Source organism: Arthrobacter luteolus NBRC 107841, assembly GCF_001552075.1.
In the GTDB taxonomy this organism is placed as follows: domain Bacteria; phylum Actinomycetota; class Actinomycetes; order Actinomycetales; family Micrococcaceae; genus Arthrobacter_B; species Arthrobacter_B luteolus.
Window position 1 is genome coordinate 1 of record NZ_BCQM01000012.1, and the last position, 55984, is coordinate 55984.

A 55984-nucleotide genomic window follows, 5' to 3' on the forward strand; every position below is an offset into this window, starting at 1 on the left:
TGCGGCCCGGGCGCTCTTCCCGGTGCGTGAACTCAGCGCCGAAGAGGCAGACAACATTTCCCACGGCCGCCGGATCAGCGCCACCGGCACCGCCGCCCCAGACGGTGAACCCGTTCCCGTTGCCGCCTTCGCCCCCGACGGCGAGCTCATTGGGCTGCTGGCCGACAAAGCAGACACTGCCCGGGCACTGCTGGTCTTCGCGCCCGGAAACGAAAGGGCCTAAGTGGTCGTCGACCCCCTGTACATCGTTGGCACGATCGTTTGCCTGGTCTCCACCGTGCTCTGCGTCGGAGCCGCGGTCCGGAAATACGGACCGAATGACCTGACCATCCTCTCGGTTGCGGCCGTTGAACTGTTTCTCCTGGTCTACGCGGTGGCTGCACTCATCCGCCAGAGCGGCGGAGAGACCCTCAACGGTCCCGCCTGGGAGTTCTGGGGCTATCTGCTGACCGCCGTCGTTATTCCCATCGGCGCCGTCTGGTGGTCCCTGATGGACCGCTCCCGGTGGAGCAACCTGGTTCTCGGCGCCGTCGGAATCACCGTATTTGTCATGTTGTTCCGGATGGAACAGATTTGGGACGGAGTGCCGCTGGCATGAGGAAACTGATCAAGCCGAAACCTGCCGGAGACGCATCGGCCCCCGCTGCACGCAATGCCGGCCCCGGCCGGCTGCTGGTGGCGGTCTATGGCGTTTTTGCCCTCGCCGCGTCGGCACGGGCCGCCTTCCAGATCGCTACCAAGTTCGATGAAGCGCCGCTGGCCTATGTGCTCTCGGCTTTCGCCGCCGTCGTCTACATCGTGGCGACGGTATCCCTGGCCCGTTCCGGCCGGACCTCCTACACCGTCTCCGTGGCCGCCGTCAGCATCGAGCTGGCAGGAGTGCTCGCGGTTGGACTCTTTGGACTGCTGGACCCCGCGGCCCTGCCCGAAGACACCGTGTGGTCAAACTTCGGCCAGGGCTACGGTTTTGTTCCGCTGCTGCTGCCGCTGATCGGGCTGTGGTGGCTCTACCGGCACCGGAACCGCCAACACGCCTAGTCACGGGGCCGGGTTCTGGACGCGTCCGCACCGTGAGACGATGTGAAAACCGTGCCATGAAAGAACGGCGCGGTTGATCAGCACGGTGCCGGAACCGCAATCCCATCAGGGGGCAGACCATGACCATCCCATCGCCTGGACCGGCGGACAGGGCCCGCGACGCAGAGGCCGGAAGGCAGGCACCTGCCGCCGGCCCGGCCCCGGACGCAGCCCGGAGTCCGGTGGCGCTTCCGGGTGCGGGAGCTGACGGCACCGGACACGCACCGCACAGCGAGAGCAAAGGCAAAGCCGCCCGCCGCGGACGCGGCAGCAGTGCAGCGGCACAACAGTCAGGCGGCGCGGCCGGAGCAAAGCCCTGGAAGAGCACCGACGACTGGGGAGTGTTCCGGACGGTGGTAGTCGCCGTGGGCGTCCTGATTGCCGGAATCGGTGTTTATTACCTGGTGACGGGGACAGCGGGTGTCGCGCAGACCAGCGGGGGAGCGGTCAACGCTTCACTGGAGAGCCAATTCCGCTTCTTCTCCGCCATGATGGTGGGGGTCGGAGCCGCCTTCGTGGCCATCGCGGTCAAATTCCAGTGGGCGAACATGCTCTGGCTGGTCTGTCTGATGGTCTTCCTGGGCGGAATCGGCCGCGTACTGTCCTGGGCTTTTTCCGGGACGCCGCACTTCACGCTGATCATCCTCATGATCCTGGAGCTGGCCTTCCCTCCGGCCCTGCTGGTATGGCACCGCTTCATTCTGAAAACCAGCGAGCTGCGGCGGGAATTCCACCACGGCAGCGCCAGCACGGACGGCTCTGCAGGAAACGGTGCGTAATGACTTTTTGTTTCCGCCATAATGGATGAAGCTTTCCGCTCACGGCAGGTGCTGTGGCGCGGGCATATTCATGGATGGATTTTCCGCTGGTAAGGAGCTCGGGTGTATTACTGGAATGACCTTGCGGAGGTGCCGTCCGACATTGGTCCGACAGTAGTCACAATCGGCAATTTCGACGGCGTGCACCTTGGCCACCAGCATGTGCTGTGCCGCCTCGTGAAAGCCGCGCGGGAGCACGACGCCGCGGCGGTCGCCGTGTCCTTCGACCCGCATCCGGCAGCTGTGCACCGGCCGGACAACGCTCCGGTGATGATCATGGGACCGGCGGACCGGACCGAGGCCCTCGCCGGGACCGGCCTCGACGGGCTGCTGATGGTGCACTATGACCTGGAACTGGCTTCCCTGACCGCCGAAGAATTCGTCCGGAAGTACCTCACCGACGGTCTCCATGCAGTTGCCGTGGTCCTGGGTCACGACGCCAGGTTTGGGCGCGGCAACTCCGGCGACCTCGACACCATGCGCGAACTCGGAGCCGAACTTGGCTTCGAGGTGATCGCAGTGGATGACTTTGACGCACTTCCCCAGGGGCCGGAGGACAGCCGCGGGCGCCGCTGCTCCTCCACCTGGATCCGTGAGGCACTGGCCGCCGGTGATGTGCGCACCGCCGCCAGGCTGCTCGGGCGCACGCACCGCATGCGGGGCGTTGTGGTCCATGGGGCGGCGCGCGGACGCGAACTGGGTTTCCCGACGGCGAATCTGGCGCCGGAGTCAACCGGACTGATTCCGGCCGACGGCGTTTATGCCGGCTGGCTCGTGGGTGCCGACGGCACGCGCTGGCCCGCTGCCATCTCCGTGGGGTCCAACCCAACCTTCATCGGTGTGAGCCGGCAGGTTGAAGCCCACGTGATCGACCGTCCGGCGGAGGCTGTTGAGGACTTCGACCTCTACGGCCAGTGCGTGGGGGTGGAATTCGTGGAACGCCTGCGGGGGATGGTCGCCTACACCGGACCCGAGGCGCTGATTGAGCAGATGCGCCTGGACGTGTCCCGGACCAGGGAGGTCCTTTCGACAGAAGGCCCTGCCGCCGGGTAAACTGGGTGAAAATTCGGCTGCGGTCCGTGGCGGCTGAATTTCTTTGTGCCCGGCGCGGTCCGCCGCGTGGGGTGCAGGGTTCCCGGCAGCGAAGTGCTGACTCGGGCCTCACGGCACAACTCTAGGAGTTACAGTGGCACTCGATCCCGCCGTCAAGCAGGCGATCATCAAGGAATTCGCACTCGCAGAAGGTGACACCGGATCCCCCGAGGTCCAGGTTGCCGTTCTGTCCCGTCGTATTTCCGACCTGACCGAGCACCTCAAGACCCACAAGCACGACCACCACACCCGCCGCGGCCTGATGGCCCTGGTTGGTCGCCGTCGCCGCATGCTGGGTTACCTGCGCGAGACCGACATCACCCGCTACCGTGCGCTCATCGAGCGTCTCGGCCTGCGTCGATAGTTCTGTTTTGAGGGCGGCACCTGCCCACGGGCAGGGCCGCCCTGCGCAGTTCACAGCAGTGCCGGCAGACATGGACACCGGGATTCTTCCGGAAGCGCACCTGCCAACCGCACTGCAGCAGTGAAATCAGCACAGCAGTACAAGCAGTAACAAGCAGCACAGCAGTACACAAGACAAATACAGGAGTCAGCCAGCATCGCAGCATTCGCGGTCCTCGGTAGTGGCCTACGGGAGAATCTGCCCGTGGACCTCGATCGAAGACCGGGTGTTGAACCTTCCGCACCATTGCGGCGCGGGGGAATCATGGGACGATGCTGGGTGCCTCCGAACACTAAGAAACGGAGGTGGCTCTCTATGGAGGGTCCCGAAATTCAGTATTCAGAAGCCGTCATTGACAACGGTGCATTCGGTAAGCGCGTTATCCGCTTCGAAACCGGCCGTCTGGCCGCGCAGGCTGCAGGCGCAGCAATGGTCTACATCGACGAAGACACCGCGCTGCTCTCGGCTACCACTGCCGGTAAGTCCCCGCGCGAAGGATTCGACTTCTTCCCGCTGACCGTGGACGTCGAAGAGCGTATGTACGCCGCCGGCCGCATCCCGGGCTCGTTCTTCCGCCGCGAAGGCCGTCCGTCCACCGAGGCCATCCTGGCCTGCCGCCTGATGGACCGCCCGCTGCGCCCCGCTTTCGTGAAGGGCCTGCGCAACGAGGTCCAGATCGTGGTCACCGTGCTCGCGATCAACCCCGACGTGCTCTACGACGTGGTGGCCATCAACGCCTCCTCCATGTCCACGCAGCTGTCCGGCCTGCCGTTCTCCGGCCCGATTGGCGGCGTCCGCGTTGCCCTGGTGGACAACCAGTGGGTTGCCTTCCCGAAGCACTCCGAACTGGAGCGCGCTGTGTTCTCCATGGTGGTTGCCGGCCGCATCGCCGGTGACGACGTCGCCATCATGATGGTTGAAGCCGAAGCCACCGACAACGCCTGGAACCTCATCAAGGAAGAGGGCGCCACCGCCCCGACCGAAGAGGTTGTCGCCGAGGGCCTGGAAGCTTCCAAGCCGTTCATCAAGGCCCTGTGCGACGCACAGGCAGACCTGGCAGCCCGCGCCGCCAAGCCGACCGTCGAGTTCCCGGTCTTCCTGGACTACCAGGACGACGCTTACGAAGCTGTTGAAGCCGCTGCCGCCGACAAGCTGGCACAGATCTTCTCCATCGCCGACAAGCAGGAGCGCGACGCCGCTTCGGACGCGCTGAAGGACGAAGTCAAGGCCGAACTGGCTGGCCGCTTCGAAGGCCGCGAGAATGAAATCTCCGCAGCTTTCCGTGCCGTTACCAAGCAGGTTGTGCGCCAGCGCATCCTCAAGGAACAGATCCGCATCGACGGCCGCGGCCTGACCGACATCCGTCAGCTCACGGCTGAGGTTGAGGTCCTGCCCCGCGTTCACGGCTCGGCGATCTTCGAGCGCGGCGAAACCCAGATCCTGGGTGTCACCACGCTGAACATGCTGAAGATGGAACAGCAGATCGACTCGCTGTCCCCGGTAACGCGCAAGCGCTACATGCACAACTACAACTTCCCGCCGTACTCCACCGGTGAGACCGGCCGCGTGGGTTCGCCCAAGCGCCGTGAAATCGGCCACGGCGCCCTGGCAGAGCGTGCGCTGATGCCGGTGCTGCCCTCGCGTGAAGAATTCCCGTACGCCATCCGCCAGGTCTCGGAAGCCCTGAGCTCCAACGGCTCCACCTCGATGGGTTCGGTCTGCGCCTCGACGCTGTCCATGCTCAACGCCGGTGTGCCGCTGAAGGCTCCGGTTGCCGGTATCGCCATGGGCCTCGTTTCCGACGTCGTCGACGGCGAAACCCGCTACGCCGCCCTGACCGATATCCTCGGCGCCGAAGATGCCTTCGGCGACATGGACTTCAAGGTCGCCGGTACCTCCGAGTTCGTCACGGCCATCCAGCTGGACACCAAGCTCGACGGCATCCCCGCCTCGGTCCTGGCCGCAGCCCTGAAGCAGGCCCGCGAAGCCCGCCTGCACATCCTCGGTGTGATGGACGCCGCGATCGATACCCCGGACGAGCTCTCCGAGTTCGCCCCGCGGATCATCTCGGTGAAGATCCCCGTGGATAAGATCGGCGAGGTCATTGGCCCGAAGGGCAAGATGATCAACCAGATCCAGGAAGACACCGGCGCTGACATCTCCATTGAAGATGACGGCACGGTCCTGATCGGCGCCACGGACGGCACGTCCGCCGAGGCTGCCCGGGCAGCGGTCAACGCGATCGCCAACCCGATGGTTCCGGAACTGGGCGAGCGTTACCTGGGCACCGTTGTGAAGACCACCACCTTTGGTGCCTTCATCTCGCTGACCCCGGGCAAGGACGGCCTGCTGCACATCTCCGAGCTGCGCAAGCTCTCGGGCGGCAAGCGCGTCGACAACGTTGATGACGTTGTCTCCGTGGGTCAGAAGATCCAGGTTGAAATCACCAAGATCGACGACCGCGGCAAGCTGTCGCTTTCGCCGGTAGTTGCTGAGGACGACGCCGAAGGCGAAACGGCTGCCGAGACAGCAGAGTAAATGCCTGAAAACACCACGGACAGCCGTTCCGGCGCGGACTTTTCCCGCGCCGGGACGGTTGTCCCGTTTCCCCTGACAACCCGGCCGGGCGATCCGGCCATTGAGATCGGCGACCCGGCGGGCGCCATCGTGCGCCGCTCCGTCCTGCCCGGCGGTGTCCGCGTCCTGACCGAGTCGATGCCCGGCCAGCGCAGCGCCACCATCGGCTTCTGGGTCGGCGTTGGTTCCCGCGACGAGGCCGAAGGCCGCCACGGTTCCACGCACTTCCTTGAGCACCTGCTGTTCAAGGGCACGGACCGGCGCAGCGCCATGGATATCGCCTCGGCTTTCGACGAAGTCGGCGGCGAGTCCAACGCGGCGACGGCGAAGGAAAGCACCTGCTACTATGCCCGCGTGCTGGACACCGACCTGCCGATGGCGATTGACGTCATCGCGGACATGGTCACCTCCGCCGTCCTCGATCCCGAGGAACTCGAGCAGGAACGCGACGTTATCCTCGAGGAAATCGCGATGGACGCGGACGACCCCGCGGACCTTTGCCACGAGAAGTTCGCCGAGGCAGTGCTGGGCGACCATCCGCTGGGCCGGCCGATCGGGGGCACCCCCGAAGCCATCAAGGCGGTCCCGCGCGAAGCTGTCCTGGAGCATTACCAGCGGCATTACCGTCCCGGGACCCTGGTGGTCACCGCAGCCGGCGGACTGGAACACGAGATTGTGGTGTCGCTGGTGCTGGATGCGCTGAAACGCGCCGGCTGGGAACTGGATGAGGCTGCCGAGCCGGTCCAGCGCCGGGACACCACTCCGGCAGCCATCACCGGTACCGGCGGGGTCCACGTCTACAACCGTCCGGTGGAGCAGGCCAAAATCGTGATGGGCTGCCCCTCACTCGTCGCCACGGACAGCCGCCGCTTTGCCATGAGCGTGCTCAACACGATCTTGGGCGGCGGAATGTCATCCCGACTGTTCCAGGAGATCCGTGAAAAGCGCGGCCTGGTGTACTCCACGTACTCCTTCTCGGCGTCCTACGCCGACGCCGGGTACTTCGGGATGTACGCCGGGTGCTCACCGGCCAAGACGCGGCAGGTCATTGACCTGCTGGAGTCTGAACTGGACCGCCTGGCCTCCGACGGCCTGGAGCCCGGGGAGCTGGAAAAGGCCAAGGGCCAGATTTCCGGCGGTATGGTGCTGGGCATGGAGGACTCAGGTTCCCGCATGTCCCGGCTGGGCCGTGCCGAACTGGTCAGCGGCGAGTTCATCGACATCGAGGAATCGCTGGCGCGGATCCGCGCAGTGACCGCGGAGGAAGTCCAGGCCCTCGCCGCCGAACTGGCAGCAGCGCCCCGGACGATCACCGTCGTCGGCCCGTTCGAGTCGGCCGCGGAGCTCGGTTTCTAACCCGGAATCAAACAGCAAGAGGTGGTTTTCCCCTTCGGGAAGGCCACCTCTTGCTGTACGCCGAACAGGTTGCCGTACCCCGGTCAGGCCTGTGCCCCGGGCTGCAGGGAATTAGCCGCCGGCAAAAGGCGGGAGGATATCCACGGTGTCGCCGGGATCCAGCACAGCCGACCTGCTGCGGGCCGCAACCTCATTAACCAGGAACGTGCTCCGGCCGATCACGGTCTGGAGCACCGGCGTACCCTCGGGGGCGTCCGGGTGCCTCGCAGCCAGTTTCTCCAGCAGCTCACCCAGCTCCAACCGCCCCAGGTCCAGGGTTTCCTCTTCGATTCCGGCGGCCGCTTTCGCGGCGCCAAAGTAGCGGATCAGCACTTAGCCACCTATCGCACTCATAGTTCTGTCGGGCTGCACATAGTCCGGTGCGCCGAGCCCGGCGTGGTCCATTCCGTGGGCCTTGGGCTTGCCCCACATCGCTTCCTGCCAGCGGCGGGCGACGGCGGCGTCGTCGGTGCCGCTGCGCAGCAGTTCCAGCAGGTCTGTCTCCTCGTGCGAAAACAGGCAGCTGCGCACCTTGCCTTCGGCGGTGATCCGCGTCCGCCGGCAGTCGGCGCAGAACGGTTCAGTAACAGAGGCGATGATCCCGACGGTGCCGGCCACTTCCTCCGGCGTGCTGCGGTGCCGAACCTGCCAGCGCTCGGCCGGGGCACCGTCCCGGTTCCGCGGGTCGGGCGTCAGGACGAAGGATTCCTCCAGCAAAGCGCGGATCTCGGCCGCGGTGATCATGCCGTCCCGGGTCCAGCCATGGTCGGCATCGAGCGGCATCTGTTCAATAAAACGCAGTTCGAACCCCCGCTCCACGGCCCAGTCGAGCAGCCGGGGCGCCTCGGCGTCGTTAATCCCGCGCATCAGTACGGCATTGATCTTGATCAGACCGAGCCCCACGCGGGCGGCTGCCTCCACGCCTGCCAGCACCCGGTCCAGGAAGGGGCGGCGGGTGAGCTGTGCAAACGTTCCGGGATGCAGGGAGTCGAGGGAAACGTTAATCCGGGTCAGCCCGGCGTCCTTCAGCCGCTGCGCTTTCTTATCCAGGCCAAGACCGTTCGTGGTCAGCGAGACCGGCAGGTCCGGATGATTGGCGCGGATTCCGGCCACAATTTCCACCAGATCTGCGCGGACCAGCGGCTCACCGCCGGTCAGGCGAAGTTCGCGGACGCCCAGGCCGTCGACGCCGATCCCCACGAGCCGGACGATCTCCTCCGCCGTCAGGACCTTGTCCTTGGGCAGCCAGTCCAGTCCCGCGGCCGGCATGCAGTAGGTACAGCGCAGGTTGCATTTGTCCGTCAGCGACAGCCGCATATCCGTGGCCCGGCGGCCGAAACGGTCCACCAGCCCGTCCAGCTTCTCCGGGACGTTGTCCGGCACGGCGTCCGGGGCGGAGGTATCCGGGCTCCCCGGCAGCGGCCGCGGCGGCACAACGGCGGGCATACCCAGCGAAATTCCCATGCCTCGAGTGTAGGCCGTTTCACAGTGAGGCTCTAGGAACAGGGGCGCCGGGCCGGGTCGGTACCCCCTGCTGTCATACTCGAAAGAGGCGTAACCCAGCAGAACACCGCGGAACCGTGCGGAATCCGGGGAGCCTGGAGGGAGCAGCATCCATGCCGAGAACCTGGCCCTGGGCCGCGGCCGCCGGACTGGTGGCCGCGGCTATTGCCGCCGCTGCCGGAGAGCTGGCCGCCGCAGTGCTCAGCCCGTCCCTCTCGCCGCTGACCGCCGTCGGCGCCGTGGTGGTGGACGCCGTTCCCGCAGCCGTGAAGGAATGGGCCATCGCCACGTTCGGGACCGGGGACAAACTCGCCCTGCTCGCGGGAGTGCTCCTGGTCATTGCCCTTATTGGAGCCGCCTGCGGCCTGCTCGAAACAAGGACTCCTCCCTGGGGCTCGGCCGTCATCGCCGCGTTCGGCGCCGCCGGGCTGGCGGCGGCCGTCACCCGGGCGCAGTTCTCTCCGCTGGCGCTGCTGCCGCCGGTCATTGCCGGCGTTGCGGGGGTGCTCATTCTGCGGGCCCTGGCCGCGCGGATCCGTGCGTACCGGGCAGCTCCGCCCGCGGAGGCCGGCGTCCGGCGCCGGGAGGTGTTGGTTGGCGTCGGCGGGGGAGCGGCTGTGGCAGCGGTTGGCGGCGGCCTGGCCGGGATCTCGCGAAGCTCGCAGGTGGCGGTTGAGGATCTGCGGGCCGGCGTGCAGCTGCCCGCTCCTGTCCAGCCTGCCCTGGCCATCCCGGCCGGTGCGGATCTTGGTATTTCCGGAGTGGATCCCCTGGTGACCCCGAACCCGGACTTCTACCGGATCGACACTGCACTGCGGGTTCCGCTGGTGGATCCGCGGGACTGGCGGCTGCGGGTCACGGGCCTGGTGGAGAAGGAACTGGAGATCAGCTTCGCGGAGCTGCTCGCCAAGCCGCTGCAGGAGAGCTGGGTAACCCTGGCCTGTGTCTCCAACGAGGTCGGCGGATCCCTGATCGGCAACGCCCGGTGGCTCGGCTGGCCGGTCCGCCATCTCCTGGCCGCCGCCGGGGTGAAGGAAGGCGCCGACGCTGTGCTGTCCACCAGCGAAGACGGGTGGACGGCAACCACACCGCTGGAGGCCCTCACCGATGCCCGCGATGCCCTGCTGGCAGTGGGGATGAACGGGGAGCCGCTGCCGCCTGAACATGGTTTCCCGGTCCGGCTGGTTGTCCCCGGACTCTACGGCTACGTCTCCGCGACCAAGTGGGTGACCGAGCTGAAGGTTTCACGGTTCGCCGATGAAGCAGCGTACTGGACCGACCGCGGCTGGTCCGAACGCGGTCCGATCAAGCTCTCCTCCAGGATTGACACTCCGGCCCCGAACGCGGCGGTGCCGGCGGGCACGGTCACCGTGGCGGGGGTGGCCTGGGCACAGCACACTGGCATCAGCGGTGTGCAGGTTAGGGTCGACGACGGCGGCTGGCAGGATGCCACGCTGGCGGCTGGAATCTCTGCCGATACCTGGCGGCAGTACTCCGCACAGGTGGAGCTGACACCCGGTGGGCATACGATCACGGTGCGGGCCGCCGATGCCAACGGAAACCTGCAGGATGAAACGAAACGTCCGGTGGTTCCAGACGGAGCAACCGGGCTGCACACCATAAAGGTGAATGCCGGTTGAACGCCGTCCCGGCCGTCCCTCGCCGGGAGCAGGACCGCCGGATGGGTTAGGGTCACCCTGTGAAGCTAACGACTCTTGAAGGAACAGCCAACTTCCGGGACGTCGGCGGCCTGCCGCTGGCAGGAGGAGGCACAACAGCCTCCGGCGTCCTGTTCCGCTCCGATGCACTCAGCGCCCTGACGCCCCGCGGCTTGGAGGCCCTGGCCGGATCCGGTATCGGCGTGCTTGTCGACTTCCGCACCCCTGCCGAACGGCAGATGGCTCCGGACCGGCTCCCGCCCGGACATCCGTTCCGCACCCTTGAACTGCCGTTGTTCGAAGGAGCCTTCACTTCCCGCGCCCGGGAGGAGATGCAGCGTGCGAACCTCGCCGGCGATTCCGAGGCGGCGGCCCGTGCGGTGCAGGCGGGGATGGCCCAGCTGCCGACCCTGGGGCAGATCTACACCGGAATGCTGCAGACGGGTGCACCGCTGTTCGCCGCGGCCGCCCGGACCGTTGCCGAAGCTGATGAATCTGGGGCACTGCTGCACTGCACGGCGGGCAAAGACCGCACCGGGGTGGCCACCGCCCTCCTGCTTGAGGCTGCCGGCACGGAAACCGAGGCCATAGTTGCCGACTACCAGCTCAGCGAACGCAGGTTGGCAGGCGAGTGGTCGGACCGGACACTGAAGATGATCACCGGGATGGGGCTGCCCCTGACCGAGGAAATCGTTACGCTGGCTACCCGCGCACCGGCCGCCGCCATCACCTCGGCCCTCGATTGGGTCCAGGAGAATCACGGCGGGGCGGCGGGCTACCTCCGGGCGGGCGGTCTGCTGGACGCGGAGCTGGACCGGCTCCGGCAGCGGCTGCGCGGCTAACCGGGGCCAGCGGCTTGACGCGGCAGAGGCGCGGGGGAGAACGCGCGGGCGCAGAATCTGCCTACAATTCGACTCAGTGCGCCCGCAGAAGGGGCACCCGGCCGAGGAGGAACGTGAGCAGCACAGGTACACGCACCCGGACGGTTGCCGGGCACCAGCAGCAGGTGCAGGACCTCCTGGCAGGCTGGCTGGATGCGGCTTCGGCCCGGAGCGAGACGCTCGGACTGGAGCAGGCCGCCGGACGCGTCCTTGCCGGGCGTATCGTGGCGCCACGAAGCCTTCCGCCCTTCGCCAACTCACAGATGGACGGCTACGCTGTCCGCGCATCGGACCTGGCAGAAACGCCTGGGCCAGCCACCTCCCGGCCAAGCACAGTCCGGCCAAACACAGCCACCTCCCGGACAAACACCGTCACCCCAGGCGCCGTCACCCCAGGCACAGTCCAGCTGCGGGTAGCTGCCCCGATCCCCGCTGGAACAGCGGCGCCTGCACTGGCTCCCGGAACCGCCGCCCCGATCATGACCGGTGCCATGCTCCCCGCCGGAGCTGACGCCGTCGTTCCCATCGAGCGGGCGGTGCCCGATTCCTTTTACCCGGCTCACCAAGCCCAGGGTGCCACCGTGAGCCTCCCCGTCGGAGTCCCGGCCGGACAGTTCGTCCGCGCAGCAGGAAGCGACATCGCCGAAGGCACAGCAGCCCTGCCCGCCGGTACCCGGCTCGGAGCCGCCCAGCTGGGGCTGCTGGCCGGGCTGGGGCTGGCGTCCGTTACGGTCCGGCCCCGCTTCCGGGTGCTGCTCCTGAGCACCGGGGATGAGGTGGTGGAACCCGGAAAGCCTCTCGCCCCCGGACAGATTCACGACGCCAACACCACCCTCCTGGCGGTGAGCCTGCGCGAAGCCGGCGCTGAAGTGGCCCATTCCAGGATCGTCGCCGATGAGCCGGAGGTTTTCCGGGCGCAGCTCCTGGAGGATCTGGCACAGCATCCCGCCGATCTGGTCCTGACCTCCGGCGGTATTAGCAAGGGCGCCTACGAGGTGGTCCGGCAGGCGCTGGCCGCCGGCGGCGTGCAGTTCTTCCCGGTGGCAATGCAGCCGGGCGGGCCGCAGGGAATCGGGACGGTGGACGGGGTTCCGTTCCTCGGATTTCCGGGCAATCCGGTGAGCTGCCTGGTGTCCTTCGAAATGTTCCTCCGCCCCGCGCTCAGCGCCCTGACCGGGATGCCCGCCCCGCGCCGGAGAATCCAGGCCAGGCTTACCGACGCCGCAGCCAGCCCGCAGGGCAAGCTGCAGGTCCGCAGGGGCCGCTATGCGGAGGGCACCGTGGAACTGGTCGGGGGAGCAGGGTCCCACCTGATCCACGCTCTGGCCTCGTCCAATGCCCTGGCCCTGCTGCCCGAAGACACCGAACACGCGGAGGCCGGGACGGAAGTGACAGTATGGCTGTTGGACTAACCCCGCGTGCAGCACAGCACCACCGAAAGGAACCGTCGATGCCCGTAGAACAGCCCGGAGCAGGCAATACCGGAGAAGAACGGTCCGCACCGGCACTGACCCACGTCCGCGCCGACGGTACCGCCCACATGGTGGATGTCTCCGCTAAGGCGGAAACCTCCCGTGAAGCCACCGCCCAGGCCGTCCTGAAGACCACGCCCGATGTCGTCCGGCTCCTCGCCGACGGCGGGCTGCCCAAGGGCGATGCGTTCGCCGTCTCCCGCGTCGCCGGAATCATGGCCGCCAAACAGACCTCGAACCTTATCCCGCTGTGCCATCCCCTGCCGCTGACCAAGGTCACCGTGGATTTTGAACCGCAGCAGGACGCCGTCGTAATGCGGGCCACCGTCAAGACCAAGGCGTTGACCGGCGTCGAAATGGAAGCGCTGACAGCCGTCTCCGTGACGGCACTGACGCTCTACGACATGATCAAGGCGGTGGACAAGCACGCCGTGATTTCGGACATCATGGTGCTGGCCAAGTCCGGCGGCAAGAGCGGAGACTGGACACTGTGACCACCGGCCCCACGCTGCCGGCCCGCCGCACGGCGGCGGTCCTGGTTGCCTCCACCCGGGCGGCGGCCGGGCTGTACGAAGACGAAGCCGGGCCGCTGCTGCAGGACTGGTTCTATGCCCTGGGCTACGACGTCGTCCTGGCGGAGGTGGTGCCCGACGGCGAGCAGGTGGGACAGGCGCTGGCCCGTATGCTGGCTGCCGGGCCGTCGGTCATCATCACCAGCGGCGGCACCGGGATCAGCCCCACCGACGTCACCCCGGAGCAGACGCTGCCGCTGCTTCAGCGCCAGGTCCCCGGCATCATGGAGGCCCTGCGCGCGGACGGGCTGGCAAAAACGCCCATGGCTGCGCTGAGCCGCGGCTACGCCGGCACAGCCGGGCGGACCTTCGTTGTCAACCTTCCGGGTTCCCCGTCGGCGGTGGCTGACGGGCTCGCGGTCCTGGAACCGCTCCTTGGACATATCTGCGGCCTTCTGGAGGGCAGGAATGAGCACTAGCGAAGTTGTTGCCGCCACCGTCGGCACCGCCGTTCTGGACGCCGAATCCGCCTGCAGCGCTGTCTGGACCCCGCAGGCCGGAGCTGTGGTGAGCTTCAGCGGCATTGTCCGGAACCACGACGGCGGCAAGGACGTGGCGTCGCTGGGTTACAGCGCCCACCCCACCGCCGGGCCGGTGATTGCGGACGTCGCCGCGGGCATCGCGGCGAAGTACGACGGCGTCCGCATCTGGGTGGGCCACCGCACCGGTCCGCTGGAGATCGGGGAAGCGGCGCTGGTCGCCGCTGTGGCCTCGGCCCACCGCGGCACCGCGTTCGCTGCCTGCTCGGAGCTGGTGGACACGGTCAAGGCCCGGGTGCCGATCTGGAAGGAACAGGTTTTCGGCGACGGTTCGGTGGAGTGGGTGGGCGTCAGCGATGCCCCGGCCTGACCGGTAACCTAAAACCATGAGGAATAAACTGCCAGTCGCGGTGCTCGGAGCCACCGGACGCATGGGATCCGAAGCCGTCAAAGCCGTGGAAGCGGCTCCGGATATGGAACTGGTGGCCGCGCTCGGCCGCAACGACCCGCTGGAAACCCTGGTGTCCGCCGGTGCCCGATACGTGGTGGATCTGACCGTCCCGGACAGCACCGAAGCCAATGTCCGCTTCGCCGTCGAGCATGGCATGCATGCCGTCGTCGGAACCACCGGCTGGGATGCCGGGCGCCTGGAGCGCCTGACGGAACTGCTGGCGGAACATCCCGAGACCGGCGTCCTCATCGCCCCGAACTTTGCCCTCGGCTCCGTGCTGGCCACCGCTTTCGCTGCCAAGGCAGCACCGTACTTCGAATCCGTGGAAGTGGTGGAACTGCATCACCCGGATAAGGTGGACGCACCTTCGGGCACCGCCGTTCGCACCGCCGAGCTGATGGCCCGCTCCCGCGCCGACGCCGGGACAGCGCCGTCACCGGACGCCACCGTCAAGGAACTTCCGGGTGCGCGCGGAGCCGATGTAGACGGCATCCGCGTGCATTCCGTCCGGCTCCGCGGACTGGTGGCCCATCAGGAAGTCCTGCTGGGCGGGGAAGGTGAGCAACTGACCATCCGCCACGATTCCTACGACCGGGCCTCCTTTATGCCGGGCGTCCTGCTCGGGCTGCGGCAGGCCGCGGAGCACCCCGGCCTGACCGTCGGACTTGACGGCTACCTCAACCTGAACGCCTAAGGAAACCCTTCGTTGTCCACTTTCTTCTCCGGCCTGTTCCATAACCGGGCGAAAATCGGTGTCCTGCTGGTCACCCTGCTCCTGGCTTTCTACCTGGTCGTTGTTGCCCAGCGCGGCTGGCTCCTGCTGACCTCCGACGGGTTCACGGCGAAAGCCATGGGCCTGGCGTACTTTGTGCTGCCGCTCGTTGGTGTGTGGGCGCTGGTGCGCGAGCTGCTCTTCGGTGTGCAGACCGAAAAAATGGCCAACATCCTGGCCGACGAGGGCGGGCTGCCGGTCGATGACCTGCCGCGCACCCCGGGCGGCAGGATTGTGCGGGAGGCCGCCGATGCCCAGTTCCCGGTCTATCAGGCCGAGGTCGAAGCCGCCCCGGAAGACTGGCGTGCCTGGTTCCGGTTGTCCTGCGCCTACGACGCCGCCGGCGACCGCAAGCGCGCCCGTTCGGCAATGCGGCAGGCCGGGAGGCTGTTCAAGCCCGCACGCCAGTCCTAACCCGCCTGGGCCTGCCCGCCCTGCCGGTGCGTCCCCGCCGGTCACCGGTGCTCAGCCAGGGTGCCGTCCGGAAACACTGTTTCTTCCAGCCACCCTAGGATTCCCTTGACTAAAACGGCCGCAGGCCACGCTTCCTCGTCCGCTTCAGCACAGTCCCCGGCTGCGCCTGCCGATCCGCATGCCGGCCGCAACCGGCTCGTCATCGGCATCCTGATCGTCTCGGCGTTCGTCGTCATCCTGAATGAAACGATCATGAGCGTGGCACTGCCCACGCTGATGGCGGACCTGGACATCAGCGCGGCCAGTGCCCAATGGCTGACCACCGGTTTCCTGCTCACCATGGCGGTCATCATCCCCGTCACGGGTTTCCTGCTGCAGCGTTTCCATACCCGGCAGATCTTCCTTCTGGCCATGATCCTGTTCAGCGCCGGCACCCTCCTGGGGGCGGCAGCACCGGGTTTTGCGGTGCTCCTGATCGCCCGCGTGGTGCAGGCCAGCGGGACGGCCATCATGCTGCCGCTGCTGATGACGACGGCGATGACGCTGGTGGCACCGGCCGCCCGCGGACGCACCATGGGCAACATCTCGATCGTGATCTCCGTGGCGCCGGCGATTGGACCCACGATCTCCGGAATCATCCTCAGCGCGCTCAGCTGGCGGTTTATGTTCATCATCGTGCTGCCGGTCGCTGTCGCCGCGCTGGTGCTTGGCGCCGTGAAAATCCAGAACGTGACCGAGCCCCGCAGGGTTCCCCTGGATGTGCTTTCCGTGATCCTCTCGGCGTTCGCCTTCGGCGGGCTGCTCTACGGGCTTTCCGCGATCGGGGAAAGCGCCTCGCATGCTCCGGCTCCCGTCCCGCCGCTGCTGCCCTTCACCGTCGGCGTGGCTGCACTGGTCCTGTTCATCCTCCGGCAGGGGCGGCTCGCCCGCGTCTCCGCACCGCTGCTTGACCTGCGCACCTTCCGGAGCCGGAACTTCTCCATCTCGATCGCCATGATCGCGGTCTCCAGCATTGCGCTTTTCGGCAGCCTCATTGTCCTGCCGATCTACATGCAGTCAGTGCTCGGCCTGGATACCCTGACCACCGGGCTGATGCTGCTTCCCGGCGGGCTCATCATGGGCGTCCTGTCACCGTTCGTTGGCCGTATTTATGACAAGGCCGGACCCACAGCGCTGCTGGTTGCGGGCTCCGTCCTGGTCAGTGCTTCGCTGTGGATCATGGCGACCGCGCTGAACGCGGACACGCCCGCGCTGATGATCCCCGCCGTCCACGTTGTCCTGAGCATTGGGCTGGCGATGACGTTCACCCCGCTGTTCACCTCAGCACTTGGATCCCTGAAACCCAGCCTCTATTCCCACGGCAGCGCCATCCTGAACACCGTCCAGCAGGTCATGGGTGGTGCCGGCACGGCACTGTTCGTGACCCTGCTGTCCACCGGGACCGCGGACCGGCTGGCCCAGGGCGCCGGGGAGCTCGAAGCGACGGCCGCAGGGGTTCAGGCGGCCTTCCTCGCCGGGGCCTGCATCAGCCTGCTCGCCGTCGCCGCGGGCTTTTTCGTCCGGAAGCCCGCTGCCCAGGGAGAAACCCCGCTTCCTGCGGCCCACTGACGCGCTCCCCGCTTCCCGGGGCAGGCGCGGAGGAGGAGTGCTTGACCTTGACGCTGCGTAAACCTTTAGGGTGAACCGCATGATCACTGTTCTAGACACTGCAGAAGGTATGGCCGCGGTACTGGCAGCCCCGGAGCAACACCGTCCGGACGTGCTGCGCAGCATGCTGGCACCCGTGCGGGGCATGTACCGGTACGTTCCGGGCGAGCCGGACCCGGTGGAGATGCACGGAATGGGATTCGGATTTCCCCTGGACAGACGCATCGAGGAGACCCGTGAGGCCCTGGCGCAGCTGGTCGCCGCAGACGCCTGGGGGCGGATTGAACGCGCCCTGCTGGCAGCTGTGGAACTGCAGCTCAGGGTGCTTCCCGGAATCACCGTTCCGGACATCGTCTTCCTGCTTGAGCTTGGGGACCCGGACGAACCGTACTTTATGGGTCCGGGGCGCGGATTCAGCGGCAACGGCAGCGCCACGGGCTACATATCGCTGACCCTCTGGCCGACACCGGAGAACCTGGAACGGCTGGAAGCGGCGGCGGTTCATGAACTGAACCACAACCTGCGTTATGCCCCGGGTGGTGTGGTCTGGGATCCGGCGACGGTTGTGGTCGGTGAGCAGATCGTGTCCGAAGGGCTCGCCGATGCCTTTGCACGGCAGCTCTACGGACCGTCCGGCTACACCCCCATAGGCACGCCGCATCTGGACGATGCCGCTGTCTTCGACAAGGTGGTCACCGGGCTGGAGGTTGGGGGCATGCAGAACTTCACGGCATGGGTGCATGGAGACGAAGCCGCGGACCGCTTCGGAGCCGAACCAGTCGGCCTCCCGACCGGAGCCGGCTATGCGGCGGGAAACCGTCTGGTTGATGCTTACCTCTCCGCCACCGGGAAGACAGCTGCCCAGGCACTCCACGCGCCCAGCCGCGATATCATCGACGTTGCCCTGAGCGCGCTCCGGTGACCGCGGCCTGCCGGCCGGCCCGCCGCGCGGCCTGCCTGCTGGCCGGCGACGTCGGACCGGCCGGAACGGCGCTGCGCCTACCGCCGGTTCTCCGCCAGGGTTCCGTCCCGGGCCAGCCGTGAAGCGCCTGACGCGATGGTCTCCAGGGGGCCGCGCGAACCGAGGCGGATGAACGCTAGGCCGATCAGCACGGCGGCCGCGGCCTGGGGCCAGAAAACCCAACCGGGATCCAGCGCCGGCTCCTGCGCATCCACCAGGGCCATGACCCAGATATGCATGCTGTAGAGCGTCAACGTGATGGCTCCGGCGGCCGAGAGCGGCAGCAGCAGATTGGGGCGGGCCCGGGTGAGGAGCAGGCAGATGCCAACCACCGCGGCAGCCGTGCCGGCGGTGTGCAGCAGGTCGAAGGTGGTTCCGGAATGCGGTGCGCTGACCGTGAGCCACCACCATGACCCGGACTGGTCGACGCCGGTAAGGTTCACTTCCAGCATCCGCCCGATCGGCCAGGTCTGCCCCGATTCGGTCTTGAGCAGTTCAGCGAAACCGCCCGCATCAATGAGCAGGTACCAGCTGAGGAATTTCGATCCCACGGCCGCAAATATCCCGGCGAAGACCAGGCCCGCCTGGACCGTCAGGCTTCCGAGCTGCAGGCGGCCGATCACCATGCCGATCAGCAGATAGCTCATCCACTGCACCGTGGGGTACACGCCGGTGAACAGGACATCGGCCAGCAGGGTGGCCGGTTCCAGGAAATGTTCCCAGGTGATGTTGCCGTCCACTCCGGGGGGAACCAGGTTTGCATTGATCCAGGGGCGCACCAGGTAGGCCAGGACGGGGGAGAGGCACACCCAGGCACCGGCCCAGACGGCGAGTCTCGGCAGGCGCATGTTCGTGAACGGCAGCACCATCAGGAACAGCACGGCGTAATGGAACAAGATGATGGCAATCGAGGTCTCCAGGCCGCCGAGCAGCAGCCCGACCAGCGCGATGACCCCGGCGCGCGCCGCGATGCCACGCCGGTTCCGGGCGGGGGAGCGCGCGGAACCCGGATCGGCTCCGCCGGTCAGCAGGGCGATTCCAATCCCCGCCACAACGGCGAAAAGAGCCGACGCGCGTCCGGAAAAGAGCAGCGCCACCATCGAAGGTGCTCCCGTTTCAGGGTTGTACAGCGGGAAGATGTGCGTGGACATCATTCCCAGCAGCGCCACACCCCGGGCAGCGTCGATGCCCGTCAGCCGTGTTCTGCTCATTCCAGAATCGTCTCACAACGGCCTTGGGCTCCCTGCGCGGCACTCATTGGAGCCGAAGCGCTTCGGCGCATCGGGTGTCTCCGTTGTCCCAATCGCAGGTGCAACAGGTAACGTTTTACCCATGGCAGACTCTGATATTCGTTCCCGCCCGTTTGGAACCCTGGTGACGGCTATGGTCACCCCGTTTACAGCCGACGGTGAGGTGGACTTTGAGGCCACCGCGTTCCTGGCCAACAAGCTGGTCGAGGACGGCTGCGACGGTCTTGTCATCTCCGGAACCACCGGCGAAACCTCCACGCTGGAGGACAGTGAAAAGGAAGACCTCTTCCGCGTCGTGGCGGAGACCGTCGGGGGCCGGGCCAAGGTTATTGCCGGGACCGGAACCAACCACACCTCCCACTCCGTGGAAATGGCGAAGCGGGCCGAGCGGGCCGGTGCTGACGGCCAGCTGGTCGTCACCCCGTACTACAACAAGCCGACCCAGGCCGGCGTGCTGGCACACTTCGACGCCGTTTCCCAGGCGAGCGAACTGCCCATCATGATCTATGACATCCCAGGCCGCGCCGGGATCCCGATCACCACCGAGACGATGTTCCGTCTCGCAGAAAACCCAAAAGTCCTTGCCCTCAAGGACGCCAAGGCTGACTTTGCTGCCGTTACCCGGGTCATGGCCAACACCACCCTGGACGTTTACGCCGGCGACGACGGACTGACGCTGCCGTGGATGGTGGCCGGAGCCGTCGGCGTCGTAAGCGTCAGTGCCCACGTGGCCACCCGGGAGTTCCGGGCCCTGGTCGACGCAGCCGCAGCAGGAGATTTCGACAAGGCGCGCAGGATCCACTTCGACCTGGATCCTGTAGTGCGCGCAGTCATGACACACATACCAGGTGCCATTTCCGCCAAGCAGATCCTCAAGATGCAGGGAGTGATCCCCAACGCCGCTGTACGGCTGCCGCTGGTGGCTCCCGACGCCATTGAAATGGAAGCTGTCCTGGCGGACCTGGCCGAAGCAGGATGGGACTTTTCCCAGGACAAGGCGTAATACAACATGATTGAAACTGCGGATACCGCACTGAAGACCCCTCCCCGTCTCAAGCCCGGGACGCTGCGCATCGTAGCCCTGGGCGGGCTCGGAGAAATCGGCCGCAACATGGCTGTCTTCGAAATCGACGGCAAGCTGCTCATCGTGGACTGCGGTGTGCTCTTCCCGGAAGAGACGCAGCCCGGCGTTGACCTGATCCTCCCGGACTTCTCCTACATCGAGGACCGGTTGGACGACGTGGTGGGCGTAGTGCTCACCCACGGACACGAGGACCACATCGGCGCGGTGCCTTACCTGCTGCGCCTGAAGAAGGACATCCCGCTGATCGGTTCCCAGCTGACGCTGGCGCTGATCGAAGCGAAACTGCAGGAACACCGGATCAAGCCCTTCACACTCACCGTCAAGGAGGGCCAGGTTGAACAGTTCGGCCCCTTCGAATGTGAGTTTGTGGCCGTCAACCACTCCATCCCGGACGCCCTGGCGGTGTTCATCCGCACCAGCGCAGGCACGGTCCTGCACACCGGTGACTTCAAGATGGACCAGCTGCCGCTGGACGGCCGCATCACCGATCTGCGCGCCTTCGCCCGGCTCGGCGAAGAGGGCGTGGACCTCTACATGGCGGACTCCACCAACGCCGACGTTCCCGGCTTCACCTCACCGGAACGCAACATCGGCCCGGTGCTCGAAGAGCTTTTCGGCAAGGTCAAGAAGCGGATCATCGTCGCTTCCTTCTCCTCGCACATCCACCGTGTCCAGCAGGTGCTCGACGCCGCTGCCGCCCACGGCCGGAAGGTCTGTTTCGTAGGCCGTTCCATGGTCCGGAACATGGCCATCGCGGAGAAGCTGGGCTACCTGAACGTTCCCGACGGCATTCTCGTGGACCTGAAGAACGTGGACAACATGCCGGACCACAAGCTGGTCCTGATGTCCACCGGTTCGCAGGGCGAGCCCATGGCAGCGCTTTCGCGCATGGCCAACGGCGACCACCGGATCAGCGTCGGCCGCGGTGACACTGTCATCCTTGCCTCCTCGCTGATCCCGGGTAACGAGAACGCGGTCTACCGCGTGATCAACGGACTGATGAAGCTTGGCGCCGACGTCGTGCACAAGGGCACGGCCAAGATCCACGTTTCCGGACACGCCTCGGCCGGGGAACTGCTGTACACGTACAACATCCTGAAGCCGAAGAACGCCATGCCGGTGCATGGTGAAACGCGCCACCTGATCGCCAACGGCAAGCTGGCGGCACAGACCGGTGTCCCGGAAGAGAACATCATCCTGGCCGACGACGGCACTGTGGTGGACCTGGTCAACCACAAGGCCCGCGTGGTCGGCAACGTTGAATGCGGCCTGGTTTACGTGGATGGATCCAGCGTCGGCGAGATTACCGACACCGACCTCAAGGACCGCCGCATCCTTGGTGAAGAAGGCTTCATCTCCGTCATCACCGTGGTGAACCGCACCACCGGAACCATCGTGTCCGGACCGGAAATCCACGCCCGCGGATTTGCCGAAGACGACACCGTGTTCGACGAGATCAAGCCCAAGATCAGCAAGGCGCTGGAGGAAGCGGTGATGTCCAACCGGGACCACACCGCCTACCAGCTGCAGCAGGTTGTCCGCCGCGTCGTGGGCACCTGGGTCAACCGCCGCCTGCGCCGCCGCCCGATGATCGTACCGGTGGTCCTGGAAGCATAGGACCACACCCGCCAGCAGCAGCTGGTTCCTCCCCGCCGGGGTTCCCGGGCGGGGAGGAACAACGCCTGGATTGGCGCGTATATTCGGGGTTTTGAGACCCTGATCCGGTAGCGTGGCAGATATGGCGACTCGTACTTCCCCTGCCGCACGCGGCAGTTCCCCTAGCCGGACACCTGCCCGCAACGCCGGCGGGAGTTCCGGGGGAAAAGCAGCGCCGCGGGGGAAGGCCACCGGCCGGCAGTCCAAGGCGCAGCCGGAAGAGACACTGCCGCTGCCCCTGAGGGCCATCCAGGGAGCGTGGATGGGAGTTGCCCGGATCGTGGGCGCCGGAGTGCGCAAACTGGGCACCGACGTCGTTCCCGACCGTGAGATCCGCCGCGACGGCACCGGTTTTTTCCTGATCCTCACGGCACTGCTCGTGGCCACCGTTGAATGGTGGGCCCTCCGCGGTCCGGTGGCGGATGTCATTCACGCCGGCGCAGCCGGCACCTTCGGCTGGATGGCCGTCGTCCTGCCGTTTATGCTCCTGACCGCCTCCGTCCGCCTGTTCCGCTACCCGGAACGGCACCGCGCCAACGGCCGGATCAGCATCGGCCTGACCCTGATGCTCTGCTCGGGCGCGGGCATCACGCACCTCATCGGCGGCGCTCCCGCACTCTCCGACGGCTTTGACCGGCTCTGGGTCTCCGGCGGAATTGTCGGATTCCTCGTGGCCGGGCCGCTGTCCGCCGCGATCACCAAATGGCCGGTCATCATCCTGCTGTCGCTGCTGGTCTTCATCTCCATCCTCATCGTCACGGCCACACCGTTCCGGCATATTCCGCTGCGCCTGCGTGCTCTCTACGAACACCTCATGGGCCAGGACCTGGCTCAGGACGATCCTGAGGCCCACGACCAGAGCTACCTCTACGCCTCCGACCGTTCGGTGAAACCCAAAAAGGCCAAAAAGCCCAGCCGGTTCGGACGCGGACGCCGGGACGAAGAGGAGGAGCACTCCGAGGGCTTCGCCGGAGACGAGGCCTTTGAGGCCGCACTGCTGCGCGACGAGGAGGAACGGCAGGAAGCCGCCCTGGCCGAACCGGCAGTTCCCCCGGGAGTCCGCCGCCCCACCAAGGCCGAACTCGCCACGCAGAAACTGCGCCGGCAGCAGGGCCTGGAAGAGGACGCCGAACCCCCGACCGAGGCGATTTCCCTGGTCCCCGAAGCCGCTGCCTCCCTGGCCGCAGTTCCGCCCGTGCCGCCGGTTCCCTCACGCCCCGTGGCGAATGTGCCGCCGTCGGCTCCAATCCCGCAGCGCACCGAACAGCTGCAGCTCTCCGGCGACGTCACGTACACACTGCCGCCGTCGGACTTCCTGCCCTCCGGCCCGCCGGCCAAGGAACGCTCCGAGGCCAACGACGCCGTGGTTGCCGCCCTGACCCACACGCTCGAGCAGTTCAACGTGGACGCCAAGGTCACCGGCTTCTCGCGCGGCCCCACGGTGACGCGCTACGAGATTGAGCTGGGTGAAGGCACCAAGGTGGAGCGTGTCACCGCGCTGTCCAAGAACATCTCCTACGCCGTCGCCAGTTCCGACGTGCGCATCCTTTCGCCGATCCCGGGCAAGTCCGCCATCGGCATCGAAATCCCGAACGCGGACAAGGAAGTCGTGGCCCTGGGCGACGTGCTTCGCTCCAACGCCGCCCGCAAGACCGAGCACCCGATGGTGATGGGCGTGGGCAAGGATGTGGAGGGCGGCTTCGTCGTCGCCAACCTGGCCAAGATGCCGCACCTGCTGGTGGCCGGTGCCACCGGTGCCGGTAAGTCCTCCTTCGTGAACTCGATGATCACCTCGATCCTGATGCGCTCCACTCCGGACGAGGTCCGGATGGTCATGGTGGACCCCAAGCGTGTGGAACTCACCGCCTATGAAGGTGTGCCGCACCTGATCACCCCGATCATCACCAACCCGAAGAAAGCCGCCGAGGCACTGCAGTGGGTGGTCCGGGAAATGGACACCCGCTATGACGACCTGGCGAACTTCGGTTTCAAGCACATCGACGACTTCAATAAGGCCGTGCGCAACGGCAAGGTGGTGCCCCCGGCGGGGTCCAAGCGGGTTATCCGGGCCTACCCCTACCTGCTGGTGATCGTGGACGAGCTCGCCGACCTGATGATGGTCGCCCCGCGCGACGTCGAAGACTCGATTGTGCGCATCACCCAGCTGGCCCGGGCCGCCGGCATCCACCTGGTGCTGGCCACGCAGCGGCCCTCGGTCGACGTCGTCACCGGCCTGATCAAGGCCAATGTTCCCTCCCGGATGGCCTTCGCCACCTCCTCGGTCACCGACTCCCGCGTGGTCCTGGACCAGCCGGGCGCGGAAAAGCTCCTTGGCCAGGGCGACGCACTGTTCCTGCCGATGGGTTCCAACAAGCCGATCCGTGTCCAGGGCGCCTGGGTGACCGAGTCGGAGATCCACCGCGTGGTGGAGCACGTCAAGACGCAGCTGCAGGCCGTTTACCGCGAGGACGTGGCCGTCACCGCGCCGAAGAAGCAGATCGACGACGACATCGGAGACGACCTCGACGTCCTGCTGCAGGCCACCGAACTGGTGGTCACCACCCAGTTCGGCTCCACCTCGATGCTCCAGCGCAAGCTCCGGGTCGGTTTCGCGAAGGCCGGACGACTGATGGACCTGCTGGAATCCCGGGGCGTGGTGGGCCCGTCCGAAGGCTCCAAGGCCCGCGATGTGCTGGTCAAGCCGGATGATCTGGCAGCCACCCTGGCGGCCATCCAGGGCGGCGAGCCACTCTCCGGTGCCGACGCGGCAGCGACAGCCGCGCTGGCGGAGAATGCCAACGTCAACCAGGGGTTTGACGCCGATGGCCCGGTGGACCTCGTGGCCCAGGACCTGGACTCGCGGCCGCAGGCAACGGAGTATTACGACGGGTCGGACGGGTCCGGCGGCGATGAGGATGGATCCGAGGACGCCTGGAATCTCACGGGACGCTGAATCTAGGGCGAGACGTGAATCTCAGGCACGGCGAATCCGGTTAGTCTGGAACTGTGAGCAATTCCCCAGCCGAGCGGGTTCCGACGCTGAACATCGCCAACGTCCTAACAGTCATCCGCATCGTTATGGTGCCGCTGTTCATCTGGTTCCTCGTTGCGGACGATGGACAAGACGGCCTGTTCCGGTGGCTGGCGGTGGCGACGTTCGCCGTCGCCATCTACACGGATAAGCTCGACGGCGACCTGGCGCGCAGCCGCGGACTGATCACCGACTTCGGCAAGATCGCCGACCCCATTGCCGACAAGCTGCTGATCGGCTCCGCCCTGGTGATGCTCTCCATCCTCGGGGAACTGTGGTGGTGGGTCACAATCGTCATCCTGGTCCGCGAAATCGGCATCACCGTGATGCGGTTCGTGGTGATCCGCTATGGCGTCATGGCCGCTTCCCGCGGCGGCAAGCTCAAGACCGTCATCCAGACTCTGGCAATCTTCCTGTTCCTGCTCCCGCTGACCTCGTGGCTGGGGGAGTGGGCCTGGTGGATCAGCGCCACCGTGATGGCTGCCGCCGTCGTCGTTACCGTCGTGACCGGCATTGACTACGTCCTGCAGGCCATCCGCCTGCGCGCCGGTGCCCGCGGCGAAACCGGCCGCACGGCATGAGCAGCCAGGCTCCCGCAGTTATTGCCGCTGCCGCGGCCCGGGGACTGCGCATTGCGGCTGCCGAGTCGCTGACCGCGGGTATGTTGGCTGCGGAACTGGCCACCGTTGCCGGGGCTTCGGCGGTTCTCCAAGGCGGTGTTGTCGCGTACCAGAATTCGGTAAAGGAAAAGGTGCTTGGCGTTCCTGCGGAGCTGCTTCGGGATGCAGGTTCCGTTGATCCGGCGGTAGCGGAACACATGGCCGAGGGGGCCCGGAAACTTCTCGATGCGGATATTGGTGTTTCCACCACCGGTGTGGCAGGTCCGGAGTCCCATGACGGCAAGCCGGTGGGTACTGTGTTTATTGCGGTCGCTACGGCATCCGGAGCCAAGGCTCAGGGTTACCGGTTCGAAGGTGACCGCGCAGCCATCCGGCAGCAGGCCTGTGCTGCGGCTATGGAACTGCTGGCCGGGGAAGTTGTGCGGGAACGGTAGGCTGCGGGGCCAGAGGAATGGTCCGCACGAAGCAGCCGCCGGGGCCGGGAACAAATCCGAAACCGTGTCAGTTGTTAGTATCAGGAACCGCTAAGGTTTCCGGTTTACGATCTAGACAATCCGCGGTATTCGCCACGGACGGACCGATAAGGGAGCAGGACGATACACATGGTGAAGCAACCCGTATCCGTGAACGGCGTTATTCGCTGGCGGGATGTAGGGTTGGCGGAAGATGCACACAGGGAGCCTAAGGAGCGCAAGATGGTAGTTCTACGCCATGAAATTGGTGATGTACTCCGCGATGTACGCCAGCGCCAGGGCCGTACCCTGCGTGAAGTCTCACATAGTGCCCGGGTATCCCTCGGGTATCTGAGCGAAGTCGAACGCGGACAGAAGGAAGCCTCTTCTGAACTCCTGTCTTCAATCTGCAGTGCCCTCGATGTGCCTTTGTCCCTGATGCTTCGTGAGGTCAGTGACCGTGTGGCCAGCGCCGAAGGCGTAACCATCCCCGATACTGTTCCAACGGAATTCTCCCGGGAATTTGCCCGTGAGTTCCCGGAGGATCTGGCCCGGGATCTGGCCCGCACTCCGTAACAACCCCCGGGCAGCTGACGCTTCCCGCCCACGATCTATTGAAAGACCCCGCTGCGCAACGCCGGCGGGGTCTTTCGTCTGCCCGATCCTAGGCGGGGGACGGGGGTTGGGCGAGGGGGACGGGGCGTCCGATCAGGCGTGGTTGGGAACTTGGCTGACGTTGAGCTTGTGCAGGAGCGTGCTCAGGGCCTGAACCTCGGCCTCATCCCAGGAAGAAAGCAGCAGCCGGAAATGTTCCTCCCGGGCACGCTGGGCCCGAAGCAGCTGTTCCTGGCCCAGAGATGTGAGGCTGATGGCCTGGGCCCGTCCGTCTTCCGGATCGGCCTGCTTTTCCACGAGCCCCAGGCCCTCCAGGATGACTACCTGACGGCTCACCGAAGGCTTCCCGACGCCGATGGCTGCGGCCAGGTCAGTGAGGCGCAGCGGACCCCGGCGCTGCAGCAGGACCAGCAATCCGTAGGCCGCAGGTTCCAGATTGGGGTGGACGGCCTTGGCTACCCGCTGGGAGGCAGCCCGGGCGCGCCGCCACAGGACGCTCAGTTCCTGTTCGAGGCTTTCAATGGCCGGGGCCGGGGCAGGAGCCGTTGCCGGCGGATGATCCGTCATGAACCCATTCTAGGCCGGGTACCCCGCGGCCCAGCGGCCCGGCAACCGTGCTGATGCTTTCTCCGGGAGTGGGCGTGAGAGGATAAATTGATGCGTATCAGCGACTTTTGGCGGCTCATGGACGATGAGTTCGGGCCGGCATATTCCCGGGTTCTTGCCTCCGATCTGGTTCTGACCGGTCTCGGGGGAAAAACTGCCAGTCAGGCATTGGAGAAGGGCGTGGATCCCAAACGGGTCTGGCTCGCAGTCTGCGAGATGCAGGAAGTCCCGCCGGAACGACGGCTGGGACGGGACATCCAGCCCAAGCGGGACTAGACACGCGGCGGCATTCGTTCGAATATTTGTTCGGATGCCGATATGCTCCTACACAGGGGCAGCAACTGGCCCGCCCCGCTCCGGCTGTCCACACCGGGCATGCGTTCGCTGGCAATGTCAGTGCCGTCGCATACGGTTTCAGTAAGGAACCGACAGCAGGCCCACGGGCCAGGAACATCAGCAACAGCCACAACAACAGAGGTGAAGAATGGCCGCTCCAGACCGCGCCAAAGCACTCGAAGCAGCACTGGCCCAGATCGACAAGCAGTTCGGCAAGGGCTCGATCATGCGGCTGGGCGACGATACCCGCGCACCGATCGAGACCATTTCCACGGGCTCCATCGCCCTGGATATTGCCCTCGGCATAGGCGGACTGCCCCGCGGCCGCGTCGTGGAGATCTACGGCCCGGAATCGTCGGGTAAAACCACCGTGGCCCTGCACGCAGTTGCCAACGCACAGAAGAACGGCGGAATCGCCGCGTTCATCGATGCCGAGCACGCCCTGGACCCGGAATATGCCAAGAAGCTCGGCGTCGACACTGACGCGCTTCTGGTCTCGCAGCCGGATACCGGCGAACAGGCCCTGGAAATCATGGACATGCTGGTGGGCTCGGGCTCGCTGGACATTGTGGTTATCGACTCCGTGGCCGCCCTGGTGCCGCGCGCGGAAATCGAAGGCGACATGGGCGACAGCCACGTTGGCCTCCAGGCCCGGCTCATGAGCCAGGCGCTGCGTAAGATCACGGGACGCCTGAGCCAGACCAAAACCACCGCCATCTTCATCAACCAGCTCCGCGAGAAGATCGGTGTCTTCTTCGGCAGCCCGGAAACGACCACCGGCGGCAAGGCACTGAAGTTCTACGCCTCGGTCCGCATTGACGTGCGCCGGATCGAAACGCTGAAGGAAGGCACCAACGCGGTCGGTAACCGTACCCGTGCCAAGATCGTCAAGAACAAGATGGCTCCGCCCTTCAAACAGGCCGAGTTCGACATCATCTACGGCCAGGGCATTTCCCGTGAAGGCAGCCTGATCGATATGGGTGTGGAGCACGGAATCGTGAAGAAGTCAGGCGCCTGGTTCACCTACGACGGAGACCAGCTGGGGCAGGGCAAGGAAAACTCACGCCGGTTCATGCGGGACAATCCGGAACTGGCGGATGAGATTGAACGGCGTCTGCGCGTGAAGCTGGGTGTTGATCCGGAGCCCGAAGAGCAGGCGTCGAAGGGCAAGAAGGCGGCTCCGGCAGCTGACAATACGGCAGCTGCCGAAGTCTAGCCTCAAGGATGCAGCAGCACCGTGGCCGGAAACCGGGCGGGGGAGCCCAGAGCGGCCCCACGCCCGGTTCGCCGGCTGATTCTGTTCCCGAGGCGGATCCGTACTCGGTGGCCCGGGCCATAGTCCTGCGGCAGCTGACCAGCTCCGCCAAGAGCCGCCGCCAGCTGGCGGACAAACTGGCCGAGCGCGAGGTGCCGGAGGACGTAGCGGCGGCCGTGCTGGACCGGTTCGAAGAAGTCCGGCTGATCGACGACGCCGAGTTTGCCCGGATGTGGGTCCAGAGCCGTGCCCAGACGCGGTCCCTGGCCCGTTCGGCCCTCCGCAGGGAGCTCGCGGAGAAAGGGATCGCCCCGGAACTGGCGGAGGAAGCCCTCGAGCAGCTCAGCGGCGACGATGAACGGACCGCGGCGCAGGAACTGGTGCGCCGGAAGCTGCGCAACGCTGCGGTGCCCCAGGACCGGCAGGAACGGGACAAACAGGTCCGGCGGCTGGTCTCGATGCTGGCGCGGAAGGGCTACTCACCCTCCCTCGGGTTCGCTGTCGTCAACGAGGCTCTGGAGAACCACGGAGCTGACGCCGAAGACGACACGGTGTTCTGACACGTTCCCTGGGAACGGCGGGCCGCTGCCGGCCGAAAACGCCAGTAGGGGATACCCCCGGCGTATCGTATGCTGATCCTCATTATGGTTACAGTGAGGTTTTTGGGACAGAAGTTGTGTTTCCCGTCATTGACAGCTGCGGCAACGGCCGGCGTCCTCGCGGCTGCGCTGCTGTCCGCCGCAGCGGATGACTACCCGAGCTGGGACCAGATAGCGGCGGCCAAATCCGATGTGTCTGCGCGAGAAGCGCAGATCAGCGAGCTCGAAGACCACCTCACCAAGCTGCAGGATGAAGCCGGTGCCCTCGGCAACGCCGCCGTGGACGCGTCCACCCGCTATGGCTCACTGCGTGATGAACTCCTTGCCAGCGACGCCCGCGTGGCCGAACTGGCCGGGGAACGCCAGGCCGCGGCTGCGGAGGCCTCCGAACTTCGAAGCCAGGTGGGCGCACTTGCCGCCCAGACCTATAAAACCGGCGGTATGGACAGCACTGTTCTCTTCCTTCTGGATTCCGAGGAGGGGGTGGCACACCTGGACCGCATGACAACCCTGCAACTGGTCACCGAACGGACGTCCCGCCTCTTTGGACGGGCCGCGGCGGCGGAGAAATCCGCCGCGGCACTGGAGGAGGCCGAAGCGGCTGAACGGGAGGCGCGGAAGGTGCTGGCAGAGGAAGCCAACGCCCTTTATAAGGATGCGGAAGCGGCCACCTCAGCTGCGGAGAAGGCCGTGCAGGCGCAGGAGGACCGCACCGGGGTACTGATCGCTCAGCTCGCAGATCTGCGGGACAGTACGGCCGAAGCCGAACTGGCCAGGATGCAGGCTGCCCGCGCCGAGGAATCGGTCCGCCAGCAAGCGGCGGCCGCCGAAAAAGCAGCCGCGGAGACCGCCCGGCCGGACGCCAAACCGGTGATTAATCCCACACGTCCCAGCAGCCCCCAGACTCCGGCAGCGCCCCAGCCGTCCGTACCTCCAGCCGCACCAGCACCGCCAGTCACGACACCCGCGCCTGCACCACCCGTGCAGGAGACCGTTCCGCCGCCTCCCGCGGCCCCGGTGGACGATCCGGCCGGCGCCCAGGGCTATGCGCTTGCCAGCATGCCCGGCTTCGGATGGGACAGTGGCCAGTTCCGCTGTCTCGTGGACCTCTGGAACCGTGAGTCCAACTGGCGGACCAGCGCAGCTAACCCTTACAGCGGCGCCTACGGCATCCCGCAGTCCCTCCCCGGCAACAAGATGGCCGCCTTCGGGGAAGACTGGCGAACCAACTACCGCACGCAGATCAACTGGGGACTTTTCTACATCCAGCAGAGGTACGGCACACCCTGTGGTGCCTGGGCACACTCCGAGAAAAATAACTGGTATTAAAGCGGGTCCGTTACCTAAGCGCAACCTGGGCGTTATCAATCCGCGATCTAACTCAGGAACGGTGTGTACAGTCCCGGTCTTATGAGTAAAGCAGATCAGGGACGGCGTGAAGAGAGGCGGCAGCGCGCTATCCAGCGCCGCCGCCACCGGATTAAGGTGGGGGCCGCTGCTGCCCTCGGCGGGGCCGTTATTCTCGGCAGCGCCGGCGCAGCAGCCAGCAGCGACAAGGATCTGCGGGCCACCGCTGGAATCCAGCTCGCCAGCCTGACCCTGCCCATCTTCAATGAAACCGATGCCGCGGCCGAGCAGCCGGCAGAAGCAGCGGTGCCGGACTCCGCGGCTCCGCCGGAAGCCGGGGAGCCTGCCGGCGAAGCAGCCGAGCCGGCGCCGGCTGAGAGCACCCCCGATGCCGCCGCCGTGGCGGCCGCAGAGGCAGCAGCAGCGGCGGAACAGGCTGCCGCGCAGCTCGCCGCCGAGCAGGCAGCGGCGGCAGCAGCCGCCGAAGAGGCCGCGGCTGCCGAAGCCGCCAGAATCGCGGCGGAACCGGTTCCCGTCAATGACCCCGCGGGAGCGAAGGCCTACGCAGCCGCAGCGCTGGGTGGACACGGCTGGGGTGCCTCGGAAATGACCTGCCTGAACACCCTGTGGACCAAGGAATCCGAGTGGCTTACCAGCGCCACCAACGCCAGCAGCGGCGCCTACGGGATTCCGCAGGCCCTGCCCGGCACCAAGCTGGCCACAGCCGGCGGAGACTGGCAGACGAACTATAAAACGCAGATCAACTGGGGGCTGACCTACATCGAGTCCCGGTACGGAAGCCCCTGCTCGGCCCTGAACTTCCACTACGCGAACAACTGGTACTAGGCCCGGGCGCGGCCTGGCCCCGCCGTCCCGCACGTCCGGCAGCGGGGCCTGGAGGGTGCCTGGGTGCCGGCCGGAAAAGCCGGGAAATTGGGGCCGCGCCTCCAGCGCGACGTACCCTAGTACGGTGAGCCTGTCTGTATCCCGCCCCGCACCCGCTGAGACCTTCGACGCATCTGAGCAGACGCACCTGCGCACCTATCAGGTGCGTACCTTCGGGTGCCAGATGAACGTGCACGACTCTGAGCGGATCTCCGGCCTTCTCGAAGGCGCCGGCTACATTCCCGCCGACGGCGCGGAAGCCGACGTCGTTGTCTTTAACACCTGCGCCGTGCGGGAAAACGCGGACAACAAGCTTTACGGCAACCTTGGCCAGCTCGCCCATGTGAAGGAATCCCGTCCGGGGATGCAGATTGCCGTCGGCGGCTGCCTGGCGCAGAAGGACCGGGACACCATCCTGGCCAAGGCTCCGTTCGTGGACGCCGTTTTCGGCACCCACAACATCGGCGCCCTGCCGGCGCTGCTGGAACGGGCCCGCCACAATGACGCCGCCCAGCTGGAGATTCTGGAATCCCTGGAGGTCTTCCCCTCCACACTGCCCACCAAGCGGGACTCGGTGTATTCCGGCTGGGTCTCCATCTCAGTCGGCTGCAATAACACCTGCACCTTCTGCATCGTTCCCGCCCTGCGCGGGAAGGAGCGCGACCGCCGCCCGGGAGAGATCCTCGCCGAAGTGCAGGCTCTGGTCGACGACGGCGCGATCGAGGTCACGCTGCTGGGCCAGAACGTCAACTCCTACGGCGTGGAATTCGGGGACCGCGGGGCGTTCGCGAAGCTGCTGCGCGCCTGCGGGTCAATCGACGGACTGGAACGTGTCCGCTTCACCAGCCCGCATCCGGCGGCCTTCACCGACGACGTCATCGACGCGATGGCACAAACCCCCAATGTGATGCCGCAGCTGCACATGCCGCTGCAGTCCGGATCGGACAAGGTGCTCAAGGACATGCGCCGTTCCTACCGGTCCAAGAAGTTCCTGGGCATCCTGGACCGGGTGCGGCAGCAGATGCCCCACGCCGCCATCTCCACGGACATCATTGTCGGATTCCCGGGGGAGACCGAAGCGGATTTCCAAGCCACGCTCGACGTCGTGGAGCAGGCCCGGTTCGCCACCGCCTTCACCTTCCAGTACTCCAAGCGCCCCGGCACTCCGGCCGCAGACCTCCCGGACCAGCTGCCCAAGGCAGTAGTCCAGGAACGCTTCGAGCGCCTGACTGCCCTGCAGGACAGGATTGCTGCGGAGGAGAACGCCAAGCAGGTCGGCACCACCGTCGAAGTGATGGTTACCGCCACTTCGGGACGCAAGTCTGAGGAGACCGGCCGGCTGTCCGGCCGCTCACGCGACCAGCGGCTGGTGCACTTCTCCGTTCCCGAGGGTGCTCCGGTACCCCGCCCGGGGGACCTGGTGACCGTTCCCATTACCTCCGCTGCCGCGTTCCACCTGGTGTCTGATCCAGCCTCGGCTGCCGATTACTCGCTGCGCCGCTCGCGCGCCGGAGATGCCTGGGACCGGGCGCAGGCCGATTCCTGCGGCGTTCCCGCCCCCGCGTCAGACGGCGCCCGCGCCGGCGTTTCGCTGGGTATGCCCGTCCTGCCCCCGCGCCGGTGACCGGGCGCGAATTCCCCGTTGTCGCCGTCGTCGGTCCCACCGGTTCCGGCAAATCGGACCTGGGCGTGGCGCTGGCACAGCGCCTCGGCGGGGAGATCATCAACGCTGACTCCATGCAGTTCTACCGTGGCATGGATATCGGGACCGCGAAACTTCCCGTGGCGGAGCGCGGCGGTGTTCCGCACCACCTGCTCGACATCATGGACGTGACCGAAGAAGCCAGCGTCTCCGCCTTTCAAACCCAGGCCCGCGCGCTGATCACCCAGATCCAGTCCCGCGGCCGGTATCCCATCCTCGTCGGCGGCTCCGGGCTCTACGTCCGCGCCGCCCTGGACGTGCTGGAGTTTCCCGGAACAGACCCAGAACTGCGCCGCCGGCTGGAAGCGGAGCTGGCCGAAGATGGCCTCGAAGCCCTGCGAGCCCGGCTGCAGGAGGTTGATCCGGTGTCTGCGGCGCGCCTGGGTGATGCCCGGCGCGTCGTCCGGGCACTGGAAGTTCATGAGCTCACCGGCCGTCCGTTCAGCTCCTTCATGCCGGACCGCACCTACGTCCAGCCGGCAGTGCAGATAGGGCTGTCGGTGGAACGCAGCCTCCTGCATCAGCGGCTGGCCCGCCGTGTTGACCTCATGGTGGAACAGGGACTGGAAGCTGAAGTCCGGCGGCTGGACGCGGCCGGGCTGCGTACCGGCAAAACAGCCGGCCGGGCCCTGGGCTACGCCCAGTTCCTGAAAGTGCTCGACGGCGAATGGACCACCGGGCGGGCCATCGAGGACACCGTGGTTGCAACCCGGCAGTTCGCCCGGCGGCAGCTCACCTGGTTCCGTGCCGACCCGCGCGTCACCTGGCTGGACTTCGATGATCCCGAACTGGTGAACCAGGCCGCCGCGGCTATTCTTGAAGGGTGAGCACAACTTCCCCCGCCGCCCTGTCCGCTTCCGGCCTGCCCTCCGGCACCACCGGCCTGTCCTTTGCCAAGGGCCATGGCACCGGCAACGACTTCATCCTGGTGGCAGATCCCGACGGTCTGCGGGACCTTAGCGCGGCTGAAGTTGCGGCAGTCTGTGACCGGCACAGCGGGATCGGGGCCGACGGCTTCATCCGCGCGGTCCGGTCCGAGCACCTGCCCGAAGGCCAGGCTGTCCTGCAGACCAACCCGGACGCCGTGTGGTTCATGGATTACCGCAACGGTGACGGCAGTGTCTCGGAAATGTGCGGCAACGGCGTACGGGTTTTTGTGCACTTCCTGCTCGAAGAAGGACTGGTGCAGCTGGCACCCGGCGACGTGCTGCCGATCGGCACGCGTGCCGGGCTGAAGACGGTCACGCGGACGGACACCGGCTACGCGGTGGACATGGGGCCGTGGGAGTTCATCTTCCCGGACCATGCCGCGGCCAAGGCCATGGACACCGTCGTCAACGCAGGAGGCCTGGAGGTGCCGCGCCCGGGACTCTCCGTGAGCATGGGCAACCCGCACACCGTCGTTGCCCTGGCCGAACTGTCGGAACTGGCTGCGACCGACCTGGCCAAGGCTCCCTCGGTTGAACCCGTTCCGGGGAACGGCACCAACGTGGAGTTCGTTGTGCCCGCCGAACCGCTGGTGCTCGACGGCGTGGGACAGCTGACCATGCGGGTCCACGAACGCGGTGTGGGCGAAACCCTCTCCTGCGGCACCGGGGCCTGCGCGGCAGCAGTCGCCACCCGGTTCTGGGCCGGAGCCGGAGCTCCGGACGCATGGCACGTCCGGGTGCCCGGCGGTGAACTCGGCGTCCGGTTCCTGGCCGGCGCTGACGGCCGTGAGCACGTGGAACTCAGCGGACCCGCTGTCCTGGTGGCCCGCGGAACGCTGCTCTAGGCAGGGCCGCCGCTGCGCTCGACGAGGATGATCCGGAAGGACTTGGCGGTGCTGTAACGGCCCACCGTAAAGCCGGCGCCGAGGTTTTCACCCAGCCAGCGCTGCAGGGAGTCCGACCCCAGGTTCTTCTGGACCACCAGCCAGGCGGTTCCGCCAGGCGCCAGGCGCGGCAGCCACTGCAGCAGCAGGGCATGCAGCTCTTCCTTGCCGACGCGGATGGGCGGGTTGGACCAGATGGTGGAAAACTCCAGCCCGGGATCGACGGCGTCCGGGAGCAGGGCGTGCACGTTGGCCAGGCCCAGGGACGCGGCGTTGTCACGGGTCAATCCCAGGGACCGTTCGTTGACGTCCACGGCGTAGACCTGGGCGCCCGGGGACTTCAAGGCCATGGTCAGGGCAATGGGACCCCAGCCGCACCCGATGTCCAGCAGGTTCCCGGCCGGCGCCGGATCGGGAATACCTGAGAGCAGGACCTGCGTTCCCTTATCAAGGCCATCGGGGCTGAAGATTCCGCCGGACGTGGCAAGTGTGCGCTCCTGGCCGGCCAAGGTGACGTGCAGCGGCCTGCGGACCTCCGGTGAGGACGGCTGTGAACTGAAGTAATGCTCTGAACCCATAACTAACCAGATTAGTGGTTCCGCGGCCGGCTGCGGGACCGGACAGCACAGGTCAGCCGTTGTCTGTGCCGCCTGGCACGTCTTGCACAACCCTCTGGACGGCCGACACAATGTGGGTCCTCTGGCCTACCATGGTTAGTACCGCTTCTAAGGAGATTATGACCATCAACAATTCCCGTCCCGCTGCCGGCTCGAGTCCCACCGACCTCAAACCCGAGGAAATCCAGGGCGTCATCGACCGGATCCTGGCCAAGGAAGACGCAGCACAAGCCAAGCGCAGCGTGCCGCACGGAACTGCAGCCGGAATCCGGGGGCAGGCCCAGGCACTTTCGGCGCAGGCAGACGAGCACTCCGATGCCGACGGGGATCAGCAGGACCTGCAGGACCGCCGGGCGCTCCGGCGTGTTGCCGGCCTGTCGACGGAACTTGAAGACGTCACTGAGGTCGAGTACCGGCAGCTCCGGCTGGAACGGGTCGTCCTGGCCGGTCTGTGGACCGAAGGTACGGCCGCAGATGCGGAGAATTCGCTTCAGGAACTGGCTGCCCTGGCCGAGACCGCCGGGTCGGAGGTTCTGGACGGCATTGTGCAGCGCCGCCTGAAGCCGGACCCCGGAACCTTCCTCGGATCCGGCAAGGCGCAGGAGCTCAAGGACATTGTGATGGCCACGGGCGCGGATACCGTGATTGTGGACAGCGAGCTTTCGCCGTCCCAGCGCCGCGGCCTGGAGGACATCGTCAAGGTCAAGGTCATCGACCGGACGGCCCTGATCCTGGACATCTTCGCCCAGCATGCAAAGTCCCGCGAGGGCAAGGCCCAGGTGGAACTGGCACAGCTGGAATACCTGCTTCCGCGCCTGCGCGGCTGGGGTGAATCCATGTCCCGCCAGGCCGGTGGCCAGGTGGGCAGCGCCGGTGCCGGCATGGGTTCCCGCGGGCCCGGTGAAACAAAGATCGAACTCGACCGGCGGAAGATCCGCACCCGCATGGCCAAGCTGCGCCGTGAGATAGCGGGCATGAAACCGGCCAGGGAAACCAAGCGCGCCAACCGGCAGCGCAACCAGGTGCCTTCCGTCGCGATTGCCGGCTACACCAACGCCGGAAAGTCCTCGCTGCTGAACCGGCTGACCGACGCCGGCGTCCTGGTGGAAAACGCACTGTTCGCTACGCTGGACCCAACCATCCGCCGGGCGGAAACGCCGGACGGCATCGGCTACACGCTGGCCGACACGGTGGGATTTGTCCGCTCCCTGCCGACCCAGCTGGTGGAAGCCTTCCGCTCCACGCTGGAGGAGGTGGCCGACGCCGACCTGATCCTGCACGTTGTGGATGCTTCCCATCCGGACCCCGAAGGACAGATCGCAGCGGTGCGTTCCGTCCTCGCCGACGTGGACGCGCGGCGGATCCCGGAAATCATCGTGCTGAACAAGGCCGACGCCGCCGACCCGTTTGTGATCGAACGCCTGCGCCAGCGCGAGTCCAGGACCGTTGTGGTCTCGGCCCGCACCGGGCAGGGACTGGACGAACTGCTCCAGGCGATCTCCGAAGGGATTCCCCGGCCCGGCGTCGAACTGGACCTCCTGGTTCCGTACCAGCGCGGCGACGTCGTCTCCCGCCTGCACAGCCAGGATGCGGAAATCCTGACGTTGGAGCATGAGGAAGGCGGGACCCACTTGCGTGTGCTGGTCCGTGATGCCCTGGCACCGGAGCTGGAGCAGTTCGTCCACCATGCCTAAAAAGGATGCGGGCACGGAGGTCCTGGAACTTCTGGACACCGCCGTCGCCGCCATGGGTGGGCAAAACCGGCCGGGCCAGCATGAAATGGCCCGGCAGGTAGCCGAATCCTTCGAATCCGGCCGGCACCTGCTGGTGCAGGCCGGTACCGGCACCGGCAAATCGCTGGCCTACCTGGTGCCGCTGATCCATCATTCCCTGGAAAGCAGCAAACCGGCCCTGGTCTCCACGGCGACGCTGGCGCTGCAGGCGCAGATTGTGGGCCGTGACCTGCCGCGGCTGCTGAGCGCCCTGCAGCCGAAGCTGCCCCGTGAGGTCGACGTCGCCCTGCTCAAGGGCCGAAGCAACTACGTCTGCGTCCATAAGACCGGCGGCGGTTTTCCGGAGGACGATGATCCCGGTGCGCTGTTCACACTCGGCGATGACCGGGGTGTTGCCCATCCAGCGCCGGAGGCAGGCCCAACGTCGCCGCTCGGCCGCGAAGTCGTCCGGCTGCGCGAGTGGGCCGAGGAAACTGAAACAGGGGACCGGGACGAGCTGCTGCCCGGGGTCACGGACCGTGCCTGGCGGCAGGTCTCCGTTACCTCCATGGAGTGCCTCGGTGCCCAGCGCTGCCCGGTTGCCGAACACTGTTTCAGCGAACGTGCCCGGGCGAAGGCCGCGGTGGCGGACCTGGTTATCACCAACCACGCCATGCTGGCCATCAGCGCTTTTGAAGGACTCGCTGTCCTGCCGGACTACGACGTTGTTGTCATTGATGAAGCGCACGAACTGCAGGACCGCGTTACCGGTGCTGTTACGGGTCAGCTTTCCGGGACGGTCATCAGCGCCGCCGTGACTGCCGCGCGCAAGCACACGTCGGCGTCGGTGGAGGAGCTGGCAGCCGCCGGGCGCGCGTTCGACGCCTCAGTGGAAGGGATTCCTGCGGGCCTGCTTCCCTCCGGCCTGAACGAGGAGCAGGAACTGGCCGTAGGCAGGGTGCGGGAAGCCTGCCGGGCCGCCCTCTCCGATTCCAAGCCCGAGGGCGGAGATGCCGGTGACGGCGGGCGGCAAATGGCCCGGTCGCGGCTGCTGGCCGTGCTGGAACTCTGTGAGCGGCTGGTCAGCGCGCCCGACGCCGGTGAAGTTGTCTGGGCGTCGAGGCCCAGCACCTTCGCCCCCGGTGAGGGCTACTCCCCGCCGGACGACTCCTCGCCGGCAACCCTGAACGTTGCCCCGCTGTCCGTTGCCGGACGGCTGCGTGACGGTCTCTTTGACGGCCACACCGTGGTCCTGACCTCGGCCACGCTGGCGATCGGGTCGGAATTCGGTCCCGTGGCCGGTGGCCTAGGTCTGGTGGGCGCGGCCGCACCGGCCTGGACCGGAACCGACGTCGGCAGCCCCTTCGACTATCCGCGGCAGGGTGTGCTCTACGTAGCCAAGGACCTGCCGAAGCCGGAGCGTGGAACGTCACCGGCTCAGCTCGACGAACTGGAAGCGCTGCTCAAGGCCTCCGGAGGCGGTGCGCTGGGCTTATTCTCCTCCCGCAGGGCAGCGGAGGAGGCAGCCGCAGCGATGCGGCTCAGGGTTGATTTCCCGATCCTGTGCCAGGGCGAGTCCACTATGTCAGCGCTGGTGAAGCAGTTTGCCGAGGAGGACGCCACCTGCCTGTTCGGCACCATGTCTCTCTGGCAAGGCGTCGACGTTCCAGGGGAGGCCTGCCGCCTGGTGGTGATCGACCGCATTCCCTTCCCGCGGCCCGATGATCCACTGATGACAGCACGCACCCGGGCCGTGGCGAAAGCCGGCGGCAACGGGTTCATGACGGTCTCCGCAACCCATGCCGCTGTCCGGCTCGCCCAGGGCGCCGGACGGCTGATCCGGGCATCGGGTGACCGAGGTATGGTCGCCGTCCTTGATTCCCGGCTGGCGAATGCCCGTTACGGTGGGTTCCTGCGTGCGGCCTTGCCCCCGTTCTGGTCCACCACCGACCGCAGTGTCGCCCTGGGAATCCTTGAACGGCTCAGCGCTGCCCAGAAAGCGGCGTCCTAGCCGGGACGTGAGGCGGGCGGTGAAGCAGGCAGCCAGTGAAGCGGGCGGCTGCCGGAGCCTTCCCGTTCCGGTGCTGCCTCCGTCGAGAAGCGGCTAGAGGGACCGCATCACGGAAACAACCTTGCCCATGATGGTCGCGTGGTCGCCCATGATCGGTTCGTAGCGGGTGTTCTGGGGCAGGAGCCAGGTGTGGCCGTTGCGCTGCCGGAAGGTCTTGACCGTGGCCTCGTCATCCAGGAGGGCAGCCACAATGTCTCCGTTCTCGGCCGTCGGCTGGCGGCGGACCACAACCCAGTCGCCGTCACAGATCGCCGCGTCAACCATTGAATCGCCGGAGACCCGGAGCATAAACAGCTCGCCGTGGCCGACCAGCTGGCGCGGCAGCGGGATCATCTCCTCGACGACCTGATCGGCCAGGATGGGACCGCCGGCAGCGATCCGGCCCACGAGGGGGACCATGGCCGTGTCCACGGCCGTCGTCAGCTCCGTAACGTTCGACTCCGCAGCGGAATCCGCCTCCGCTGACTTGGCCCCGGCACCCGCTCCCGCCCCGGTCCGCTCGGTGTGCATCAGCAGGGGCACGAGGATCTCCATGGCCCGCGGACGCTTGGGGTCGCGGCGGATGTAGCCCATTTTTTCCAGCTGGCTCAGCTGATGGGTCACGCTGGACAGGCTCGCGAGCCCCACCGTGTCGCCGATCTCCCGCATGGACGGCGGGTAACCGTTGGCGGTCACGGAAGCCTGGATGGTCTCGAGGATCTTCTTTTGCCGGGGCGTCAGCGACTTGGGACGGATGGAACCGGTCTGGGCGGACACAGCCGGACGGCCTTCGGAGTTGGTCCTACGGGGCACTTCGGCTTCCCTTCGAGCATCCGGCCGGGCCGGGGCGGTTGGTGCTGGTCACTGCAATGTCAGTGGTGGATGGTTCCCTGATTTCGAACGGCAAATAAGCAAATCAGAGCAAATCAGAGCAAATCTGAGTAATCCTGAGCAATTTTGAGCAGTACACACAAAATCTCTGGTTCGCTGCGGCTCCGGTTTAGTGCCGGGACCGCGGGAAGGGCTTCTCCACTTGTCACAACGCTAGGGGAGCGGAAGGTCATTTTCAAACATTTGTTCGAGTGAGTCTCGACATCGTTCGTAGATAGATGCTAGAAAAGGAACAGCAGGAATCGAATACATGTTCGATTCAAGGTTGCCAACTGTTCGAAGTCAGGTTCGAAGCCGTGGAGTTACGGCTGTTTCCGGACCTGATTCGAACCGGAAAGGTTTTGCCATGACAGTTCAGCTTGCGGCACCCCGCACATCCCTGAGCTTTGCCCGCCCTGCCCGCACCTCCCAGATTTCCCGCACCTCCCAGACGTCCCGTCCCGCCCGGACTTCCCGCACCGCCTCCACCGCGGCTGCGGCGCCGAGGCAGGCAGCGTCCGCTGCGCCGCTCCGCCTGACCCGCCGCGGGCGGCTCCTGCTTGTGGGAGCCCCCATTATGCTCGGAGGGGCAGCGCTCCTGACCTTCGTCGGCTTCTTTACTGCACCGGCTCTGGCCGCAGGCGGCTCCGGTGAGGTGACCCGGACCCAGCAGATCAGCGTCAGCACGGGAGACTCGCTCTGGGGGCTGGCGGCCGAATATGCACCGGAGCGGGATCCCCGCGAAGTGATCGCGGACATCATGGAACTGAACAACCTCCCGGACGCCGTGGTTCCTGCCGGTGCCCAGCTGTACATTCCGGTTTCCGGCTAGCACTCCCTGCAACGGTTCCGGCGATGAATCCGGCAGCGGAGAAGGCCGGCCGGATCCGAGGGGGCTGTCCCTTCCGGAGCTTTATCCAGCGTCACCTTGAGCCGCGGATTCTGCGCGGAGGAGGGCGCGGCTTAAGCTGGACAGGTGACTGAACAGCTGGAAAAACTCAACCGACTTCCCCTGCGTGACGATCTCCGGGGACTCACTCCCTACGGTGCGCCGCAGCTGGAAGTGCCCATCCTGCTGAACGTCAACGAAAACACCCATGGACTGCCCCAGGAAGTGCAGGAGGCAATCACCGCCTCTGTGCAGCAGGCAGTTTCAGGACTCAACCGGTACCCGGACCGGGAATTCACCGAACTCCGCGAACGGCTCGCCGCCTACCTTGGGCACGGGCTGGGTATCGAAAACATCTGGGCCGGCAACGGCTCCAACGAGGTTCTGCAGCAGGTGCTGCAGGCTTTCGGCGGGCCCGGCCGGACTGCCATGAGCTTCCCGCCCACCTACTCGATGTACCCGCTGCTTTCCAGCGGAACAGGCACCCGTTACCTCACCGGCGAACGCGCGGCGGACTTCACTCTGGCCGCGGACTCCGCCGCTGCGCAGGTACGGGCCGCAGCTCCGAACATCGTGTTCCTCTGCACGCCGAACAACCCCACGGGAACTGCCCTCGGACTGGACGTCGTGGAGGCCGTCTACGAAGCCGGTGCCGCATCGAACACCGTCGTGATCGTGGATGAGGCCTACGCTGAGTTCTCCCACGCGGGCACTCCGAGTGCCCTGGAACTGCTCCCGGGCAGGGAGCGGCTGATCGTGTCCCGGACCATGAGCAAGGCATTTGCGCTGGCCGGTGCCCGTCTGGGGTACCTCGCCGCCGCCCCCGAGATTGCTGATGCCCTGCGCCTTGTCCGGCTGCCCTACCACCTGTCCGCGGTCACCCAGGCCACCGCCAACGCCGCCCTGGCCCACGCCGGCGCGCTCCTGGCCAACGTCGAGGACATCAAGGCCCAGCGCGACCGCATCGTCACCGAACTGACGGCGTTGGGCCTCCAGCCGGCACCCTCGGACGCCAACTTCGTCTTCTTCGGCGGCCTTGAGGATCCCGCCCGGATCTGGCAGGGACTGCTTGATGCGGGCGTGCTGATCCGCGATGTCGGCATTCCCGGGCATCTGCGGGTCACTGCGGGAACCGAGGCCGAGACCACGGCGTTCCTCACCAGCCTCCGGGCGCTGCTCGCATCCTAGTGCCGGAGCCGGCTCCCGCTTCGGACCCAGCCGGCTGCAAACACTAGACTGGTACCAGAGACCCCCTTCTTTCAAAGGAACCTTCAATGACCGTGGAAACCGCCATCGGACGCACCGCCCGCCTCGAGCGGACCACCAGCGAATCGTCCGTGCTCGTGGAACTGGACCTGGACGGCACCGGCCGTTCAGACATCAGCACTTCGGTGCCGTTCTACGACCACATGCTGACCGCATTGGCCAAGCACTCCCTGATTGACCTCACCGTCAAGGCCACCGGCGATACCCACATCGATGCGCACCACACCGTGGAGGACGTCGCCATCAGCATCGGCGAAGCGCTGAAGACCGCACTGGGCAACAAGGCAGGCATCCGCCGCTTCGGAGAAGCCACCGTGCCGCTGGACGAAGCTCTGGCCAACGCCGTCGTCGACATTTCCGGCCGACCGTACCTGGTGCACTCGGGCGAGCCGGCCGGCCAGGAATACCACCTGATCGGCGGCCACTTCACCGGGTCCCTGACCCGCCACGTCTTTGAGGCGATCACCCTGCACGCCCAGATCTGCCTGCACATGACAGTGCTCGGCGGCAGGGATCCGCACCACATTGTCGAGGCGCAGTTCAAGGCCTTTGCCCGCGCGCTGCGTGCCGCCGTCGAGCCGGATCCCCGTGTTGAGGGAATCCCGTCCACCAAGGGTGCGCTTTGAGTAATCGCCGCGTTACTGTCCTGGACTACGGATCAGGCAACATCCACTCGGCCGTCCGCGCACTGGAACGGGTCGGCGCCGACGTGACCCTGAGCTCCAAGTCAGCGGATGTGCTTAACGCAGACGGGCTCCTGGTGCCGGGGGTGGGAGCCTTTGCCGCGGTGATGCAGGGACTCAAGGATGTTGACGCCCTGCGGATGATCGGACGCCGGGTTGCCGGCGGACGGCCGGTCCTGGGGATCTGCGTGGGCCTGCAGGTGCTCTTCGAAGAGGGCGTCGAGCACGGCGTGCGGACCGAGGGCATGGGCGAGTGGCCCGGCGTTGTGGAGCGCCTGGCCGCCGAGGTGGTGCCGCACATGGGCTGGAACACCGTCGAGCCGCCGGCCGGCTCCAGCCTGTTCAAGGGCATAGAGGATGAACGGTTCTACTTTGTGCACAGCTACGGCGTGCAGAAATGGGACTTCGACGTCACCCAGCCAGCCATGAATCCGCCCCAGGTGACCTGGGCCAACCATGGCGGTCCGTTCGTCGCAGCCGTGGAAAACGGTCCGCTGAGCGCCACTCAGTTCCACCCGGAAAAGTCCGGCGATGCAGGCGCTGCGCTGCTCGAAAACTGGCTCAAGGGACTGGGGTAGGCCATGTGGAGCGTAATCCTAATGGGTGTGGCCGGCCTGCTGGCCGGTGGAGCCATCTCCTTCCGCAGGCAGGGCCTGCCCAGGTTTATCAGCATCAGCTTCTGGGTCCTGGCGGGCATGTCCCTGCTGGGCGCCTACCTACTCACCTACGGCCTCTGAGCCGGAATCACTGAAAGCAGAACATGACGCTCACAGAAACCCCCATCCTTGAACTCCTGCCCGCAGTGGACGTGGCCGACGGCCAGGCCGTCCGCCTGGTCCAGGGGGAAGCCGGCAGCGAGACCAGCTACGGCGACCCGCTGGACGCAGCCATGGCGTGGCAGAACGACGGCGCCGAGTGGGTGCACCTGGTGGACCTGGACGCTGCCTTCGGCCGCGGCAGCAATCTGCCGCTGCTCAAGCGGGTAGTCAAGGCACTGGATATCAAGGTGGAGCTTTCCGGAGGTATCCGCGACGACGCTTCCCTGGAAAAGGCGCTCGAACTCGGTGCCCGCCGCGTGAACCTTGGAACGGCTGCCCTGGAAAACCCCGAATGGACCGCCAGCGCCATCGCCCGCTACGGCGACGCCATCGCCGTCGGACTGGATGTCCGCGGCACCACACTCGCGGCGCGCGGCTGGACCAAGGAAGGCGGAGACCTCTGGGAAGTCCTCGCCCGCCTCGAAGAGGCCGGCTGCCCGCGCTATGTCGTCACCGACGTCACCAAGGACGGAACCCTCCGCGGACCGAACATCGAGCTGCTCCGCGAGGTGCTCTCCCGCACCGACCGCCCGGTTGTTGCCTCCGGCGGGATCTCCAGCCTTGATGACCTCGCAGCGCTGCGCGAACTCGTTCCGCTTGGCCTGGAAGGCACCATCGTGGGGAAGGCGCTGTACGCCGGCGCGTTTACGCTGCCCCAGGCACTCGACGTCGCAGGTCACCCGGAACGCTGACAGCTATGGCCAAACGTGAACTGCCCGGGCATATCGCCGCCGCACTGGCTGGTGCCGGGGGAGCCACCGACTCCGCGGGCCAGCCGTGGGCCGGCCGCAGCCTGGAAGGGGACGGCAACCCGCTGCACCGCTTCGACCAGGATGACGGGACGCCGGACGCCGGGTACACCGCCGCCATTGAAGCGCTGGCCGCGGGCACGGGAACCGAAGCCGATGTTGTTGCATCCCTGGCAGCGGCCCGGGTCTACGTCGCCATCATCGCGACGCTTGGCGAAGAAACCGAATCAGAGCACGGACTGACTGCCGACAAGGAAGCGGACCTGGCCCTGGTGACGCTCACCGCCCCGGACGGACGAAAAGCGCTGCCGGTGTTTTCCTCCGTGGACTCGCTCTCACGCTGGCATCCCCAGGCGCGGCCGGTGGCGGTCTACGCTCCGCGGGCTGCCCTCTCGGCGGTGGCTGAAGAGGCGCAGCTGCTGGTGATCGACCCCGGCAGCGACGTGACTTTCGTGGTGCGCCGTCCGGCTACCTGGGCCCTGGCCCAGCAGCGGGAGTGGGTGCCGTCCTATGCGGACGATTCCCTGGCCGCAATCGTCGCGGACGCGGCCGCACAGCAGCCGGCCGTCCGGCAAATCCAGCTCTCGGCCGCGGGCGGCGTTTCTTCACGGACGGCAGGCGGTACGCTGGTTTCCGGCGGAGGTGCCGGGCCGGAGCTGCGGGTCACGCTCCAGCTGGCACCAGGCCTTGACCCGGAGGGCGTGCAGTCCATCGCGGCGGCCCTGCAGCGCAGCCTGGCCGCCCAACCCGAATTTGTTGAGCGCGTGGATTCACTGGAACTGAAGATCACGCGCTGAGAGGCCCGCGGGCCAGAAGAGAAGTGCAGTGAATTTTCGTCTCTACCGGGACCTGCTGACGATCGTCCCAGTCCGCCGGGTGCTCCTGGTTGGAATGCTTGCCCGTTTTCCGCATGCTGCAGCCGGTGTGCTGCTGACACTGCACGTGGTGCTCACCCTGGACAAGGGCTACGCGGCAGCCGGCGCAGTGGCCGCCGTGGTCACCATCGGCATCGCCGTCGGTGCACCGTGGCGCGGCCGCCGGGTGGACAACGTGGGACTGCGCAAGGCGCTGATCCCGTCCGTCATTTCCGAGGCCGTCATCTGGTCCATCGCACCGCACGTCAGCTATGAGTGGCTTCTGGTGCTGGCCCTGGTCGGTGGCCTCTTTACCCTGCCGGTCTTCAGCGTGGTCCGCCAGTCGCTGGGTGTCCTGGCCACGGGGGAGAAGCGCCGCACGGCGTTCACCCTGGACTCCATTGCTACGGAAATCGTGTTTATGGGCGGACCCGCCGTGGGCGCCATCCTGGCCACCTCCATCTCCAGTGCGGTCGGCCTGACGCTGGTGGGAATTTCGACGGCGGCTGCCGGACTGTTCCTGATGTGGTTCAACCCGCCCACCCGTTCCGTCTCAGACGGCACTGTCCCGCCGGACGACGTGGAGGCGGCGGCCGCCGCCGTCGTCACCGCGGCCCCGGCACACCTGCGTGAGCCGGCCGCTGAACTGGCCCAGGCGGCAGGAGCAGCCGCAGACGCCGCGGACCCAGCAAACTCCGGGGGACTACTGCGCCGGATTGCGGCCGGATTCTCGTGGATGACCGTCAGCGTCGCCGTCGTCTTCGTAGTCGCGGCCGGCGCCGGGCTGCTGCTGGCCAGCACCGACGTCGGGATCGTTGCCCTGGTGGAATCCTCCGGAGACCCGGGCAAACTGGGCATCGTTTTTGCCGTCTGGTGCGCTGCCTCGCTGGTGGGCGGCCTGCTCTACGGTGCGATGACCCGGCGGATCTCACCGATGCTGCTGCTGCTGGCCATGGCGGTGCTGACCCTGCCCATGTCCCTCGCCACGGACACGCTCAGCCTGGCACTGCTGTCCATCCCGGGCGGCCTGCTCTGCGCTCCGGTGCTTTCGGCGGCCTCGGAACGGGTCGCTGACCTGGTGTCCGAAGAACGCCGGGGCGAAGCCATGGGCTGGTACGGTTCCGCGCTCACCACCGGAACGGCCATCGGAGCCCCGCTGGCCGGTGCAGCAATCGACACCATCGGCCCGTGGTCCGGCTTCGTCTTCGCGGGAGCCGCTGCAGCGATGATGGCGCTCCTCACCCTGGGTACCCGTGCCGTGGTTATCCGCCGGCGCATAACGGTCTAACAAAAGCCGTCCAGCAGCAAAAAGCCCGAAGAGTCTGCACTCTTCGGGCTTTTTGCTGCTGGGAACTAGTTGACCGGACCGGTGAACTTCTCGCCCGGGCCCTGGCCCGGCGCATCCGGCACCAAGGAGGCTTCGCGGAACGCAAGCTGCAGGGACCGGAGGCCGTCGCGCAAAGGACCCGCATGCTGGCTGCCGATTTCGGGAGCGGCTGCGGTGACGAACCCGGCAAGCGCAGTAATCAGCTTGCGGGCCTCGTCCAGGTCCTTCAGCTCCTCGGCGTCCGAGCCCTCAGCCAGGCCGCACTTTACGGCGGCGGCACTCATCAGGTGGACGGCAGCAGTAGTGATGACCTCGACGGCGGCAACTTCTGCGATGTCGCGCACCTGGGAGGAAACCTGGGGTGCTTCAGTGTGGGAATGGCCTTCTTCGGAAGTTCCGGGGAAGGAATGGCGGGCAGAATCGCCAGCCGGATTGCTCTGTGGGGTACTCATACTGGTAAGCTTGTCACAGACCGACCGGTTGACGTTACTTTTGGCAGCTCACCGCCATGATGAAGAATCAGTGGAAACACTGCAGTGGGCTGCTTTCCTGAGTACACAGCCGGTATGCAAGCGGAGACTCTCCCACCCGCGTCAACCTGATTAATCCAGCTTAGTGCCGGATCAGAGTTGCCGGGTTCAGGTCGGCCCTTCCCGGGCACCATCTTCGGATGATGCTCTGCGGAAAGTGCGCTGTTCAACGGCGCCGGCTGACCCCTCGAGGCCTTCGATTGCGCTTGCAATTGGAGGCCTTCTTCATTTGCAGGCGGTAGCCGTTTTGAATCAAACAGGAGCTGCAACATTAGCGAGCCAAGAATCAATGATCGGATCCGTGTCCCTGAGGTGCGGTTGGTAGGACCGGCTGGGGAACAGGTAGGTGTGGTCCGGATCGAGGACGCCCTGCGCCTGGCAGCGGAGTCCGACCTGGATCTTGTTGAGGTAGCACCGCAGGCCAAGCCGCCGGTGTGCAAACTAATGGACTTCGGCAAGTACAAGTACGAAGCCGCAGTCAAGGCCCGTGAGGCACGCAAGAACCAGACCAACACGGTCCTCAAGGAAATCCGTTTCCGACTGAAGATCGACACCCACGACTACGAGACCAAGCGCGGGCATGCCCTCCGCTTCCTCGGCGCGGGTGACAAGGTCAAGGCCATGATCCAGTTCCGCGGACGTGAACAGCAGCGGCCCGAAATGGGTATCCGCCTGCTGCAGAAGTTCGCAGAGGATGTCTCCGAGGTGGGTGTTGTTGAATCCAGCCCCCGCATCGACGGACGCAACATGGTGATGGTGATCGGCCCGGTCAAGAACAAGGCCGAAGCCAAGGCTGAAGCCCGCCGCGCCTCCCAGCGCGCCGAGTCCAAGGCAGCCAACGAAGCCGCCAAGCACGGGGACGCGCCGGCACGGGTTGATACCAGTGCCGACAAGGCCCCGATGACGCAGAGCCTGGCAGACCTCCTGCCGGACGGCCTGCGTCTTGGCTCCTCCGCTGCAGAGGCCGACCAGGCCCGCGCAGAGAAGGAAAAGGCTGAGAAGGAGCAGGCAGCCCAGGCTGCGAAGGCCGCAGCGGACAAGGCAGCAGCCGACGCCCGCCGTGCTGAGGAAGCCGCCAAGGCTGCTGCAGCAAAGCCGGCCCAGGCCGCTAAGCCTGCAGCCCGCACGGCTCCTGCCGAAGCCAAGCCCGCGGAAGCGCCGAAGCCGACAGCAATGCCGAAGCCGACGGCCAAGCCGGCCGCGCCGAAGCCTGCTGCCCGGCCCAAGCCGGCCGCAGCACCCAAGCCTGCTGGCAAGGCACCCGCTCCGGGTGCCGGCCAGAAGAAGCCTGGCACTGCGGAGTAGGCCAAGCGCAGCACCGCTAGAACGCCCAGGCGTCCCTAGGAAACCCTGACACCTTTTACAGGTGCCCATATCCCCGCGGGCTTGTCCCGCGGAAATCAAAAGGAGATCGGTAGTCATGCCGAAGATGAAGACCCACAGTGGCGCCAAGAAGCGCTTCAAGCTGACCGGTACCGGCAAGCTCAAGCGCCAGCAGGCCAACCGCCGCCACTACCTGGAGCACAAGTCCTCCCGCCTGACCCGCCGTCTCGCCGGTGACAAGATTGTCACCCCGGGCGAGGCAAAGGTCATCAAGAAGATGCTCGGCAAGTAGCCGATCCTTCCATCGGGCGGTCCGCCAAAGGACTGTTCCACCAACCATCTAGTTTTCCCGTGGCCTCCTGCAGGCCACCGCACAGTGAAAAAGTGCGCGGGACATATTTCTAAGGAGTACGCACGTGGCACGTGTGAAGCGGGCGATTAACGCCCATAAGAAGCGTCGGGTAATCCTCGAGCGCGCCAAGGGCTACCGCGGACAGCGTTCGCGCCTGGTCCGCAAGGCCAAAGAGCAGCTGCTGCACTCGTACGTGTACAGCTACGGTGACCGCCGCAAGCGCAAGGGTGACTTCCGCCGCCTCTGGATCCAGCGCATCAACGCTGCATCCCGCGCCAACGGCCTCACCTACAACCGTCTGATCCAGGGCCTGAAGGCTGCCGAGATCGAGGTTGACCGCCGTATGCTCGCCGAGCTGGCCGTGAACGACGCCAACGCGTTCGCCACCCTGGTTCAGGTTGCCAAGGATGCCCTCCCGTCCGACACCTCCGCTCCGGCCGCTGCCGCGGCTCCGGTTGCCAAGAAGGCTCCGGCCAAGGCTGCTAAGGCTGCTCCGGCTGCGAAGGCTGCCCCGGCCGCCACCGCCACCGTTGCAGACGGCGGTTTCAAAGCTTCCGAGGGCGAAGCTCCCGAGGGCTTTGTTATTAAGGGTGCCGCGACCGGCAAGTACCACGTTCCGGGTTCCACCTGGTACGAGCAGACTGAAGCCGAGTACTGGTTCAACTCCGTGGAAGCAGCCAAGGCTGCCGGCCTGGAGCCTGCTGGCGGCGAAGCCCGCCAGAAGTTCCAGGGCTAAGTTCGGTATCTGCTGAACATGTTTGACGCCGGACGCTCCCCAGCGCCGCTGATGTCCAATCCCCGAGCTGATCGGGTGAAGGAAGCAGCGAAGCTGGCGGGGCGTCCGGCGCGTTTAAAGACCGGCCGGTTCCTCGCTGAAGGACCTCAGGCCGTACGGGAAGCTCTTGTTGCGCACCGTAACGCCGCCGGCTCAGGCCGTACCGGCGTCGTGCTTGAAGTCTTCGCGACTGCTGCCTGCCTGGAGCGCCTGCCGGAACTGGCTGAACTTAGCCAGGGACTGCCGCTGCGGCTCGCCACGGACGAAGTCCTGGCCGCCATGGCCGATACGGTCTCGCCGCAGGGAATCGTGGCTGTCTGCCGGATCGAGTCCCCGGCGCTCAGCGACGTCCTGGCGCTCCGCCCGAAGCTGCTTGCCGTGATGTGCGAGGTGCGCGATCCGGGAAATGCGGGAACCATCCTGCGGGCCGCGGACTCGGCTGGCGCTGACGCTGTGATCCTGACGGCCTCCAGCGTTGACATCCATAATCCCAAGGCCGTCCGGTCCACCGCCGGCTCACTTTTCCACCTTCCCGTTGTCTCCGGCGTGGAGTTCGCTGAACTTGCCGGTGCGCTGCAGGACGCCGGCATCACGATCCTCGCCGCTGACGGGTACGGGGACCAGGACCTGGACAAGCTGCAGGACGCCTCGGCGCTCCGCCGGCTGGCGCCTGACGCTGATGTCGCGGATGGAGCTGATCCCCGCCTGGAGAATCCGACCGCCTGGCTTTTCGGCAACGAAGCCCAGGGGCTCTCCCAGGACGAACTGGATGCCGCAGGCCACCGGGTTGCCGTCCCCGTCTACGGACAGGCTGAAAGCCTTAACGTCGGCACCGCCGCAACCGTGTGCCTCTACGCCTCCGCCCGCGCCCAAAACCGCTAAAGTAGGCAGGGTTCCCAGAGGGAGCATGACCTCAGGCGTCTAGGGAGGCTGTATGGCTGCCAGCGGCGGGACGAAGGCTGTAGTAGCAGCGCTGATCGCGAACCTGGTCATCGCGGCCCTCAAATTCCTGGCCTTCTTCCTGACCCGTTCCTCCTCGATGCTGGCGGAAGCAATCCACTCTGTAGCCGACTCGGGAAATCAGATCCTGCTGCTGATCGGAGGGAAACGGGCACGCCGCCAAGCCAGCCCCGAGCATCCGTTCGGATATGGGCGGGAACGCTACATCTACGCGTTTATCGTTTCGATCGTGCTCTTCAGCGTGGGCGGCCTGTTCGCCCTGTACGAGGCGTACTCCAAATGGCAGGACCCGCATCCCATCGAAGGATTCTGGTGGTGGGTACCCCTGGCCGTCCTCGCCGGGGCGGTCATCGCTGAATCGTTCTCCTTCCGCACCGCCATTCGGGAATCCAACCACGTCCGCGGAACCCAGGGCTGGGTGCAGTTTGTCCGCACTGCGAAAGCCCCGGAACTGCCCGTGATCCTGCTGGAGGATTTTGGTGCCCTGCTCGGGCTGGTTTTCGCGCTCTTCGGGGTGGGCATGACCCTGATCACCGGCAACGGCATCTGGGACGCCCTGGGCACAGCGATGATCGGTGTCCTGCTCGTGGCTATCGCTGCGGTCCTGGCGCTTGAAACCAAGTCGCTGCTGCTCGGAGAATCAGCCGCGGCGCCGATGGTCCGGCAGATCGAGTCCGCCATCACCGAAGACGGAACCCGCATCATCCACCTCAAGACCCTGCACCTGGGCCCGGACGAGCTCCTCGTAGCAGCGAAGATCTCCGTCAGCGAGGGCGAAACCGGAGAGCAGATTGCCCGGGCGATCAACGCCGCAGAAGCCCGGATCCGCTCCGCCGCCATGCCTACAAGGACTGTGATTTATCTGGAACCGGATCTGTACCGTCCGCGGGCTGAAGGGGACCTTCCAGGCCCAGCCTCGTCCGACGGCGGTCCAGCGCCCCGCTGAGCAGAGCGATGCCCAGGCCCAGCAGGGCCAGGACAGCACCCACGACGGCAGGGGACCGGAACCCCCAGCCCCAGGCGATGACCAGGCCGCCCACCATGGCACCCAGGGCATTGGCGACGTTCAGGGCCGCATGGTTCAGCGACGAAGCCAGTGACGGTGCTCCCGGGGAGACGTCCAGCAGGCGGGTCTGCAGGGCCGGGGTCAGTGCGGAACCGACGGCACCAACCAGGAAAACCAGGATGATGGCGCCGGCCTTGTACTGCACCGCCCAGGCATAAACCGCCAGGATCACGGCGGTGCCGGCCAGCACCGCGTAAATGCTGCCCATCACGGACCGGTCAGCGATCCTGCCGCCGACCACGTTGCCGACCACCTGTCCCACGCCGTACAGGCCCACGATCAGCGGCAGCACGGAGAGCGGGAGGCCTGCCACCTCGGTCATGGTGGGTGAGATGTAGGTGTAAACGGCGAAGAACCCGCCAAAGCCAACAGTGCCGACCAGCAGCGCCAGCCACACCTGTATCCGGCGCAGGGCGCTGAGCTCACGCCGGATGCTGGCATCGGGATGGGCCGCTTGGAACGGCACGAACCGGGCAACCAGGGCCACGCTGACCAGGGCTATCGCCCCGACGAGCACGAACATCCAGCGCCAGCCTGCCTGCTGGCCCAGCCAGGTCGCGAAAGGAACGCCGATCACATTGGCGACGCTCAAGCCGAGCATCACCATGGAGATGGCCCAGCCGCGCCGGGTAGGTGCCACCAGGGACGCGGCAATCACGGCAGCCACTCCGAAGAAGGCGCCGTGCGGAAGCCCGGACAGGAACCGGGTGACCAGCAGCCAGCCGTAGTCCGGGGCGATGAATGAGGAGAGGTTGGCAACGGCAAAGAAAGCCATCAGGCCCAGGGCCAGCCGCTTGCGCGGCATCTTGGCGCCGAGGGCCGCCAGCAGCGGAGCCCCGACCACAACGCCGAGGGCGTAGGCGGAGATGACGTGCCCGCCCGCAGGAACGGAGATACCAAGGTCGGTCACCATTTCCTGCAGCAGGCCCATGATGGCGAACTCCGTGGTGCCAATGGCGAAGCCGCCGGCGGCCAGGGCAGTGATGGCCAGGGCGGCATGACGGGTTTTGGAAGCCGGGGTGCTCGGTGAGGGCATGGGGTGTGGTGCTTTCGGATCAGCGGTGAGCCGCGGAGCCGTGGAGACACGGACGCGCATGGATGGCCAAGCTGCAGGGGGAGAGGCTGCCGGTATTCCGCGCCGGAAAAACCAACGGAAAACCCGCAGCGACAACTCTGCTGCGAGAAACCGGGCCGGGGACGGCATTAAACCATCGCCGTCCAGTGTAGTGCAGCGGGGACCGTAGACTCGAGCTGTGTTGAATCCAGAGTTGAAGCAGGTGGTCGGCGCCGCGATCGTTGACGACCTTCGCAGTCCACGCAGCCTTCTGGCCGCCCGGCGGTCCGCACCCGAGCAGTATGCCGGAATGTGGGAGTTTCCCGGCGGGAAGGTGGAGCCCAACGAAACGTGTGAAGCCGCATTGCACCGCGAACTGGCCGAAGAGCTGGGAGTTGAGGTGTCCCTGGGTGCCGAGATCGCCGGACCCCTGGCGCAGGGCTGGCCGCTGAACCAGTCCGCCGCCATGCGCGTCTGGCTGGTCCAGCTCAGTGCCGGCGAGCCGCAGCCGCTTGAGGATCACGACGAACTGCGCTGGGTCCGGCTCGACTCGCCCGACCTCGCGCAGCTGCCCTGGATTCCCGCGGATCTTCCCATTGTCTCGGCCATGCTGCAGGCCGCCGGTGTGCGGAATCCTGCCCTCAGGGGCTGAGCCGGTCCCCAGCTGAGCCGGTTCCCAGCTGAGCCGGTCCCCAGCTGAGCCGGACCCAGTTGAGCCGGACAGAGACTGATGCGGGTCAACCCCCGGCGCCGCGACATCCGGGCGGGGCCAGCCGGTCAACGGGCTGCGTGAACGGGTTTAGAACAGGGTTCCAGCTGCAGCCGGAACGCGCGGCAGTCCAGACCGAGCAGGCAGCCCAGACCGAGCAGGCAGTCCGGACAGAGCAGGCAGCGGCTCCGGAACTGCGGGCGGATGCCCGGGCCCCTGCCCCGCGGCCCGGGTGGCGAGGAACCGGTTGGCGCCGTCGAATCCATGACGGGCTTTGAAGAACCGGAGGCGTCCGGCGAGCCAGGTGCGGTACTCCTTAGAGGCGTAGGAACCGCCGGCGTAGAGAGCATCGTACTTTGCGCCCAGCTGCGGATAGTCCCGGGCCAGCCATTGCCGGTACCACTCCCGCGCGCCGGGGCGGAGGTGCAGCGCGCCGGCTGTCACTGAGGACGCTCCAGCGGCGGCCAGGGCGGAGAAAAGCGCGTCCAAAGACTCGTCGCCGTCGGTCAGCCACGGGAGGATGGGCATGGCCATCACGTTGCACTCCATGCCGGCGTCCCGGATCCGGCTGATCAGTTCCAGGCGGGCCCTGGGCGACGGTGTTCCCGGCTCCACGCGGGAGGCAAGGTCCGGGTCCAGCAGGGCCAGCGAGATGCCCATGCTGATCGGAGTCTGCGCAGCGGCTTCGGTCAAGAGGGGAAGGTCCCGTGCCAGCAGGGTGCCCTTGGTGAGGATGGAGAACGGCGTGCCGCTGTCCGCCAGGGCACGGATGATCCCGGGCATGAGCTTGTAGCGCCCCTCGGCACGCTGGTAGGGATCGGTGTTGGTGCCCATTGCCACGTGCTCGCGGTTCCAGGACGGCCTGGCCAGCTCCCGGCGCAGCACCTCGCCGGTGTTGGTCTTCACGACCAGCTGGCTGTCGAAATCGGCCCCGGAATCCAGGTCCAGGTAACTGTGCGTTTTACGGGCAAAGCAGTACACACAGGCATGGCTGCAGCCGCGGTACGGATTCACGGTCCACCCAAAGGGCATGGAGGAGGACTTGGGTACCTTGTTCAGTACGGATTTCGCCAGGACTTCGTGGAAGGTCACGCCGGCGAAGGCCGGGGTCTGAACTGATCTGACCAGCCCCTGCAGGGGAAGCAGCGCATCTGCTGCGGGTGCGGCCTTGGGTTCCTGCTGCTGCCACCTCATCCAACCATTAGAACATATGTTCGAATAACTGTCAGTGGTGCAGTGCCGTGCTCCCGCGCCATCTGGAGTTCGTTAGCCGGGATTGGAGGAACGGCCGGGAGCGCCGGGCGCCGCGCCGGGGCGCCGGTAGCCGCCGTCGTCGAGCCCGGCCAGGATTTCAAAGGGGTTCGACGACGCCGGATCGCCGGAGCGCAGCACGGAAATGCCCGCAGCGGCGAAGTACAGCGGCAGGAAGGCCAGGCCCAGCAGGGCGTATTGGGTGCAGTGCCGGGCCTCGTGCCGCAGCAGGGGAGAGGCAGACCCTGCCGGGGAGGGATCGAATGCAGCGGAAACCCGCGGCCGGTAGATAACCACGTTGCCCAGGGTGAAAGCGGCGGCATGCGGGAGCCGGTGTTTCCAGCCACCGGCGAGCAGGACCCCATCCGGGCCGCGCCGCGGCCGCACCCCGCCAATCCGCGCCACGATGATCCCCGCCGCCGTCGTTCCGTTGACCAGATTCAGCGCGCGGCGCAGCCGATGGCCGCCGGTGGCTGCGCCTGTGCCCGTGCCGGTGCTGGAGTCCTGCGCCAAAGTCATGGGCCAATGGTAGGGCGGACTGAGCGCCTTCACACTGCCCGGCGGCCAGGTGTTCGTTGGTTAGACTGGTAGCCGCAGGCTTTTTCAGTTCCCGCCTGCGGACCAGCGTTCCTTGAACAGCCACTGAACAGCCATCGAACAGCCATCAACACGGCCGGAAACAGGTAAGAACGGTACATGTCGAATT

Annotated in this window: 58 protein-coding genes and 1 pseudogene (1 of these 59 cut by a window edge); 49 read left to right on the top strand and 10 right to left on the bottom strand. The window is 66.4% G+C overall.

Annotation, left to right across the window (positions count from 1 at the left end; translation table 11 throughout):
* The 8 genes and pseudogenes from truB to AL3_RS15785 form a co-directional block, all read left to right on the top strand.
* Positions 1–223, top strand: a pseudogene (truB, locus tag AL3_RS15750) (tRNA pseudouridine(55) synthase TruB); the annotation flags it as partial.
* A complete protein-coding gene (locus AL3_RS15755; protein ID WP_066302822.1) occupies positions 224–598 on the top strand; it encodes a hypothetical protein in 375 nt (124 codons plus the stop codon).
* Positions 595–1038 carry a hypothetical protein gene (locus AL3_RS15760; protein WP_066302824.1) on the top strand — a complete coding sequence of 148 codons (444 nt, stop codon included), beginning with the start codon at positions 595–597 and terminating at the stop codon, positions 1036–1038. The genes AL3_RS15755 and AL3_RS15760 overlap by 4 nt, the downstream gene beginning before the upstream one ends.
* A 119-nt stretch (positions 1039–1157) precedes the next feature.
* Positions 1158–1856: a DUF4345 domain-containing protein gene (locus tag AL3_RS15765; RefSeq protein ID WP_066302826.1), complete on the top strand. Its 699-nt coding sequence runs from the start codon at positions 1158–1160 to the stop codon at positions 1854–1856.
* Positions 1857–1958: 102 nt separating this feature from the next.
* A complete protein-coding gene (locus AL3_RS15770) occupies positions 1959–2948 on the top strand; it encodes a bifunctional riboflavin kinase/FAD synthetase (RefSeq protein WP_066302829.1) in 990 nt (329 codons plus the stop codon).
* A 133-nt stretch (positions 2949–3081) separates the two neighbouring features.
* Positions 3082–3351 (top strand): 30S ribosomal protein S15, encoded by a 270-nt coding sequence (gene rpsO, locus AL3_RS15775; protein WP_066302831.1) that lies wholly within the window; start codon positions 3082–3084, stop codon positions 3349–3351.
* A 354-nt stretch (positions 3352–3705) separates the two neighbouring features.
* Positions 3706–5928: a polyribonucleotide nucleotidyltransferase gene (locus AL3_RS15780; RefSeq protein ID WP_066302832.1), complete on the top strand. Its 2223-nt coding sequence runs from the start codon at positions 3706–3708 to the stop codon at positions 5926–5928.
* Positions 5929–7323, top strand: coding sequence for a M16 family metallopeptidase (locus tag AL3_RS15785; RefSeq protein WP_066302834.1), 1395 nt, complete (start codon positions 5929–5931; stop codon positions 7321–7323). It abuts the gene before it with no gap.
* 111 nt (positions 7324–7434) lie between these two features.
* On the opposite strand, the gene AL3_RS15790 is transcribed toward AL3_RS15785, so the two are convergent.
* The gene (locus AL3_RS15790) at positions 7435–7695 is read right to left on the bottom strand and encodes a MoaD/ThiS family protein (protein WP_066302836.1); all 261 of its coding nucleotides are present in this window, start codon (positions 7693–7695) and stop codon (positions 7435–7437) included.
* Positions 7696–8826, bottom strand: coding sequence for a GTP 3',8-cyclase MoaA (gene moaA / locus AL3_RS15795; RefSeq protein ID WP_066302838.1), 1131 nt, complete (start codon positions 8824–8826; stop codon positions 7696–7698). It lies immediately after the preceding gene.
* A gap of 152 nt (positions 8827–8978) precedes the next feature.
* Between moaA and AL3_RS15800 the strand changes: the two genes are divergently transcribed.
* The 10 genes from AL3_RS15800 (at position 8979) to AL3_RS15845 (ending at position 18133) form a co-directional block, all read left to right on the top strand.
* A complete protein-coding gene (locus AL3_RS15800) occupies positions 8979–10505 on the top strand; it encodes a molybdopterin-dependent oxidoreductase (RefSeq protein WP_066302840.1) in 1527 nt (508 codons plus the stop codon).
* 59 nt (positions 10506–10564) lie between these two features.
* Positions 10565–11365: a tyrosine-protein phosphatase gene (locus AL3_RS15805; RefSeq protein ID WP_066302842.1), complete on the top strand. Its 801-nt coding sequence runs from the start codon at positions 10565–10567 to the stop codon at positions 11363–11365.
* A 113-nt stretch (positions 11366–11478) separates the two neighbouring features.
* Positions 11479–12816: a molybdopterin molybdotransferase MoeA gene (locus AL3_RS15810; protein ID WP_066302844.1), complete on the top strand. Its 1338-nt coding sequence runs from the start codon at positions 11479–11481 to the stop codon at positions 12814–12816.
* A 38-nt stretch (positions 12817–12854) separates the two neighbouring features.
* Positions 12855–13370: a cyclic pyranopterin monophosphate synthase MoaC gene (gene moaC / locus AL3_RS15815; RefSeq protein ID WP_066302846.1), complete on the top strand. Its 516-nt coding sequence runs from the start codon at positions 12855–12857 to the stop codon at positions 13368–13370.
* Positions 13367–13867, top strand: a complete 501-nt coding sequence (locus AL3_RS15820; RefSeq protein WP_246168703.1) for a MogA/MoaB family molybdenum cofactor biosynthesis protein — start codon at positions 13367–13369, stop codon at positions 13865–13867. Before moaC ends, AL3_RS15820 begins: the two co-directional genes overlap by 4 nt.
* Positions 13857–14297 carry a molybdenum cofactor biosynthesis protein MoaE gene (locus AL3_RS15825; RefSeq protein ID WP_066302848.1) on the top strand — a complete coding sequence of 147 codons (441 nt, stop codon included), beginning with the start codon at positions 13857–13859 and terminating at the stop codon, positions 14295–14297. The genes AL3_RS15820 and AL3_RS15825 overlap by 11 nt, the downstream gene beginning before the upstream one ends.
* 16 nt (positions 14298–14313) lie before the next feature.
* On the top strand, positions 14314–15072 hold the full coding sequence (gene dapB, locus AL3_RS15830) for a 4-hydroxy-tetrahydrodipicolinate reductase (protein WP_066302849.1): 759 nt from the start codon (positions 14314–14316) through the stop codon (positions 15070–15072).
* 12 nt (positions 15073–15084) lie between these two features.
* Positions 15085–15564, top strand: coding sequence for a hypothetical protein (locus AL3_RS15835; RefSeq protein ID WP_066302851.1), 480 nt, complete (start codon positions 15085–15087; stop codon positions 15562–15564).
* A 99-nt stretch (positions 15565–15663) separates the two neighbouring features.
* Positions 15664–17172 (top strand): MDR family MFS transporter, encoded by a 1509-nt coding sequence (locus tag AL3_RS15840; protein ID WP_083521831.1) that lies wholly within the window; start codon positions 15664–15666, stop codon positions 17170–17172.
* Between the two features lie 79 nt (positions 17173–17251).
* The gene (locus AL3_RS15845) at positions 17252–18133 is read left to right on the top strand and encodes a DUF2268 domain-containing putative Zn-dependent protease (protein ID WP_066302962.1); all 882 of its coding nucleotides are present in this window, start codon (positions 17252–17254) and stop codon (positions 18131–18133) included.
* 77 nt (positions 18134–18210) lie between these two features.
* Here AL3_RS15845 and AL3_RS15850 read toward each other — a convergent pair whose 3' ends face one another.
* Positions 18211–19383 (bottom strand): heparan-alpha-glucosaminide N-acetyltransferase domain-containing protein, encoded by a 1173-nt coding sequence (locus tag AL3_RS15850; RefSeq protein ID WP_066302855.1) that lies wholly within the window; start codon positions 19381–19383, stop codon positions 18211–18213.
* A gap of 121 nt (positions 19384–19504) precedes the next feature.
* Here AL3_RS15850 and dapA point away from each other — a divergent pair, with 121 nt between their 5' ends.
* The 6 genes from dapA (at position 19505) to AL3_RS15880 (ending at position 26841) form a co-directional block, all read left to right on the top strand.
* Positions 19505–20425 carry a 4-hydroxy-tetrahydrodipicolinate synthase gene (gene dapA / locus AL3_RS15855; protein ID WP_066302857.1) on the top strand — a complete coding sequence of 307 codons (921 nt, stop codon included), beginning with the start codon at positions 19505–19507 and terminating at the stop codon, positions 20423–20425.
* A 6-nt stretch (positions 20426–20431) separates the two neighbouring features.
* The gene (locus AL3_RS15860) at positions 20432–22123 is read left to right on the top strand and encodes a ribonuclease J (protein WP_066302859.1); all 1692 of its coding nucleotides are present in this window, start codon (positions 20432–20434) and stop codon (positions 22121–22123) included.
* Between the two features lie 121 nt (positions 22124–22244).
* Positions 22245–25115: an FtsK/SpoIIIE family DNA translocase gene (locus AL3_RS15865; RefSeq protein ID WP_066302861.1), complete on the top strand. Its 2871-nt coding sequence runs from the start codon at positions 22245–22247 to the stop codon at positions 25113–25115.
* Positions 25116–25168: 53 nt separating this feature from the next.
* On the top strand, positions 25169–25774 hold the full coding sequence (gene pgsA, locus AL3_RS15870; protein WP_066302862.1) for a CDP-diacylglycerol--glycerol-3-phosphate 3-phosphatidyltransferase: 606 nt from the start codon (positions 25169–25171) through the stop codon (positions 25772–25774).
* A complete protein-coding gene (locus AL3_RS15875; RefSeq protein WP_066302863.1) occupies positions 25771–26247 on the top strand; it encodes a CinA family protein in 477 nt (158 codons plus the stop codon). The genes pgsA and AL3_RS15875 overlap by 4 nt, the downstream gene beginning before the upstream one ends.
* 168 nt (positions 26248–26415) lie before the next feature.
* Positions 26416–26841: a helix-turn-helix domain-containing protein gene (locus tag AL3_RS15880; RefSeq protein ID WP_066302864.1), complete on the top strand. Its 426-nt coding sequence runs from the start codon at positions 26416–26418 to the stop codon at positions 26839–26841.
* 132 nt (positions 26842–26973) lie between these two features.
* Here the strand turns inward: AL3_RS15880 and AL3_RS15885 are convergent, their stop codons facing one another.
* Positions 26974–27447, bottom strand: a complete 474-nt coding sequence (locus tag AL3_RS15885; protein ID WP_066302867.1) for a MarR family winged helix-turn-helix transcriptional regulator — start codon at positions 27445–27447, stop codon at positions 26974–26976.
* A gap of 90 nt (positions 27448–27537) precedes the next feature.
* On the opposite strand from AL3_RS15885, the gene AL3_RS15890 reads away from it, so the two are divergent.
* The 8 genes from AL3_RS15890 (at position 27538) to dapF (ending at position 35384) form a co-directional block, all read left to right on the top strand.
* On the top strand, positions 27538–27762 hold the full coding sequence (locus AL3_RS15890) for a DUF3046 domain-containing protein (RefSeq protein ID WP_066302869.1): 225 nt from the start codon (positions 27538–27540) through the stop codon (positions 27760–27762).
* Between the two features lie 208 nt (positions 27763–27970).
* Positions 27971–29038 (top strand): recombinase RecA, encoded by a 1068-nt coding sequence (recA, locus tag AL3_RS15895; protein WP_066302871.1) that lies wholly within the window; start codon positions 27971–27973, stop codon positions 29036–29038.
* Positions 29039–29046: 8 nt separating this feature from the next.
* On the top strand, positions 29047–29637 hold the full coding sequence (locus AL3_RS15900) for a regulatory protein RecX (protein ID WP_066302874.1): 591 nt from the start codon (positions 29047–29049) through the stop codon (positions 29635–29637).
* A gap of 129 nt (positions 29638–29766) precedes the next feature.
* The gene (locus AL3_RS18745) at positions 29767–31005 is read left to right on the top strand and encodes a coiled-coil domain-containing protein (protein ID WP_066302876.1); all 1239 of its coding nucleotides are present in this window, start codon (positions 29767–29769) and stop codon (positions 31003–31005) included.
* A gap of 81 nt (positions 31006–31086) precedes the next feature.
* The gene (locus tag AL3_RS18750; protein WP_174522153.1) at positions 31087–31869 is read left to right on the top strand and encodes an aggregation-promoting factor C-terminal-like domain-containing protein; all 783 of its coding nucleotides are present in this window, start codon (positions 31087–31089) and stop codon (positions 31867–31869) included.
* A gap of 130 nt (positions 31870–31999) precedes the next feature.
* The gene (miaB, locus tag AL3_RS15915) at positions 32000–33532 is read left to right on the top strand and encodes a tRNA (N6-isopentenyl adenosine(37)-C2)-methylthiotransferase MiaB (RefSeq protein WP_169795762.1); all 1533 of its coding nucleotides are present in this window, start codon (positions 32000–32002) and stop codon (positions 33530–33532) included.
* Positions 33529–34437 carry a tRNA (adenosine(37)-N6)-dimethylallyltransferase MiaA gene (gene miaA, locus AL3_RS15920; RefSeq protein WP_066302882.1) on the top strand — a complete coding sequence of 303 codons (909 nt, stop codon included), beginning with the start codon at positions 33529–33531 and terminating at the stop codon, positions 34435–34437. The genes miaB and miaA overlap by 4 nt, the downstream gene beginning before the upstream one ends.
* The gene (gene dapF / locus AL3_RS15925) at positions 34434–35384 is read left to right on the top strand and encodes a diaminopimelate epimerase (RefSeq protein ID WP_066302884.1); all 951 of its coding nucleotides are present in this window, start codon (positions 34434–34436) and stop codon (positions 35382–35384) included. The genes miaA and dapF overlap by 4 nt, the downstream gene beginning before the upstream one ends.
* On the opposite strand, the gene AL3_RS15930 is transcribed toward dapF, so the two are convergent.
* A complete protein-coding gene (locus AL3_RS15930) occupies positions 35381–36001 on the bottom strand; it encodes a class I SAM-dependent methyltransferase (RefSeq protein ID WP_066302886.1) in 621 nt (206 codons plus the stop codon). The genes dapF and AL3_RS15930 overlap by 4 nt on opposite strands.
* A 158-nt stretch (positions 36002–36159) precedes the next feature.
* On the opposite strand from AL3_RS15930, the gene hflX reads away from it, so the two are divergent.
* Together hflX and AL3_RS15940 are read left to right on the top strand one after the other, a co-directional pair.
* Positions 36160–37734, top strand: coding sequence for a GTPase HflX (hflX, locus tag AL3_RS15935; protein WP_066302887.1), 1575 nt, complete (start codon positions 36160–36162; stop codon positions 37732–37734).
* Positions 37727–39763, top strand: a complete 2037-nt coding sequence (locus tag AL3_RS15940) for an ATP-dependent DNA helicase (RefSeq protein WP_066302964.1) — start codon at positions 37727–37729, stop codon at positions 39761–39763. Before hflX ends, AL3_RS15940 begins: the two co-directional genes overlap by 8 nt.
* Positions 39764–39856: 93 nt before the next feature.
* On the opposite strand, the gene lexA is transcribed toward AL3_RS15940, so the two are convergent.
* Entirely contained in the window at positions 39857–40615 is a 759-nt protein-coding gene (gene lexA / locus AL3_RS15945; RefSeq protein ID WP_169795759.1) for a transcriptional repressor LexA, read from the bottom strand.
* A 424-nt stretch (positions 40616–41039) separates the two neighbouring features.
* On the opposite strand from lexA, the gene AL3_RS18815 reads away from it, so the two are divergent.
* The 8 genes from AL3_RS18815 (at position 41040) to AL3_RS15980 (ending at position 47219) form a co-directional block, all read left to right on the top strand.
* Entirely contained in the window at positions 41040–41504 is a 465-nt protein-coding gene (locus AL3_RS18815; protein WP_205054161.1) for a LysM peptidoglycan-binding domain-containing protein, read from the top strand.
* Positions 41505–41648: 144 nt separating this feature from the next.
* Positions 41649–42749, top strand: coding sequence for a histidinol-phosphate transaminase (locus AL3_RS15955; protein WP_066302890.1), 1101 nt, complete (start codon positions 41649–41651; stop codon positions 42747–42749).
* An 86-nt stretch (positions 42750–42835) separates the two neighbouring features.
* Positions 42836–43453 carry an imidazoleglycerol-phosphate dehydratase HisB gene (gene hisB, locus AL3_RS15960; RefSeq protein ID WP_066302893.1) on the top strand — a complete coding sequence of 206 codons (618 nt, stop codon included), beginning with the start codon at positions 42836–42838 and terminating at the stop codon, positions 43451–43453.
* Complete coding sequence (hisH, locus tag AL3_RS15965) at positions 43450–44088, top strand: imidazole glycerol phosphate synthase subunit HisH (RefSeq protein ID WP_066302895.1); 639 nt, start codon at positions 43450–43452, stop codon at positions 44086–44088. The genes hisB and hisH overlap by 4 nt, the downstream gene beginning before the upstream one ends.
* A 3-nt stretch (positions 44089–44091) precedes the next feature.
* Complete coding sequence (locus tag AL3_RS18690; RefSeq protein WP_169795760.1) at positions 44092–44247, top strand: CG2302 family histidine operon protein; 156 nt, start codon at positions 44092–44094, stop codon at positions 44245–44247.
* A gap of 23 nt (positions 44248–44270) precedes the next feature.
* Positions 44271–45020, top strand: a complete 750-nt coding sequence (priA, locus tag AL3_RS15970) for a bifunctional 1-(5-phosphoribosyl)-5-((5-phosphoribosylamino)methylideneamino)imidazole-4-carboxamide isomerase/phosphoribosylanthranilate isomerase PriA (RefSeq protein ID WP_066302897.1) — start codon at positions 44271–44273, stop codon at positions 45018–45020.
* A gap of 5 nt (positions 45021–45025) precedes the next feature.
* Positions 45026–45874, top strand: a complete 849-nt coding sequence (locus AL3_RS15975) for an SseB family protein (RefSeq protein WP_066302898.1) — start codon at positions 45026–45028, stop codon at positions 45872–45874.
* A gap of 28 nt (positions 45875–45902) precedes the next feature.
* Positions 45903–47219, top strand: coding sequence for an MFS transporter (locus tag AL3_RS15980; RefSeq protein WP_066302899.1), 1317 nt, complete (start codon positions 45903–45905; stop codon positions 47217–47219).
* A gap of 65 nt (positions 47220–47284) precedes the next feature.
* Here AL3_RS15980 and AL3_RS15985 read toward each other — a convergent pair whose 3' ends face one another.
* Positions 47285–47710 carry a DUF1844 domain-containing protein gene (locus tag AL3_RS15985; RefSeq protein WP_066302900.1) on the bottom strand — a complete coding sequence of 142 codons (426 nt, stop codon included), beginning with the start codon at positions 47708–47710 and terminating at the stop codon, positions 47285–47287.
* Between the two features lie 390 nt (positions 47711–48100).
* Here AL3_RS15985 and infC point away from each other — a divergent pair, with 390 nt between their 5' ends.
* The 5 genes from infC (at position 48101) to AL3_RS16010 (ending at position 52144) form a co-directional block, all read left to right on the top strand.
* Positions 48101–49093, top strand: coding sequence for a translation initiation factor IF-3 (gene infC / locus AL3_RS15990; RefSeq protein ID WP_066302901.1), 993 nt, complete (start codon positions 48101–48103; stop codon positions 49091–49093).
* 115 nt (positions 49094–49208) lie between these two features.
* A complete protein-coding gene (rpmI, locus tag AL3_RS15995; RefSeq protein WP_055240480.1) occupies positions 49209–49403 on the top strand; it encodes a 50S ribosomal protein L35 in 195 nt (64 codons plus the stop codon).
* Between the two features lie 124 nt (positions 49404–49527).
* The gene (gene rplT, locus AL3_RS16000; protein WP_066302904.1) at positions 49528–50199 is read left to right on the top strand and encodes a 50S ribosomal protein L20, sunset domain variant; all 672 of its coding nucleotides are present in this window, start codon (positions 49528–49530) and stop codon (positions 50197–50199) included.
* An 18-nt stretch (positions 50200–50217) separates the two neighbouring features.
* Positions 50218–51120 carry a TrmH family RNA methyltransferase gene (locus tag AL3_RS16005; protein ID WP_066302906.1) on the top strand — a complete coding sequence of 301 codons (903 nt, stop codon included), beginning with the start codon at positions 50218–50220 and terminating at the stop codon, positions 51118–51120.
* Positions 51121–51172: 52 nt separating this feature from the next.
* Entirely contained in the window at positions 51173–52144 is a 972-nt protein-coding gene (locus tag AL3_RS16010) for a cation diffusion facilitator family transporter (protein ID WP_066302907.1), read from the top strand.
* Here the strand turns inward: AL3_RS16010 and AL3_RS16015 are convergent.
* Entirely contained in the window at positions 52041–53300 is a 1260-nt protein-coding gene (locus AL3_RS16015) for an MFS transporter (protein WP_083521832.1), read from the bottom strand. The two genes, AL3_RS16010 and AL3_RS16015, sit on opposite strands and share 104 nt — an antisense overlap.
* A gap of 220 nt (positions 53301–53520) precedes the next feature.
* Between AL3_RS16015 and AL3_RS16020 the strand changes: the two genes are divergently transcribed.
* A complete protein-coding gene (locus AL3_RS16020; protein WP_066302909.1) occupies positions 53521–53970 on the top strand; it encodes a (deoxy)nucleoside triphosphate pyrophosphohydrolase in 450 nt (149 codons plus the stop codon).
* Between the two features lie 147 nt (positions 53971–54117).
* Here AL3_RS16020 and AL3_RS16025 read toward each other — a convergent pair whose 3' ends face one another.
* Both AL3_RS16025 and AL3_RS16030 read right to left on the bottom strand, forming a co-directional pair.
* The gene (locus tag AL3_RS16025) at positions 54118–55221 is read right to left on the bottom strand and encodes an Rv2578c family radical SAM protein (protein ID WP_083521828.1); all 1104 of its coding nucleotides are present in this window, start codon (positions 55219–55221) and stop codon (positions 54118–54120) included.
* A gap of 72 nt (positions 55222–55293) precedes the next feature.
* Positions 55294–55797, bottom strand: a complete 504-nt coding sequence (locus AL3_RS16030; RefSeq protein ID WP_066302910.1) for a hypothetical protein — start codon at positions 55795–55797, stop codon at positions 55294–55296.
* Positions 55798–55974: 177 nt separating this feature from the next.
* On the opposite strand from AL3_RS16030, the gene pheS reads away from it, so the two are divergent.
* Positions 55975–55984: the beginning of a phenylalanine--tRNA ligase subunit alpha gene (gene pheS / locus AL3_RS16035; RefSeq protein ID WP_066302911.1), read on the top strand. 1067 nt of this gene lie beyond the right edge of the window; the window shows 10 of its 1077 coding nt (coding positions 1–10); its start codon is at positions 55975–55977; its stop codon lies beyond the right edge, outside the window.

What these genes read in the sequence shown, in the direction of transcription:
- AL3_RS15760 (WP_066302824.1), top strand. Translation starts at nt 595, where the DNA reads ATGAGGAAACTGATCAAGCCGAAACCTGCCGGAGACGCATCGGCCCCC.
- AL3_RS15765 (WP_066302826.1), top strand. Translation starts at nt 1,158, where the DNA reads ATGACCATCCCATCGCCTGGACCGGCGGACAGGGCCCGCGACGCAGAG.
- AL3_RS15780 (WP_066302832.1), top strand. Translation starts at nt 3,706, where the DNA reads ATGGAGGGTCCCGAAATTCAGTATTCAGAAGCCGTCATTGACAACGGT.
- AL3_RS15785 (WP_066302834.1), top strand. Translation starts at nt 5,929, where the DNA reads ATGCCTGAAAACACCACGGACAGCCGTTCCGGCGCGGACTTTTCCCGC.
- moaA (WP_066302838.1), bottom strand. Translation starts at nt 8,826, where the DNA reads ATGGGAATTTCGCTGGGTATGCCCGCCGTTGTGCCGCCGCGGCCGCTG.
- AL3_RS15800 (WP_066302840.1), top strand. Translation starts at nt 8,979, where the DNA reads ATGCCGAGAACCTGGCCCTGGGCCGCGGCCGCCGGACTGGTGGCCGCG.
- moaC (WP_066302846.1), top strand. Translation starts at nt 12,855, where the DNA reads ATGCCCGTAGAACAGCCCGGAGCAGGCAATACCGGAGAAGAACGGTCC.
- AL3_RS15825 (WP_066302848.1), top strand. Translation starts at nt 13,857, where the DNA reads ATGAGCACTAGCGAAGTTGTTGCCGCCACCGTCGGCACCGCCGTTCTG.
- dapB (WP_066302849.1), top strand. Translation starts at nt 14,314, where the DNA reads ATGAGGAATAAACTGCCAGTCGCGGTGCTCGGAGCCACCGGACGCATG.
- AL3_RS15845 (WP_066302962.1), top strand. Translation starts at nt 17,252, where the DNA reads ATGATCACTGTTCTAGACACTGCAGAAGGTATGGCCGCGGTACTGGCA.
- AL3_RS15850 (WP_066302855.1), bottom strand. Translation starts at nt 19,383, where the DNA reads ATGAGCAGAACACGGCTGACGGGCATCGACGCTGCCCGGGGTGTGGCG.
- dapA (WP_066302857.1), top strand. Translation starts at nt 19,505, where the DNA reads ATGGCAGACTCTGATATTCGTTCCCGCCCGTTTGGAACCCTGGTGACG.
- AL3_RS15860 (WP_066302859.1), top strand. Translation starts at nt 20,432, where the DNA reads ATGATTGAAACTGCGGATACCGCACTGAAGACCCCTCCCCGTCTCAAG.
- AL3_RS15865 (WP_066302861.1), top strand. Translation starts at nt 22,245, where the DNA reads ATGGCGACTCGTACTTCCCCTGCCGCACGCGGCAGTTCCCCTAGCCGG.
- AL3_RS15875 (WP_066302863.1), top strand. Translation starts at nt 25,771, where the DNA reads ATGAGCAGCCAGGCTCCCGCAGTTATTGCCGCTGCCGCGGCCCGGGGA.
- AL3_RS15880 (WP_066302864.1), top strand. Translation starts at nt 26,416, where the DNA reads ATGGTGAAGCAACCCGTATCCGTGAACGGCGTTATTCGCTGGCGGGAT.
- AL3_RS15885 (WP_066302867.1), bottom strand. Translation starts at nt 27,447, where the DNA reads ATGACGGATCATCCGCCGGCAACGGCTCCTGCCCCGGCCCCGGCCATT.
- AL3_RS15890 (WP_066302869.1), top strand. Translation starts at nt 27,538, where the DNA reads ATGCGTATCAGCGACTTTTGGCGGCTCATGGACGATGAGTTCGGGCCG.
- recA (WP_066302871.1), top strand. Translation starts at nt 27,971, where the DNA reads ATGGCCGCTCCAGACCGCGCCAAAGCACTCGAAGCAGCACTGGCCCAG.
- AL3_RS15900 (WP_066302874.1), top strand. Translation starts at nt 29,047, where the DNA reads ATGCAGCAGCACCGTGGCCGGAAACCGGGCGGGGGAGCCCAGAGCGGC.
- AL3_RS18750 (WP_174522153.1), top strand. Translation starts at nt 31,087, where the DNA reads ATGAGTAAAGCAGATCAGGGACGGCGTGAAGAGAGGCGGCAGCGCGCT.
- AL3_RS15930 (WP_066302886.1), bottom strand. Translation starts at nt 36,001, where the DNA reads ATGGGTTCAGAGCATTACTTCAGTTCACAGCCGTCCTCACCGGAGGTC.
- hflX (WP_066302887.1), top strand. Translation starts at nt 36,160, where the DNA reads ATGACCATCAACAATTCCCGTCCCGCTGCCGGCTCGAGTCCCACCGAC.
- AL3_RS15940 (WP_066302964.1), top strand. Translation starts at nt 37,727, where the DNA reads ATGCCTAAAAAGGATGCGGGCACGGAGGTCCTGGAACTTCTGGACACC.
- AL3_RS18815 (WP_205054161.1), top strand. Translation starts at nt 41,040, where the DNA reads ATGACAGTTCAGCTTGCGGCACCCCGCACATCCCTGAGCTTTGCCCGC.
- hisB (WP_066302893.1), top strand. Translation starts at nt 42,836, where the DNA reads ATGACCGTGGAAACCGCCATCGGACGCACCGCCCGCCTCGAGCGGACC.
- AL3_RS18690 (WP_169795760.1), top strand. Translation starts at nt 44,092, where the DNA reads ATGTGGAGCGTAATCCTAATGGGTGTGGCCGGCCTGCTGGCCGGTGGA.
- priA (WP_066302897.1), top strand. Translation starts at nt 44,271, where the DNA reads ATGACGCTCACAGAAACCCCCATCCTTGAACTCCTGCCCGCAGTGGAC.
- AL3_RS15975 (WP_066302898.1), top strand. Translation starts at nt 45,026, where the DNA reads ATGGCCAAACGTGAACTGCCCGGGCATATCGCCGCCGCACTGGCTGGT.
- AL3_RS15985 (WP_066302900.1), bottom strand. Translation starts at nt 47,710, where the DNA reads ATGAGTACCCCACAGAGCAATCCGGCTGGCGATTCTGCCCGCCATTCC.
- rpmI (WP_055240480.1), top strand. Translation starts at nt 49,209, where the DNA reads ATGCCGAAGATGAAGACCCACAGTGGCGCCAAGAAGCGCTTCAAGCTG.
- AL3_RS16005 (WP_066302906.1), top strand. Translation starts at nt 50,218, where the DNA reads ATGTTTGACGCCGGACGCTCCCCAGCGCCGCTGATGTCCAATCCCCGA.
- AL3_RS16010 (WP_066302907.1), top strand. Translation starts at nt 51,173, where the DNA reads ATGGCTGCCAGCGGCGGGACGAAGGCTGTAGTAGCAGCGCTGATCGCG.
- AL3_RS16015 (WP_083521832.1), bottom strand. Translation starts at nt 53,300, where the DNA reads ATGCCCTCACCGAGCACCCCGGCTTCCAAAACCCGTCATGCCGCCCTG.
- AL3_RS16025 (WP_083521828.1), bottom strand. Translation starts at nt 55,221, where the DNA reads ATGAGGTGGCAGCAGCAGGAACCCAAGGCCGCACCCGCAGCAGATGCG.
- AL3_RS16030 (WP_066302910.1), bottom strand. Translation starts at nt 55,797, where the DNA reads ATGACTTTGGCGCAGGACTCCAGCACCGGCACGGGCACAGGCGCAGCC.